The organism is Enterobacter sp. V89_11 (assembly GCF_029967775.1).
In the GTDB taxonomy this organism is placed as follows: domain Bacteria; phylum Pseudomonadota; class Gammaproteobacteria; order Enterobacterales; family Enterobacteriaceae; genus Enterobacter; species Enterobacter ludwigii.
On record NZ_JASCAN010000015.1, the window covers coordinates 114,172 to 171,263 of the forward strand.

General features: G+C 55.7%; 54 protein-coding genes (2 of these 54 only partly in view). 31 read left to right on the forward strand and 23 right to left on the reverse strand.

What is annotated here, in order from left to right; genetic code table 11:
- Window positions 1-226, reverse strand: the beginning of a protein-coding gene (gene purM / locus QLG09_RS13290) for a phosphoribosylformylglycinamidine cyclo-ligase (protein WP_020883059.1). The gene continues 812 nt to the left of window position 1, outside the view; the window shows 226 of its 1,038 coding nt (coding positions 1-226); its start codon is at window positions 224-226; the stop codon falls past the left edge of the window.
- Window positions 227-492: 266 nt separating this feature from the next.
- Between purM and QLG09_RS13295 the strand changes: the two genes are divergently transcribed.
- From QLG09_RS13295 to QLG09_RS13310, 4 genes are all read left to right on the forward strand, one after another.
- On the forward strand, window positions 493-1,923 hold the full coding sequence (locus QLG09_RS13295; RefSeq protein ID WP_020883060.1) for a 6-phospho-beta-glucosidase: 1,431 nt from the start codon (window positions 493-495) through the stop codon (window positions 1,921-1,923).
- A gap of 165 nt (window positions 1,924-2,088) precedes the next feature.
- Window positions 2,089-2,715: a uracil phosphoribosyltransferase gene (gene upp / locus QLG09_RS13300; RefSeq protein WP_020883061.1), complete on the forward strand. Its 627-nt coding sequence runs from the start codon at window positions 2,089-2,091 to the stop codon at window positions 2,713-2,715.
- 86 nt (window positions 2,716-2,801) lie between these two features.
- Window positions 2,802-4,091, forward strand: coding sequence for a uracil permease (gene uraA / locus QLG09_RS13305; protein WP_047356601.1), 1,290 nt, complete (start codon window positions 2,802-2,804; stop codon window positions 4,089-4,091).
- A gap of 95 nt (window positions 4,092-4,186) precedes the next feature.
- The gene (locus QLG09_RS13310) at window positions 4,187-4,888 is read left to right on the forward strand and encodes a DnaA inactivator Hda (RefSeq protein ID WP_212479862.1); all 702 of its coding nucleotides are present in this window, start codon (window positions 4,187-4,189) and stop codon (window positions 4,886-4,888) included.
- Between the two features lie 56 nt (window positions 4,889-4,944).
- Here QLG09_RS13310 and QLG09_RS13315 read toward each other — a convergent pair whose 3' ends face one another.
- From QLG09_RS13315 to celB, 3 genes are read right to left on the reverse strand one after another with little or no spacing between them, the layout of a single operon-like run.
- Window positions 4,945-6,366, reverse strand: coding sequence for a leucyl aminopeptidase family protein (locus tag QLG09_RS13315; RefSeq protein WP_049022749.1), 1,422 nt, complete (start codon window positions 6,364-6,366; stop codon window positions 4,945-4,947).
- Window positions 6,363-7,322 carry a N(4)-(beta-N-acetylglucosaminyl)-L-asparaginase gene (locus QLG09_RS13320; protein WP_049022750.1) on the reverse strand — a complete coding sequence of 320 codons (960 nt, stop codon included), beginning with the start codon at window positions 7,320-7,322 and terminating at the stop codon, window positions 6,363-6,365. The genes QLG09_RS13315 and QLG09_RS13320 overlap by 4 nt, the downstream gene beginning before the upstream one ends.
- A gap of 3 nt (window positions 7,323-7,325) precedes the next feature.
- Window positions 7,326-8,645, reverse strand: a complete 1,320-nt coding sequence (gene celB / locus QLG09_RS13325) for a PTS cellobiose transporter subunit IIC (protein WP_014171124.1) — start codon at window positions 8,643-8,645, stop codon at window positions 7,326-7,328.
- A gap of 145 nt (window positions 8,646-8,790) precedes the next feature.
- On the opposite strand from celB, the gene QLG09_RS13330 reads away from it, so the two are divergent.
- Window positions 8,791-9,615: a helix-turn-helix domain-containing protein gene (locus QLG09_RS13330; protein ID WP_282488982.1), complete on the forward strand. Its 825-nt coding sequence runs from the start codon at window positions 8,791-8,793 to the stop codon at window positions 9,613-9,615.
- On the opposite strand, the gene arsC is transcribed toward QLG09_RS13330, so the two are convergent.
- The gene (gene arsC / locus QLG09_RS13335) at window positions 9,612-9,968 is read right to left on the reverse strand and encodes an arsenate reductase (glutaredoxin) (RefSeq protein ID WP_014171122.1); all 357 of its coding nucleotides are present in this window, start codon (window positions 9,966-9,968) and stop codon (window positions 9,612-9,614) included. The genes QLG09_RS13330 and arsC overlap by 4 nt on opposite strands.
- Window positions 9,969-9,986: 18 nt before the next feature.
- Window positions 9,987-11,450: a beta-barrel assembly-enhancing protease gene (gene bepA / locus QLG09_RS13340; protein WP_020883065.1), complete on the reverse strand. Its 1,464-nt coding sequence runs from the start codon at window positions 11,448-11,450 to the stop codon at window positions 9,987-9,989.
- Between the two features lie 221 nt (window positions 11,451-11,671).
- On the opposite strand from bepA, the gene QLG09_RS13345 reads away from it, so the two are divergent.
- On the forward strand, window positions 11,672-12,736 hold the full coding sequence (locus QLG09_RS13345) for an AI-2E family transporter (RefSeq protein ID WP_014171120.1): 1,065 nt from the start codon (window positions 11,672-11,674) through the stop codon (window positions 12,734-12,736).
- A 121-nt stretch (window positions 12,737-12,857) separates the two neighbouring features.
- Here QLG09_RS13345 and bcp read toward each other — a convergent pair whose 3' ends face one another.
- Both bcp and QLG09_RS13355 read right to left on the reverse strand, forming a co-directional pair.
- On the reverse strand, window positions 12,858-13,328 hold the full coding sequence (bcp, locus tag QLG09_RS13350; protein ID WP_014171119.1) for a thioredoxin-dependent thiol peroxidase: 471 nt from the start codon (window positions 13,326-13,328) through the stop codon (window positions 12,858-12,860).
- On the reverse strand, window positions 13,328-13,897 hold the full coding sequence (locus QLG09_RS13355) for a glycine cleavage system transcriptional repressor (protein WP_014171118.1): 570 nt from the start codon (window positions 13,895-13,897) through the stop codon (window positions 13,328-13,330). The genes bcp and QLG09_RS13355 overlap by 1 nt, the downstream gene beginning before the upstream one ends.
- Before the next feature lie 145 nt (window positions 13,898-14,042).
- On the opposite strand from QLG09_RS13355, the gene dapA reads away from it, so the two are divergent.
- The 6 genes from dapA to ypfH all read left to right on the forward strand — a co-directional run bounded on the left by dapA (window position 14,043) and on the right by ypfH (window position 20,526).
- Window positions 14,043-14,921 (forward strand): 4-hydroxy-tetrahydrodipicolinate synthase, encoded by an 879-nt coding sequence (gene dapA / locus QLG09_RS13360; RefSeq protein ID WP_014171117.1) that lies wholly within the window; start codon window positions 14,043-14,045, stop codon window positions 14,919-14,921.
- Window positions 14,922-14,937: 16 nt separating this feature from the next.
- The gene (gene bamC / locus QLG09_RS13365; RefSeq protein WP_020883067.1) at window positions 14,938-15,972 is read left to right on the forward strand and encodes an outer membrane protein assembly factor BamC; all 1,035 of its coding nucleotides are present in this window, start codon (window positions 14,938-14,940) and stop codon (window positions 15,970-15,972) included.
- A gap of 109 nt (window positions 15,973-16,081) precedes the next feature.
- The gene (gene purC / locus QLG09_RS13370; RefSeq protein WP_008501631.1) at window positions 16,082-16,795 is read left to right on the forward strand and encodes a phosphoribosylaminoimidazolesuccinocarboxamide synthase; all 714 of its coding nucleotides are present in this window, start codon (window positions 16,082-16,084) and stop codon (window positions 16,793-16,795) included.
- Between the two features lie 119 nt (window positions 16,796-16,914).
- The gene (locus tag QLG09_RS13375; protein ID WP_020883068.1) at window positions 16,915-17,784 is read left to right on the forward strand and encodes a neutral zinc metallopeptidase; all 870 of its coding nucleotides are present in this window, start codon (window positions 16,915-16,917) and stop codon (window positions 17,782-17,784) included.
- Window positions 17,784-19,757: a GNAT family N-acetyltransferase gene (locus QLG09_RS13380; protein ID WP_049022753.1), complete on the forward strand. Its 1,974-nt coding sequence runs from the start codon at window positions 17,784-17,786 to the stop codon at window positions 19,755-19,757. The genes QLG09_RS13375 and QLG09_RS13380 overlap by 1 nt, the downstream gene beginning before the upstream one ends.
- Window positions 19,758-19,830: 73 nt before the next feature.
- Window positions 19,831-20,526: an esterase gene (ypfH, locus tag QLG09_RS13385; RefSeq protein WP_032680517.1), complete on the forward strand. Its 696-nt coding sequence runs from the start codon at window positions 19,831-19,833 to the stop codon at window positions 20,524-20,526.
- Window positions 20,527-20,562: 36 nt separating this feature from the next.
- On the opposite strand, the gene QLG09_RS13390 is transcribed toward ypfH, so the two are convergent.
- The 3 genes from QLG09_RS13390 to QLG09_RS13400 are packed head-to-tail and all read right to left on the reverse strand — an operon-like array spanning window position 20,563 to window position 22,273.
- Window positions 20,563-20,760, reverse strand: a complete 198-nt coding sequence (locus tag QLG09_RS13390; protein WP_014171111.1) for a YpfN family protein — start codon at window positions 20,758-20,760, stop codon at window positions 20,563-20,565.
- 24 nt (window positions 20,761-20,784) lie between these two features.
- Window positions 20,785-21,912 (reverse strand): succinyl-diaminopimelate desuccinylase, encoded by a 1,128-nt coding sequence (gene dapE / locus QLG09_RS13395; RefSeq protein ID WP_014171110.1) that lies wholly within the window; start codon window positions 21,910-21,912, stop codon window positions 20,785-20,787.
- A 10-nt stretch (window positions 21,913-21,922) separates the two neighbouring features.
- On the reverse strand, window positions 21,923-22,273 hold the full coding sequence (locus tag QLG09_RS13400) for an ArsC family reductase (RefSeq protein ID WP_049022754.1): 351 nt from the start codon (window positions 22,271-22,273) through the stop codon (window positions 21,923-21,925).
- Between the two features lie 387 nt (window positions 22,274-22,660).
- Between QLG09_RS13400 and ypfM the strand changes: the two genes are divergently transcribed.
- Window positions 22,661-22,720: a protein YpfM gene (gene ypfM, locus QLG09_RS13405; protein ID WP_015572204.1), complete on the forward strand. Its 60-nt coding sequence runs from the start codon at window positions 22,661-22,663 to the stop codon at window positions 22,718-22,720.
- Between the two features lie 109 nt (window positions 22,721-22,829).
- Here ypfM and acrD read toward each other — a convergent pair whose 3' ends face one another.
- Entirely contained in the window at window positions 22,830-25,943 is a 3,114-nt protein-coding gene (acrD, locus tag QLG09_RS13410) for a multidrug efflux RND transporter permease AcrD (RefSeq protein ID WP_049022755.1), read from the reverse strand.
- A 142-nt stretch (window positions 25,944-26,085) separates the two neighbouring features.
- Window positions 26,086-27,780, reverse strand: a complete 1,695-nt coding sequence (gene narQ / locus QLG09_RS13415; protein WP_040018106.1) for a nitrate/nitrite two-component system sensor histidine kinase NarQ — start codon at window positions 27,778-27,780, stop codon at window positions 26,086-26,088.
- Window positions 27,781-27,932: 152 nt separating this feature from the next.
- Here narQ and aegA point away from each other — a divergent pair, with 152 nt between their 5' ends.
- The 3 genes from aegA to QLG09_RS13430 all read left to right on the forward strand — a co-directional run bounded on the left by aegA (window position 27,933) and on the right by QLG09_RS13430 (window position 31,719).
- The gene (aegA, locus tag QLG09_RS13420; RefSeq protein WP_049022756.1) at window positions 27,933-29,909 is read left to right on the forward strand and encodes a formate-dependent uric acid utilization protein AegA; all 1,977 of its coding nucleotides are present in this window, start codon (window positions 27,933-27,935) and stop codon (window positions 29,907-29,909) included.
- A gap of 67 nt (window positions 29,910-29,976) precedes the next feature.
- Window positions 29,977-30,567: a GDP-mannose pyrophosphatase NudK gene (nudK, locus tag QLG09_RS13425; protein ID WP_020883075.1), complete on the forward strand. Its 591-nt coding sequence runs from the start codon at window positions 29,977-29,979 to the stop codon at window positions 30,565-30,567.
- A 108-nt stretch (window positions 30,568-30,675) separates the two neighbouring features.
- On the forward strand, window positions 30,676-31,719 hold the full coding sequence (locus QLG09_RS13430; RefSeq protein WP_020883076.1) for a DUF1176 domain-containing protein: 1,044 nt from the start codon (window positions 30,676-30,678) through the stop codon (window positions 31,717-31,719).
- Here the strand turns inward: QLG09_RS13430 and tkt are convergent.
- A complete protein-coding gene (gene tkt / locus QLG09_RS13435) occupies window positions 31,716-33,704 on the reverse strand; it encodes a transketolase (RefSeq protein WP_020883077.1) in 1,989 nt (662 codons plus the stop codon). The genes QLG09_RS13430 and tkt overlap by 4 nt on opposite strands.
- Window positions 33,705-33,723: 19 nt before the next feature.
- Window positions 33,724-34,674: a transaldolase gene (gene tal / locus QLG09_RS13440; protein WP_014171101.1), complete on the reverse strand. Its 951-nt coding sequence runs from the start codon at window positions 34,672-34,674 to the stop codon at window positions 33,724-33,726.
- A gap of 290 nt (window positions 34,675-34,964) precedes the next feature.
- Here tal and maeB point away from each other — a divergent pair, with 290 nt between their 5' ends.
- On the forward strand, window positions 34,965-37,244 hold the full coding sequence (maeB, locus tag QLG09_RS13445; protein WP_014171100.1) for an NADP-dependent oxaloacetate-decarboxylating malate dehydrogenase: 2,280 nt from the start codon (window positions 34,965-34,967) through the stop codon (window positions 37,242-37,244).
- An 18-nt stretch (window positions 37,245-37,262) separates the two neighbouring features.
- Here the strand turns inward: maeB and hemF are convergent, their stop codons facing one another.
- On the reverse strand, window positions 37,263-38,162 hold the full coding sequence (gene hemF / locus QLG09_RS13450; protein ID WP_025203494.1) for an oxygen-dependent coproporphyrinogen oxidase: 900 nt from the start codon (window positions 38,160-38,162) through the stop codon (window positions 37,263-37,265).
- Complete coding sequence (gene amiA / locus QLG09_RS13455; protein ID WP_014171098.1) at window positions 38,162-39,037, reverse strand: N-acetylmuramoyl-L-alanine amidase AmiA; 876 nt, start codon at window positions 39,035-39,037, stop codon at window positions 38,162-38,164. The genes hemF and amiA overlap by 1 nt, the downstream gene beginning before the upstream one ends.
- Before the next feature lie 212 nt (window positions 39,038-39,249).
- Between amiA and QLG09_RS13460 the strand changes: the two genes are divergently transcribed.
- From QLG09_RS13460 to pdxK, 10 genes are all read left to right on the forward strand, one after another.
- Window positions 39,250-39,675, forward strand: a complete 426-nt coding sequence (locus tag QLG09_RS13460; protein WP_020883079.1) for a GNAT family acetyltransferase — start codon at window positions 39,250-39,252, stop codon at window positions 39,673-39,675.
- Window positions 39,662-40,111 (forward strand): DUF2919 domain-containing protein, encoded by a 450-nt coding sequence (locus tag QLG09_RS13465; protein ID WP_049022757.1) that lies wholly within the window; start codon window positions 39,662-39,664, stop codon window positions 40,109-40,111. The genes QLG09_RS13460 and QLG09_RS13465 overlap by 14 nt, the downstream gene beginning before the upstream one ends.
- Window positions 40,112-40,174: 63 nt before the next feature.
- Window positions 40,175-40,750: an RpoE-regulated lipoprotein gene (locus tag QLG09_RS13470; RefSeq protein WP_020883081.1), complete on the forward strand. Its 576-nt coding sequence runs from the start codon at window positions 40,175-40,177 to the stop codon at window positions 40,748-40,750.
- Window positions 40,751-40,842: 92 nt separating this feature from the next.
- Entirely contained in the window at window positions 40,843-41,742 is a 900-nt protein-coding gene (locus tag QLG09_RS13475) for a Dyp-type peroxidase (protein ID WP_014171094.1), read from the forward strand.
- Window positions 41,743-41,917: 175 nt separating this feature from the next.
- Window positions 41,918-42,931, forward strand: a complete 1,014-nt coding sequence (locus tag QLG09_RS13480) for a sulfate ABC transporter substrate-binding protein (protein WP_047743027.1) — start codon at window positions 41,918-41,920, stop codon at window positions 42,929-42,931.
- The gene (gene cysT / locus QLG09_RS13485) at window positions 42,931-43,764 is read left to right on the forward strand and encodes a sulfate/thiosulfate ABC transporter permease CysT (protein ID WP_020883084.1); all 834 of its coding nucleotides are present in this window, start codon (window positions 42,931-42,933) and stop codon (window positions 43,762-43,764) included. Before QLG09_RS13480 ends, cysT begins: the two co-directional genes overlap by 1 nt.
- Window positions 43,764-44,639 carry a sulfate/thiosulfate ABC transporter permease CysW gene (gene cysW, locus QLG09_RS13490; RefSeq protein ID WP_020883085.1) on the forward strand — a complete coding sequence of 292 codons (876 nt, stop codon included), beginning with the start codon at window positions 43,764-43,766 and terminating at the stop codon, window positions 44,637-44,639. The genes cysT and cysW overlap by 1 nt, the downstream gene beginning before the upstream one ends.
- On the forward strand, window positions 44,629-45,723 hold the full coding sequence (gene cysA / locus QLG09_RS13495) for a sulfate/thiosulfate ABC transporter ATP-binding protein CysA (protein ID WP_014171090.1): 1,095 nt from the start codon (window positions 44,629-44,631) through the stop codon (window positions 45,721-45,723). The genes cysW and cysA overlap by 11 nt, the downstream gene beginning before the upstream one ends.
- A 112-nt stretch (window positions 45,724-45,835) precedes the next feature.
- A complete protein-coding gene (gene cysM / locus QLG09_RS13500; RefSeq protein ID WP_049023278.1) occupies window positions 45,836-46,747 on the forward strand; it encodes a cysteine synthase CysM in 912 nt (303 codons plus the stop codon).
- A 5-nt stretch (window positions 46,748-46,752) separates the two neighbouring features.
- Entirely contained in the window at window positions 46,753-47,589 is an 837-nt protein-coding gene (gene pdxK / locus QLG09_RS13505) for a pyridoxine/pyridoxal/pyridoxamine kinase (RefSeq protein ID WP_025203495.1), read from the forward strand.
- A 44-nt stretch (window positions 47,590-47,633) separates the two neighbouring features.
- Here the strand turns inward: pdxK and crr are convergent, their stop codons facing one another.
- From crr to cysZ, 5 genes are all read right to left on the reverse strand, one after another.
- Window positions 47,634-48,143 carry a PTS glucose transporter subunit IIA gene (gene crr, locus QLG09_RS13510; RefSeq protein ID WP_003861316.1) on the reverse strand — a complete coding sequence of 170 codons (510 nt, stop codon included), beginning with the start codon at window positions 48,141-48,143 and terminating at the stop codon, window positions 47,634-47,636.
- 40 nt (window positions 48,144-48,183) lie between these two features.
- A complete protein-coding gene (gene ptsI, locus QLG09_RS13515) occupies window positions 48,184-49,911 on the reverse strand; it encodes a phosphoenolpyruvate-protein phosphotransferase PtsI (protein ID WP_049023279.1) in 1,728 nt (575 codons plus the stop codon).
- 44 nt (window positions 49,912-49,955) lie between these two features.
- On the reverse strand, window positions 49,956-50,213 hold the full coding sequence (ptsH, locus tag QLG09_RS13520) for a phosphocarrier protein Hpr (protein ID WP_000487600.1): 258 nt from the start codon (window positions 50,211-50,213) through the stop codon (window positions 49,956-49,958).
- A gap of 317 nt (window positions 50,214-50,530) precedes the next feature.
- On the reverse strand, window positions 50,531-51,502 hold the full coding sequence (gene cysK / locus QLG09_RS13525; RefSeq protein WP_049023280.1) for a cysteine synthase A: 972 nt from the start codon (window positions 51,500-51,502) through the stop codon (window positions 50,531-50,533).
- A 163-nt stretch (window positions 51,503-51,665) separates the two neighbouring features.
- Complete coding sequence (cysZ, locus tag QLG09_RS13530; protein ID WP_014171085.1) at window positions 51,666-52,427, reverse strand: sulfate transporter CysZ; 762 nt, start codon at window positions 52,425-52,427, stop codon at window positions 51,666-51,668.
- A 230-nt stretch (window positions 52,428-52,657) separates the two neighbouring features.
- On the opposite strand from cysZ, the gene zipA reads away from it, so the two are divergent.
- From zipA to QLG09_RS13545, 3 genes are all read left to right on the forward strand, one after another.
- Entirely contained in the window at window positions 52,658-53,644 is a 987-nt protein-coding gene (gene zipA, locus QLG09_RS13535) for a cell division protein ZipA (RefSeq protein ID WP_020883089.1), read from the forward strand.
- A gap of 69 nt (window positions 53,645-53,713) precedes the next feature.
- The gene (ligA, locus tag QLG09_RS13540) at window positions 53,714-55,729 is read left to right on the forward strand and encodes an NAD-dependent DNA ligase LigA (protein WP_049023281.1); all 2,016 of its coding nucleotides are present in this window, start codon (window positions 53,714-53,716) and stop codon (window positions 55,727-55,729) included.
- Window position 55,730: 1 nt separating this feature from the next.
- Window positions 55,731-55,946, forward strand: a complete 216-nt coding sequence (locus tag QLG09_RS13545; RefSeq protein WP_014171082.1) for a DUF3820 family protein — start codon at window positions 55,731-55,733, stop codon at window positions 55,944-55,946.
- Here the strand turns inward: QLG09_RS13545 and QLG09_RS13550 are convergent.
- Window positions 55,943-56,938 (reverse strand): bile acid:sodium symporter family protein, encoded by a 996-nt coding sequence (locus QLG09_RS13550; protein WP_014171081.1) that lies wholly within the window; start codon window positions 56,936-56,938, stop codon window positions 55,943-55,945. The two genes, QLG09_RS13545 and QLG09_RS13550, sit on opposite strands and share 4 nt — an antisense overlap.
- Window positions 56,939-57,027: 89 nt before the next feature.
- Here QLG09_RS13550 and QLG09_RS13555 point away from each other — a divergent pair, with 89 nt between their 5' ends.
- Window positions 57,028-57,092 carry the 5' portion of a LysR family transcriptional regulator gene (locus tag QLG09_RS13555; RefSeq protein ID WP_014171080.1) on the forward strand. It continues 871 nt past the right edge of the window, so only the first 65 of its 936 coding nucleotides appear in the window; it begins with the start codon at window positions 57,028-57,030; its stop codon lies beyond the right edge, outside the window.

Genomic DNA, 57,092 nt, shown 5'->3' on the forward strand with positions numbered 1-57,092 from the left:
CCATCGCCAGGCGCAGTTTCGTCCCTACACCATCAGTACCCGAGACCAGAACAGGTTCACGATATTTTTGCGGCAGTGCGCACAGTGCGCCGAATCCACCCAGACCACCCATCACTTCCGGGCGGCGGGTTTTTTTCACCACACCTTTGATTCGGTCAACCAGCGCATTACCTGCGTCAATATCAACACCGGCATCTTTGTAGCTGAGAGAAGTTTTGTTGGTCACGGCTCAAGTCCCCACGCGATTGCATAGCTAGTAAGAAAAATCGGCGCAATTCTAACAGTCCAGGCAAACGTTTGCGAGCCTATTCTCGGCGAGAGGATTTTTTTTTCAGCAGGCCCTGCGAATGCGCCTAAAGTTGAGTCTGTTCACGAAAATGAAACCGGTTTCGGTTTTCTCCTTGCAACAAAAAGCCCCTTTGCACATCATCAGGATGAAACCGGTTTCTGTAATTGTTTTTGCAGAAAATAACGCAGAATGAGGGAAAGTGTATGTCTGGATTCAAAGCAGATTTTCTGTGGGGCGGTGCGGTCGCAGCGCATCAGCTGGAAGGGGGCTGGAACGAGGGCGGTAAGGGGATCAGCGTTGCCGATGTGATGACTGCCGGCGCGCACGGCGTGCCGCGTGAAATCACCAACGGCGTGCTGCCAGGGAAAAATTACCCTAACCATGAAGCCATCGATTTCTACCATCGCTATAAAGAAGACATCAAACTCTTTGCCGAGATGGGCTTCAAATGCTTCCGTACCTCCATCGCCTGGACGCGTATCTTCCCGAAAGGGGACGAGCTGGAGCCTAACGAAGCTGGCCTGAAATTCTATGACGACCTGTTTGACGAGTGCCTGAAGTATGGCATCGAGCCGGTTATTACCCTTTCCCATTTCGAGATGCCGTTCCACCTTGTCACCGAATACGGTGGCTGGCGTAACCGTAAGCTGATCGACTTCTTTGTTCGCTTTGCGGAGGTGGTGTTCAGACGTTACCAGCATAAAGTGAAGTACTGGATGACCTTTAACGAGATCAATAACCAGGCCAACTTCCACGAAGACTTTGCACCGTTTACCAACTCCGGCCTGAAGTACGAGCCGGGCGAAGACCGCGAGCCGGTGATGTTCCAGGCGGCACACTATGAGCTGGTGGCCAGCGCCCTGGCGGTGAAGGCCGGGCGCGACATTAACCCGTCGCTGCGGATCGGCTGCATGATTGCCATGTGTCCAATCTATCCGCTGACCTGTGCCCCGGACGATATGATGATGGCGATGAACGCCATGCACCGTCGCTACTGGTTCACCGATGTCCACGTGCGCGGCAAGTATCCGCAGCATCTGCTTAACTACTTTGCTCGTCGCGGTTTCACGCTGGATATCACAGAAGAAGATAACGCGGCGCTGACGCAGGGGTGTGTCGATTACATTGGCTTTAGCTATTACATGTCTTTCGCCACCAAAGCGACGGCGGATAACCCGGAGCTGGATTACGACGAAAGCAAGAGCCTGGTCTCCAACCCGTACGTGCAGAAATCTGACTGGGGCTGGCAGATTGATCCGGTGGGCCTGCGTTACTCCCTGAACTGGTTCTGGGATCACTATCAGCTGCCCCTGTTCATCGTGGAGAACGGCTTTGGCGCCATCGACGTGCAGGAGAGCGACGGTTCGGTGAATGACCAGTACCGTATTGATTACCTTGCCGCGCACATCCGCGAAATGAAAAAAGCGGTGGTCGAAGATGGCGTTGATCTGATGGGGTATACCCCGTGGGGCTGTATCGACCTGGTGTCTGCCGGAACGGGTGAAATGAAAAAACGCTACGGCTTTATCTTTGTCGACAAAGACAATGAAGGTAACGGTACCCTGAACCGCAGTAAGAAGAAGTCGTTTGACTGGTATAAGCAGGTGATAGCCAGCAACGGCGACACTCTTTAATTCCAGCAGAGTAAAAACGCAAAAAGCCGGAGCTTGCCCTCCGGCTTTTTTGCCTCTAAAACACTTTGCTTGATGTACGTCAAGCAAGTTGGGTATGGTGCAATCCGAAAAAAGCGGTATAATCCCGCGATTTTTTTGCGGTTGCCCCCTCAGAGGAGAAAGAGAATGAAGATTGTGGAAGTGAAGCACCCACTCGTTAAACACAAGCTGGGCCTGATGCGTGAGCATGACATCAGCACGAAGCGTTTTCGCGAACTGGCTTCTGAAGTCGGCAGCCTGCTGACCTATGAAGCGACCTCTGACCTGGAAACGGAAAAAGTGACCATCGAGGGCTGGAACGGCCCGGTTCAGGTTGAGCAGATCAAAGGTAAGAAAATTACCGTTGTGCCCATCCTGCGTGCCGGCCTCGGCATGATGGAAGGCGTGCTGGAGCACGTGCCAAGCGCGCGCATCAGCGTGGTCGGGGTTTACCGCGACGAAGAGACCCTGGAGCCGGTACCGTACTTCCAGAAGCTGGTGTCTAACATCGACGAGCGTATGGCCCTGGTGGTTGACCCGATGCTGGCGACCGGCGGTTCAATGATTGCCACCATCGACCTGCTGAAAAAAGCCGGTTGCAGCAGCATCAAAGTGCTGGTGCTGGTTGCCGCACCAGAAGGTATCGCGGCGCTGGAAAAAGCGCACCCGGACATCGAACTCTATACCGCGTCTATCGACCAGGGGCTGAATGAGCACGGGTACATCATCCCGGGGCTTGGCGATGCCGGCGATAAGATTTTTGGTACTAAATAATCGAATAATGATAATGAAGCCGACTTTGATAGTCGGCTTTTTTTTGAATAAAACGCCAACAACAATACTACTCAGAGGAAAACACTATGACGCGCCGTGCTATCGGGGTGAGTGAAAGACCGCCGCTTTTACAGACAATCCCGCTTAGTCTGCAGCACCTGTTCGCCATGTTTGGCGCAACCGTGCTGGTGCCAATCCTGTTTCACATTAACCCGGCTACCGTGCTGTTGTTCAACGGTGTGGGTACGCTGCTTTACCTCTTTATCTGTAAAGGCAAAATCCCTGCCTATCTCGGCTCAAGCTTCGCCTTCATTTCACCGGTTCTGCTGTTGCTGCCGCTGGGGTATGAAGTGGCGCTGGGCGGCTTCATTATGTGTGGCGTCCTCTTCTGCCTGGTCTCTTTCATTGTGAAGAAGGCAGGTACCGGCTGGCTGGACGTTATGTTCCCGCCTGCCGCAATGGGGGCCATTGTCGCCGTCATCGGTCTGGAGCTGGCGGGCGTAGCGGCCAATATGGCCGGCCTGCTGCCTGCTGACGGGCAGTCACCGGATTCCAAAACCATCATCATCTCGATGGTGACACTGGGCGTAACGGTGTTTGGTTCCGTGCTGTTCCGCGGTTTTATGGCGATTATCCCGATCCTGATCGGTGTGCTGGCGGGGTACGCGCTCTCCTTCGTGATGGGCGTTGTTGATACCACGCCCATTGCTGAAGCGCACTGGTTCGCACTGCCAACCTTCTATACCCCGCGCTTTGAATGGTTTGCCATTTTCACGATCCTGCCCGCGGCGCTGGTGGTTATCGCTGAGCACGTAGGTCACCTGGTGGTGACGGCAAACATCGTTAAACGTGACCTGATCCGCGACCCGGGTCTGCACCGCTCGATGTTTGCCAACGGCCTCTCTACCATTATCTCCGGTTTCTTTGGTTCTACGCCTAACACCACCTACGGTGAGAACATCGGCGTGATGGCGATTACCCGTGTCTACAGCACCTGGGTTATTGGCGGCGCGGCAATCATCGCCATCCTGCTCTCCTGCGTGGGCAAACTGGCGGCGGCTATCCAGATCATTCCGGTACCGGTAATGGGAGGCGTCTCTCTGCTGCTGTACGGTGTGATCGGCGCGTCCGGTATTCGCGTGCTGATTGAATCGAAAGTGGACTACAGCAAAGCGCAAAACCTGATCCTCACCTCCGTGATCCTGATCATCGGCGTGAGCGGCGCGAAGGTGCACATCGGTGCGGCTGAACTGAAAGGCATGGCGCTGGCGACCATCGTGGGTGTGGGCCTGAGTCTGATCTTCAAACTGATCTCCGTCCTGCGCCCGGAAGAAGTGGTGCTGGATGCTGAAGACAACGAAAAAGCGTCACATTGATCGTAAAACCGGGCGGACGATCCGCCCGGTTCTCTCCTTGCACGTTCCGTGCTAAACTCACCGCCGATTTTATGTAAGATCTGGTTGAGGTACTTCTGAACGGACCGGCACAGCTCTCTCTGCCACTCTATCTCCCTGACGACGAAACTTTTGCGAGTTTCTGGCCGGGTGATAACCCCTCTTTACTGGCTGCACTGCAAAACGTGCTGCGTCAGGAACACAGCGGATACATCTATATCTGGTCACGCGAAGGCGCGGGGCGCAGCCACCTGTTGCATGCCGCCTGTGCGGAGCTTTCCGCGCGGGGTGATGCGGTAGGCTATGTGCCGCTGGATAAACGTACCTGGTTTGTGCCTGAAGTCATGGAGGGAATGGAACATCTCTCACTGGTCTGCATCGATAATATCGAATGTGTGGCGGGGGATGAGCCGTGGGAAATGGCGATCTTTAACCTCTATAACCGCATTCTGGAGTCGGGGAAAACCCGGCTGCTGATCACCGGCGATCGTCCGCCGCGCCAGCTGAATCTGGGGCTGCCGGATCTGGCTTCCCGTCTGGACTGGGGGCAAATCTACAAGCTGCAACCGCTGTCGGATGAAGACAAACTTCAGGCGTTACAGCTGCGCGCAAGATTGCGCGGCTTTGAACTCCCGGAAGACGTGGGGCGTTTCCTGCTCAAGCGCCTGGACCGGGAAATGCGCACGCTCTTTGATACGCTCGATCAGCTCGATCGCGCTTCGATTACCGCGCAGCGCAAGCTGACCATTCCTTTTGTAAAAGATATTCTGAAGCTGTGATGCGCTTTTCTCCCTCTGCCTGGCGCAGAGGGAGAACCAGTGCCACTGGCTAAAACTCACCTGTCTTCCAGCAAATGCTCAACCAGAAGTGGAATGGGTCTGCCCGAGGCCACGCTTTTTCCATTCTCACGCCACAGCGCCGTGCCGCTAATATCCAGATGGGCCCATGGAATGGTCGGCGGGCAAAAATGGTGTAACAGCCAGGCCGCCGATGCGCTGATCGCCGCATTATTGGGTGGGGTATTGCACAGGTCGGCGATGGCGCTGTCGGTCTGTTTTTTTAACCGTGCATCCAGCGGCAGGGACCACACCTCATCACCGCTCCGTTTCCCCGCGCGGGTGAGCGCCTGACGCAGCGCTTCGTCCTGCGTCATTAACCCACTCAGCTCGTACCCCAGCGCTTTTACGACGGCACCGGTTAAGGTCGCCATATCAATAATATAGCGAGCCTGCGGATGACGCTGGCTGGCCCAGGCGATCGCATCCGCCAGTACCAGCCGGCCTTCGGCATCGGTATTGTTGATTTCAACCGTGATACCGTTGCAGGCGCTGGCCACCGTGCCCGGCTGCATCGCATCCGGTCCTATGGCGTTTTCCGCCAGCGCCAGTACGCCCATAATACGAACCGGCAGGCCGAGTTCTGCCACGCTCAGCATCAACCCGAGCACGTTCGCTGCCCCGCACATGTCATATTTCATGGTGTACATGCCCGCGCCTTCCTTCAGCCACAGGCCACCGGTATCAAACGTTATGCCTTTGCCCACGTAACAGCGTACCGGGCCATCAGCGATGCCGTTATAGTGAATGGCCAGCAGCCGCGGTGGACAGGTCGCGCCTTTACCGACGGCATGCAGAAGCCCCAGACCCTGTTCAATAATTTGCTTTTCATCAAGCACTTCACACCGCAGGGCGGGGAAGGCGGCGCACAGCTTTTGCGCTTCGTCGACGACATACTGCGGCGTACAGCGATCGGACGGCATATCCGCCAGACGTCGCGCGGCGACCATTCCTCGGGCAATGGCCTGCTGTTGCTGGAAGAGAGCGTCCAGCCTTTCACGCTGTTGCGGATGACACAGGGCGGTGACATGGCGAAGGCGAACGCTTCTTCCATCGGCTTTCTTAAGCTGCAGATCGCGAAGGTCATACGCCTGGTTAAAGAGAAAACGCAGAACCTGCGTCAGCACCCCCTCGTCAATATCCGTGACATCCAGTACCACATCGGCGCTGACCGGGGCTGCCAGCAGTGGACGGAGGGCGGCGAGTAACCCTTCTGTCAGACTGTCCTGCCAGAGCGCATCCGGCAGCAGCGTGATTCTGGCAAACGGAGCACAGCCGAAGCGGGTATCCGCGACGGCGTTTTGTTCACGCATTTCAGCGATGAGTGCGGTGTCCGGCAGTAACGCGCAGGCGGCCCGGGCAATAAGATGACTCTGGGGCTTTGCGTCTGCAAGGGCGATGATAAGCTCAAAAGTAATCATTGTGACTCCTCAACTGGCGCGCGGATCCGCGCGGCATAGGCCTGCATCCATTCCTCATCCACGGGCTGATAGTGCGTTTTTTCCCGCAGGCGCTCGGCGCGAAATACGGTGAGAGGCTGGCGGGCCGTTGCCACCACAAATGAGAAGGTTTTGATGTTGGTTGCGGCGCCGAATTCGCCTTTATTATTCATGCACACCACCGAGAGATCGCCCGCGCGGCCAAAGCGCGACATCAGTTTGTCTTCCAGTTCGAAGACCACCGAGTCCGCCGCCTGCTGCGGTGACATGCCCTGTGCCATGCGGCGAACAATTTCGTAGCTGGTGCAGCCTTTCATCAGGTCTTCCCCCACGCCGGTGGCGGTGGCGGCACCGGTTTCACTGTCGCAGTAAAAGCCGGAGCCGATAATCGGCGAGTCGCCAATACGGCCGCGCTTTTTCATAAACAGACCGCTGGTGGAGGTCGCCACGCTCATCGACCCCCTTTTGTCGAGGCCAATAATCCCGACGGTGTCATGCCCATCGTACGGGCTTAAGCCTTTGTCCAGCGTCTCCCGGCAGCGCTTACGGTAATGCTGCATCGCGCGGTCGGTAAGCATGGTTTTGTCGGCAAACCCCTGACTCAGCGCCCATTCGCGCGCGCCCTGGCCGACCAGCAGGCTGTTATAGCGCTGGCGGCTTAGCGCATGGGCGACACGCACCGGGTTCGCAATATCAACCAGATCTCCCACGGCCCCAAACGCAAGCGTATCGCCATCCATATACGCCGCGTCCAGTTCGACCTCGCCATTTTCGGTTGGCAGCCCGCCGTAGCCGACGGATTTATACAACGGGAAGTCCTCGACGGCAGCAACGGCATCGACCACCGCTTCTGCTACCGGTTTCCCCGCGGCCAGCGCAGACGCAGACTCCGTGACCCCTTCAAGCGCCATTCGCCAGGTTGCGATAATTCCCCACATGCTTTACTCCTGTTTTGCAAGGGTTGGGTCGGTTTGCGTCACGGTGGCAATCTCCGCGGCGCGGTATTGTTTATCCACGATACGCATGAAAGGCAGATACAGCATGGCGCCAATCAGCAGGTTGATAAGCTGCATCACGCTGCCGCTGAGATGCCCCGTGACGATAAACCCGCTGATTACCGGCGGTAACGTCCAGGGGATAAACACCCCGGTGGTCACAGCGACGGCACCCATTTTCATCGCGGCATATTGCACGGTAACCAGGACCAGCGGCACCAGATTGAACGGGATCAGCATGATGGGGTTCATGATAACCGGCAGACCAAACAGAATCGGCTCGTTGATGTTAAACACCGAGGCCCCCGCGCCGAGACGCGCCACCTCGCGCATGTTTTTGCTGCGGGCAAAAATCAGCATCGCAATCACCAGCGAGAGCGTTGCCCCTGCGCCACCCATCCAGATCATGTCAAAAAACTGTTCGGTGATAATGTGCGGCGGCGTCGTACCCGCCTGAATGGCGGCGATGTTATCGGTCTGGTTCTCCATCCACAGCGGGCGAATGATGCCGTTGATCATTGAACCGGAGTTAATGCCCACAGACCACAGAATGGTGATGCTGAACACCGTCATCAGCGCGCCGAAATAGGAGGTCCCGTAGTGGCGAACCGGCGTGGCGACCACTTCGTAAATAAACTGGTGAATGGTGTTGTAGTGAGTGTTTTCGAAAATGATGCGGATAATAAGCACCAGAATCATTACCAGCAGGGCCGGGATCAGCGCGGCGAACGACTCCTGCACCGCCGGCGGCACGCCATCAGGCATTCTGATGACCAGCTTTTTGCGCTTCAGCCAGCAGAACAACTCCGTCCACAGCAGAGAGCCAATCATCGCCACGAACAGCCCTTTGCTGCCAATCCACTCCACCGGCATGACCGTGATACCGCCGTTTTCGGCCACTTTGATAAAAGGTGTCAGGATTAAAAAGGCGACCAGAGCCAGAATGCCGCAGGAGATGCGATCTTCGCCGTAGTGTTCAGCCAGGCGAAACGCCACCAGGAAGCTGATAAACAGCGACATGGTTGAGAACACCGCGTTGAACGGAATTTCAATGATGGCACTCCAGCTTTCACCAAATGCCTGAGACATAAACTGCTGATAGGTTTGGTTCGGAAAAGAGGAGATGACCAGCAGAATCGAGCCGACGATGATAAACGGCATGAAGGAAACATAGGCCCCGCGTATGGCGCCCAGATGCCGCTGTTGCGCGGTTTTGGCCGCCAGCGGCATCAGTTTTGCTTCAAGAAATCCCAGAACATTGTTCATTGTGAACTCCGTACAAGATTGAGGGGTGTTGTTATGTTATGTCTGCGGATTATCAGTGAAGCGCGGTGGCTGAAAGGTGAAACAGGTCACAAAGCACTCGCTAAGATATTATAAATCTCATGAGATTAGTTATGGAGTTACAGCGATGGAAATCAAATTGCACGCCAATGCCACCACCACGCCGCGGATCCGTCGCTATCTGCAACAATCCAATAAAAGCGACAGAGAACTGGCTGCGGAGCTGGGTATTTCCGTGACGACCGTGCGGCGATGGCGCAATCGCGATCGGGTTTCTGACCACCATACGACCCCAAAATTGATACACAAAGCGATGAGACAAGAGCAGGTTGACCTCGTTAATGCCCTGCGTGATATCACGGGCGCACCGCTGGATGAACTCCTGCTGCTGGTTAACGCGGTGCTGGGGATTTCCGTTTCGCGGGCGACACTGAACCGATATCTCCGTCCCGCTCCTGCGAAACGCAAAGGCGTTGAACTTCAGGGGAAAAAAGCGCTAAAGGCAGGCGTTTTACCCACAAAACTGCTGGTGCATCACCAGCCTTTATCGCTGCATATGGATGATGGCGGGGAGCAGCATCTGCTGTGGGGGCGCGAACCGGTGAGCGGCTGGTGTTATGCCCGGCTCTATGCGGGAATTTCATCACAGCTGCTGAACAACTGGATGTGTGAGTTGCTGAACGCCTGTCCGGCTGGTATCCAATCTGTTGAGACTTTCGGTTTTGAACCCGACTTACCCGCGGGTGAACCTCTCGTAAAAGTACAGCCGACCAGGCACAAGGCCGTGCAGGTTGCGGTACCGCTCGGCGACATCATTCCACGAGTGAATGCTGTTCCGTTAGGGCAGGTGTTGATCGAGATGTGCGAGTTTTACAATCGGGGCAAAGCGCAGAAAAAGCTGGGAGAGAGCACGCCGCAGGCCTTTCTGGAAGCGCTGCGGCGTAAGGATTAGAGAATCTCGAGCACCTCTTCCGGCGGGCGTCCAATACGCGCCTGGCCGTTTGCGACCACAATGGGGCGCTCAATCAGTTTCGGATTTTCAACCATCGCCTGAATCAGCTCAGCCTCGGTTAGACGACTGTCATTCAGATTGAGCGACGTATACAGGTCCTCTTTCTGGCGCATTAGCTCTCTGGCACTGCCCATTCCCAGCATGTGCAGCAGCTGACGAAGCGTCTGTGCATCTGGCGGTGTCTCCAGATACAGCACCACTTCCGGGTCAATGCCGTTCGACTTCAGCAGGCTAAGGGTGTCACGGCTCTTCGAGCAGCGTGGGTTGTGGTAGATTTTTACCGCGTCTGTCATGACCTGAATTCTCCTTTATTACATCTTCTCGTACGGCTTAAAGCGCTGCTGCAGACCGCGAAGCTGATCGATACGTGCATCGTAACGGGCCTGTTGCAGACTGCCGAGCTTAACCTGGGAACTGGCACTGCTCAGGAGGGAAATCGCCTGATCAAGACGTCCCACCAGGGCAAAGCCTTCGGCGCGTGCCGCAAGCTCTTGATCGCGGTTGCCCAGCTGCGCTTCTGCCTGGGCAAGCAGATCCCAGCCGTTCTGATCGTCTTTATTGTTAAAGGTGTAGCGGTTCAGAATGTTCGCCGCTTCAGCAGGCTGACCACCCTGTAAGTAAGCATTCGCCAGGTTAAGCTGCAGCACCGGGTTAGTCCGCACCTCTTTTGCCCCTTTCAGGCGATTAATCGCATCGGTGGCTTTTTTCTGCCCCAGATCGATATCCGTGGCGAGATCGAGATACCACGGGTTATTCGGATCGGCGGCGAGAAGTGGCTGCAGCGTTTTACGCGCTTCGTCATATTTGCTGGCTTCCATCGCCTGTAACGCCTGGCCATACTGAGCCGCGTTTTTCTCACGCACGTTGCCTTTCGCCAGCGCATCCAGCAGGTCGCTGGTCAGCTGGTTACGCCCGGAATTGTACATTCCAAGCGTTCGCACTTTTGCCATGTAGAAATCCTGCGACGACTGAACCACGACCGGGCGCATCTGGTTGGCACGGTTACGCGCATCCGACAGACGGCTTTCCGGTAAGGGGTGCGTCAGCAAAATTTCCGGCGGACGGGAGGAGTAGCGCGCCTGGTCGAGCAGCTTTTCGAGGAAGCTCGGCATGGCCTGCGGGTCAAAGCCCGAACGTTGCAGCACCTGAATGCCAATACGATCCGCTTCCTGTTCATTTTGCTGGGTGAAACTGATCATCCCCTGACGTGTTCCCGCCAGCGTACCGGTTAACGCCGCCATCCCGGCCTGCGGGCTGGCCATTGCCAGCAGAATGGAACCCAATGCGCCAACCCAGGTCAGCGGAGCGTTACGCTTCTGGTCTTCCATTGCACGGGCAAGGTGGCGCTGGGTGACGTGAGAGATTTCGTGCGCCATGACCGAGGCCAGCTGACTTTCGTTATCAGAGTAGCGGAATAACGCCGAATGCAGCACCACGTTGCCGCCAAAGAAGGCGAAGGCGTTGATTTCGTCATTATTGATTAAATAGAAGTGGAAGGGGGTTTTTACCGAGTTGGCGTGCGCGACCAGACGCATGCCCAGCCCGTTAATGTACTGAACCAACAACGGGTCGTTAATCAGCGGCGCGCTGCCACGCAGCTGACGAACGTAATAATCCCCCATCTGCATTTCCTGCCCAATGGAGAGCGTGCTTCCTGCTGTAGTGCCCATGTCCGGCAATGAATCGGACGAGTCAGCGAAAGCTGGCAACACCTGACCGACCGTCAGTGCGGCAATCAGTGTCGCAACCAGTGTTTTTCTCAACTGCCTGAACATAACCACTGTCCTGTATTTGGGATGTGCTAATTTGACCGATGAACCGGCATATCGTTCATCTCCACTGCCCTGCGAGTGTAGCCGTGTTGAGGCATGAAGAAAATCCCATTCATCAGGGTTTTGCGGATCGTGGCAGGGAGACAAAAAGCGAAAGTCTTTTTTGTGACAGTTAGATACAATTCACGTTCTCACTCCCGCCATCCGATTCAGGGAAGGGTTGTATGCTCGAAATGTTAATGCAGTGGTACCGCCGTCGGTTTAGCGACCCGGAAGCCATTGCTTTGTTGGTTATTCTGGTCGCCGGATTCGGCATTCTGTTCTTCTTCAGCGGTCTTCTCGCCCCCCTGCTGGTCGCGATTGTGCTGGCGTACCTGCTGGAGTGGCCAACGGCGCGTCTGGAAAATATAGGCTGTTCCCGTCGCTGGGCGACCAGTATCGTCCTGGTGCTGTTTGTCGGCATCCTGCTGTTAATGTCGTTTGTCGTTATGCCTGTGGCCTGGCAACAGGGGATTTACCTTATCCGCGATATGCCCGGCATGCTGAATAAGCTTTCCGATTTTGCCGCCACGCTGCCGCGCCGATATCCCGCCCTGATGGATGCCGGGATCATTGATGCGATGGCCGAAAACATGCGCGCCCGCATCATGACAATGGGCGATTCCGTGGTGAAATACTCCCTGGCGTCGCTGGTAGGGTTGCTCACGCTGGCCGTCTACCTTGTCCTCGTTCCGTTAATGGTTTTCTTCCTCGTCAAAGATAAAGAGCAGATGCTGAACGCGGTGCGGCGCATTCTGCCGCGTAATCGCGGGCTGGCCGGGCAGGTGTGGGAAGAGATGAACCAGCAGATCACCAACTACATTCGCGGCAAAGTGCTGGAGATGATTGTGGTGGGTGTGGCTACCTGGATTGGTTTTTTAATTTTCGGGCTTAACTACTCGCTGCTGCTGGCGGTGCTGGTGGGGCTGTCGGTGCTCATTCCCTACATCGGTGCCTTTGTGGTGACCATTCCGGTTGTCGGCGTTGCGCTGTTCCAGTTTGGTCTGGGGACCGAGTTCTGGAGCTGCTTCGCCGTGTACCTGATCATTCAGGGACTGGATGGCAACCTGCTGGTGCCGGTGCTGTTCTCCGAAGCGGTGAACCTGCATCCGCTGGTGATTATCTTATCCGTGGTGATTTTCGGCGGGCTGTGGGGATTCTGGGGCGTGTTCTTTGCCATTCCGCTGGCAACGCTGATCAAAGCGGTGGTTCACGCGTGGCCGGATGTGCCTGCGGTTGAGGATAAGTAGATAGTTGTGCGGCCTGATACCCTCTCCCGTGGGGAGAGGGGCAAATATCAAAAACGGTAACCTGCGTTACCGTATTGCATTTACCGCGTAGGTCGGGTCAGGCGAAGCCGCGGCCCAACGATCAGGCGCTTTGTTTGAGCCAGTTCAGCACCACGTCGTGGTGGTTGCTGGTTTTGAAGTCATCAAACACATGTTCAACTTTACCGTCAGCGTCAATCAGGAAGCTGATACGGTGAATGCCGTCGTAGGTTTTGCCCATAAAGGTCTTCTCGCCCCAGACGCCAAACTGCTCGCATACCTGGTGGTCTTCGTCAGAAAGCAGCGTGAAGTTAAGCAGCTCCTTTTCAGCAAATCGTGACAGCTTTTCTGGCTTATCGGTGCTGATACCCAGCACTTCCACGCCGACTTTTTTCAACTCGTCCATGTTGTCGCGTAAGCCGCAGGCCTGTACGGTGCAGCCCGGGGTCATGGCTTTCGGGTAAAAATAGACCAGAACACGCTGTCCCTGGAAGTCGGTCAAATTTACTTGCTCACCATCCTGGTCAGGTAAGCTAAATTTCGGTGCGATGTCACCGGCTTTCAGTGGGTTCATTACTCAACTCCATCCTGTTCATGCTGCGAATAATTGACGACGCTTATACTGCCTTGCGCGTTTAATTCTGTACAGAGGGCTTTGAACGCTTGCTCGATATTTGACGCATCCTGCGAGGCAGGACTGTGCGCGGTAATCTGAATAAAAAGGGTGGGAATGGCGCTGCCGTCACCCGGCTGCGTTCGGGAAACGAGTTCGGCAATATTCATCTGATGGCTGTCAAATAACGCGGTGAAGCGCTCAATCAGATGGGGTGAATCGGGGACTTCAACCTGCACCCAGACGGTCGCGGGCAGGGCCGGACGTGGGCGAGCAGTGGTGCGTTTCATCACGATCAGCAAATCCAGCTCCGCACCTTTGAGCGGCAGGGTCGATTCGATAAGGGTAATGGCATTCCATGTCCCGGACAGCAGCATAATAAACGTGAACTCTTCGCCCAGCATAGCCAGACGACTGTCCTCGATATTACAGCCGCAGCTGCTCACATGGCGGGTGATGGTGTTCACGATACCCGGCCTGTCAGCACCCAGCGCAGTGATAACCAGGTAATGTTGTGATGAGGTTGTCAAACCTGTTCTTCCTTTGCATGGTTAAGTCTTCCTAAGGAAAGCATAAAAAAAACATGCATACAACCGCCTGAGGGCCTCAGGTCGCTTGCTTTTATTACAGTTCCAAACGTACCATTGAGGCTCTTGTTCGCACAGAGGATGGCTCATGTTCACGGGAAGTATTGTCGCGCTTGTTACACCGATGGATGAAAAAGGTAATGTCTGCCGGTCAAGCATGAAGAAGCTGATTGATTACCATGTCGCCAATGGAACCTCGGCGATCGTTTCGGTAGGGACTACCGGTGAATCTGCAACGCTAAGCCACGAAGAGCACGGCGATGTGGTGATGCTGACCCTGGAACTGGCTGACGGGCGTATCCCGGTCATCGCAGGGACAGGCGCTAACGCCACGGCAGAAGCTATCAGTTTGACCAAACGTTTTAACGACAGCGGCATCGTGGGCTGTCTGACGGTGACCCCTTATTACAACCGTCCTACTCAGGAAGGTCTGTTCCAGCATTTCAAAGCCATCGCAGAACATACTGACTTGCCACAAATTCTGTATAATGTGCCGTCCCGTACTGGCTGCGATATGCTGCCGGAAACCGTTGGTCGTCTCTCGAAAGTAAAAAATATTATCGGGATTAAAGAGGCGACAGGGAACTTAAGCCGCGTTCATCAGATCAAAGAGCTGGTTTCAGACGACTTTATCCTGTTGAGCGGCGATGATGCGACCGCACTGGACTTTATGCAGCTCGGTGGCCATGGCGTGATCTCCGTAACGGCGAACGTTGCGGCCCGCGATATGGCTGAAATGTGCAAACTGGCGGCTGCCGGTCACTTTGATGAAGCTCGCGTGATTAATCAGCGTCTGATGCCGTTGCATAATAAATTATTTGTCGAACCCAATCCGATCCCCGTGAAATGGGCGTGTAAGGAGTTGGGACTTGTAGCAACCGATACGCTGCGTCTGCCAATGACACCGATTACCGACCACGGTCGTGAAATTGTCACAGCAGCGCTGAAGCATGCCGGTTTGCTGTAGAGTTTAGGGAGATTTGATGGCTTATTCAGTACAGAAGTCGCGCCTGGCGAAGGTTGCGAGTGTTTCGCTTGTTATGCTGCTCGCTGCCTGTAGTTCAGACTCGCGCTACAAGCGCCAGGTGAGCGGTGATGAATCCTATCTGGATGCGACCCCGCTTGCTGAACTTCACGCACCGGCTGGTATGATCCTGCCGATTCAGAACGGCGATTACAATATTCCCGTGACCAACGGCAGCGGCCTGGTCGGTAAAGCGCTCGATATTCGTCCGCCAGCACAGCCTCTGGCGCTGGTGAGCGGGGCGCGTACCCAGTTCACCGGTGACACGGCGTCGCTGCTGGTTGAAAGCGCCCGCGGTACCACCCTGTGGCCGCAGGTTGTGAGCGTCATTCAGGCGAAGAACTACACCATCGATAAACGTGATGATGCCAGCCAGACCTTAACCACCGACTGGATCGAGTGGAACCGTCTGGACGAAGATCAGCAGTACCGTGGGCGTTATCAAGTCTCCGTTAAACCTCAGGGTTATCAGCAGGCGGTTACCGTTAAGCTGTTGAACCTGGAGCAGGCGGGTAAACCGGTTGCGGATGCCGCATCAATGCAGCGTTACAGCACTGAAATGCTGAACGTGATTGCCGCGGGTCTGGATAAGAACGCCAGCGACGCCGCTAACGCAGCGCAGAGCCGCAACGGCGCGACGTTTGACGTTCAGAGCGGTGCGGATGACACCGGTCTGCCAATGCTGGTTGTGCGTGCACCGTTTAACCAGACCTGGCAGCGCCTGCCAGCGACGCTGGAAAAAGTGGGCATGAAAGTGACCGACAGCACCCGTTCAACCGGTAGCATGACGGCAACCTATAAGCCGCTGTCTGACAGTGCATGGCAGGAACTGGGTGCCACCGATCCACAGCTGGCTTCCGGCGACTACAAGATTCAGGTAGGTGACCTCGATAACCGCAGCAGTCTGCAGTTTATCGATCCGAAAGGCCACACGCTGACCCAGTCGCAGAACGATGCGCTGGTGGCCGTCTTCCAGGCTGCATTCAGCAAATAAATACGAGGGCTGGTTAATCCAGCCCTTTTTATTTTCGTGCTACGCAAACGTGTGCGTGGCATAATATCCCCAGTTTTGAACACCAATCATCACACCAGGAGTAATGAAGATGCAGAAGCAAGCTGAGTTGTATCGTGGCAAAGCGAAGACCGTATACAGCACGGAAAACCCGGATCTGTTGGTGCTCGAGTTCCGCAATGATACGTCAGCAGGGGATGGCGCACGCATTGAGCAGTTCGATCGTAAAGGCATGGTGAACAACAAGTTCAACCACTTCATTATGACCAAACTGGCCGAAGCGGGTATCCCGACCCAAATGGAAGCGCTGTTGTCCGATACGGAATGTCTGGTGAAAAAACTGGATATGGTTCCGGTTGAGTGCGTCATTCGTAACCGCGCAGCAGGCTCCCTGGTGAAGCGTCTTGGTATTGAAGAAGGTATTGAGCTGAATCCACCGCTTTTTGACCTGTTCCTGAAAAACGATGCCATGCACGATCCGATGGTCAATGACTCTTACTGCGAAACCTTCGGCTGGGTGAATAAAGAGAACCTGGCGCGCATGAAAGAGCTGACCTACAAAGCCAACGACGTGCTGAAAAAACTGTTTGATGACGCGGGTCTGATCCTCGTCGACTTCAAACTGGAGTTCGGCCTGTTCAAAGGCGAAGTGGTTCTGGGTGATGAGTTCTCTCCGGACGGCAGCCGTCTGTGGGATAAAGAAACGCTGGATAAAATGGACAAAGACCGTTTCCGTCAGAGCCTGGGTGGCCTGATTGAAGCGTACGAAGCGGTTGCTCACCGTTTAGGCGTTAAGCTCGACTAACTCCCTCATCGCCAAAGGATATGTATATCCTTTGGCGTCTTACCCTTGTTTCCTATGGTAATCTTGCCGTTAACCGCCTACGATCATAGCTATTATTAATGGAATAGTTCGAGGTGGTTATGCGCTGGCAAGGGCGTCGTGAAAGTGACAATGTAGAAGACAGGCGCAGCGATAGCGGCGGCGGTCCTTCAATGGGTGGGCCTGGCTTCCGGTTACCCAGCGGAAAGGGCGGTATTATTCTGCTGATTGTGGTGCTGGTCGCGGGGTACTACGGTGTCGATCTGACCGGTTTAATGACCGGCCAGCCTCTGCAGCAACAGCAGCATTCTGAGCGCTCAATCAGCCCGAACGAGGATGAAGCGGCCAAATTTACCTCCGTTATTCTCGCCACCACAGAAGAAACCTGGGGTCAGCTGTTCGAGAAAATGGGGCGTACCTATCAGCAACCCAAGCTGGTGATGTACCGTGGCGCCACCCGTACCGGATGCGGCACCGGACAGTCGGTGATGGGGCCGTTCTACTGTCCGGCAGACAGCACCGTCTATATCGATCTCTCTTTCTATGATGACATGAAACGCAAGCTTGGCGCTGACGGCGATTTTGCCCAGGGCTACGTCATTGCGCATGAAGTCGGGCACCATGTGCAAAAACTGCTGGGGATAGAACCCAAAGTACGCCAGCTTCAGCAAAACGCCTCTCAGGCTGAGGTAAACCGTCTTTCCGTACGCATGGAACTGCAGGCGGACTGCTTCGCGGGCGTCTGGGGGCACAACATGCAGCAGCAGGGCGTACTGGAATCCGGTGACCTGGAAGAGGCGCTCAATGCCGCGCAGGCTATCGGTGACGATCGTCTTCAGCAGCAGAGCCAGGGCCGCGTCGTGCCGGACAGCTTTACTCACGGCACGTCACAACAACGATACAGCTGGTTCAAACGCGGTTTCGACAGCGGTGACCCGGCGCAGTGTAATACCTTCGGCAAAGCCATGTAATGGTGGCGTTTGAACATCTGATTCGCGAGCTTGAGCACAAAGGTCATCGTCGGCTGGTGGTGCTCAGCGGCGATGAGCAGTGGACATTCACGCAGGCATCAGCCCTGCGTGATGCCTTGCCCGGAGACTGGCTGTGGCTGGCGGATAACGCGTCCAGAGCCATCAGCGGGCTGCTGGGACGCGAGTTCCGGCACGCAATTTTTGATGCCCGCGCCGGGTTTGACGTCTCAGCCTTTGCGGCCCTGAGCGGGACGCTGCGTGCCGGTAGCCTTCTGGTGCTGCTGGTACCGCCCCCTGACGTGTGGGCGGAACAACCTGACAGCGATTCCCTGCGCTGGAGTGACAGCGCCGAACCCATCGCCACGCCAAATTTTATTCACCACTTTTGCCGGACGATTGCCGAGGATCCTGAGGCGATAGTCTGGCTTCAGCACCAGCATTTATCGCTTCCCGCACGATCCGACGCCCCTGACTGGCAGCCCGCCAGCGGTGCGCCGCAGCGCGAGCAGGCTGAGATCCTGGCAGCACTCCTGGCCATGAAACGCGGCGTTGTGGCCGTTACGGCCCCGCGCGGACGCGGGAAGTCTGCGCTGGCGGGCATGCTGCTGAGCAGCACGCAGGGCAGTGCCATTGTCACCGCGCCATCAAAAGGGGCGACGGAGGTTATCGCCCGTTTTGCCGGCGAACGTTTTCACTTTATGGCCCCGGACGCGCTGCTGGCCTCTGAGGAGCAGGCCGACTGGCTGATTGTCGACGAAGCCGCTGCCATCCCCGGACCGCTGCTTGAAAAGCTGGTCGACCGTTTCCCGCGCGTCCTGCTGACCACAACGGTGCAGGGTTACGAAGGAACAGGAAGAGGCTTTCTGCTTAAGTTCTGTAGTCGGTTCAGCGGGTTGCAGCGGTATACCTTATCAACCCCGGTACGCTGGGCTGCAGGATGCCCTCTTGAGCGGGTCGTCGCCAGCGCACTGCTGTTTGACGATACGCTTATCGATCGCAGCCCAACAGGCGCCATACAGTTGACCTCTCTGGCCCCGGAAGCATGGGCGAGCAACCCGGCGCTGGCGGCGAGTGTGTATGAGCTGCTTTGTGCGGCACATTACCGCACCTCACCGCTTGATTTACGCCGCATGATGGACGCGCCCGGCCAGCACTTCGCCGTCGCCCAAACGGACTCTGTCATTGCCGGGGCGCTCTGGCTGGTGGAAGAGGGGGGATTAACGGCGCAGCTCAGTCGTGCCGTCTGGGCGGGGTTCCGCCGCCCTCGCGGGAACCTGGTGGCGCAGTCCCTTGCCGCGCATGGCGGCTCCCCGCTGGCGGCAACGCTCAAAGGCCGACGGGTGACCCGAATAGCGGTACATCCTCGTCGTCAACGGGAAGGCATCGGACAGGCGCTGATCCGCAGCGCAAGCGGCGAGGATTACCTGTCGGTGAGCTTTGGCTATACCGATGAACTGTGGCGTTTCTGGCAGCGATGCGGCTTTGTGCTGGTGCGCATGGGCAGCCATCGCGAAGCCAGCAGCGGCTGTTATACCGCAATGGCCTTGCTGCCGCTCAGCGACGCGGGGCGACAGCTGTGTGAGCAGGCACATCAGCGACTGCGCCGCGATGCGCGCGTGTTATCGGCCCTGAACGGTGAAAAGATCCCGGTGGACGATGGCTGGGAGGCTACCCTTAATAGTGACGACTGGCTGGAGCTGGCGGGCTTTGCCTTTGCCCATCGCGCATTTTCTACCTCCGTCGCGGCGTTAACGCGGTTGCTGCTAAGCGTGGACATGCCGCTGCCCGCTCTGCGCGGGAAAGTGGAGGCGAGAAGTGATGACGCCCGGCTCAGCGCTGAACTGCTTCTTTCGGGGCGAAAAGCGTTTCTGGCCAGGCTTCGCAGTGAAACGGCGCAAGCGCTTGAAAGCCTTGAACCTGCACGCTGTCAGCAGCTGAAAGACGACATTTTGCAATGGCAATTTTTTCAATGACTTCTTCAGTAAAGTGGCATGGTCATTCCTCCTGAGAGGCGTAGAATCCAGGCCATCAAATAAGGAGACCGCCATGAAACACGATCATTTTGTTGTTCAAAGCCCTGATAAACCGGCTAAACAGTTACTGCTTCTGTTTCATGGTGTTGGCGATAATGCCGTCAATATGGGCCAGATTGGCAGCTGGTTTGCCCCGGTATTTCCGCAGGCGCTGATTGTCAGTATTGGCGGGGTGGAGCCGTGTGGTCCGAACGGACGGCAGTGGTTCTCCGTTCAGGGCGTTACGGAAGAGAACCGTCAGGCACGTATTGACGCCGTCATGCCTGTCTTTATCGACACCGTGCGTTACTGGCAGCAGCAGAGCGGCGTTGGTGCCGATGCGACCGCGCTGATTGGCTTTTCGCAAGGGTCTATCATGTCCCTGGAGAGCGTAAAAGCGCAGCCAGGCCTGGTGTCGCGTGTGATTGCTTTTAACGGTCGCTTTGCGACGTTACCGCAACGCGCGACGACGCAGACCACGATCCATCTGATCCACGGTGGTGAAGACCGTGTGATTGAACTTTCGCATGCGGTTGCCGCGCAGGAAGCACTGATCCGCGAAGGCGGGGATGTGACGCTGGATATTGTAGACGATCTGGGGCACGCGATTGATGACCGCAGCATGCAGTTTGCGCTCGATCATCTGCGTTATACCGTACCGAAGCACTACTTTGATGAAGCGCTCAGCGGTGGCAAGCCAAATGACGATGATATCGTCGAGTTTATGTGATGTAGGCCCCTCTCCCACAGGAGAGGGGACAGAGAATCACTTCTTCTGGTCTTTCTTCGGCCAGTCGTCATCATCGTCCCACTTATCGTTAAAATCACGATGCGGTGGAAGATCCGGTTTGTTGGCGAGAAACTTTTTGTGATCAACGCGCTTAAGATCTTTAATGACGTTAAGTAACACGCCGACCAGAAACACTAACACCAGAATCCACCAGTACTTTGAAAGCCAGTCCATTCGCTATTCCTCTCAGAGCGTTCGTCAGGCGACGAGTTGCTCCATAATTCGTTGATACATACGGGCCAGCAGCTGCAAATCAGCAGCATTCACACATTCATTTATTTTATGAATGGTTGCGTTCACCGGCCCCAGTTCGACAACCTGGGCCCCCATCCGGGCAATAAAGCGTCCGTCTGAGGTGCCACCTGTCGTCAGCAGTTGTGGCTTAATTTCATTATAGTGCTCGATGGCGTTCACTACCGCATCCACCAGTTTGCCGCGCTGGGTCAGGAACGGCTGGCCGGAAAGCCACCAGTCCACGGTGTAACGCAGATTATATTTTTCCAGCAGCGCGATAACGCGCGCTTTGATCATCTCATCGGTCAGTTCAGTGCTGAAGCGGAAGTTAAACTGGACAAAGAAATCACCCGGGATCACGTTGTTGCTGCCGGTACCGGCCTTCAGGTTTGCAATCTGCATGCTGGTCGGCGGGAAGAACTCATTGCCTTTGTCCCACTCAATGGTCACCAGTTCGTTCAGCATCGGTGCCGCGCGATGGACCGGGTTATCGGCCAGGTGTGGATAGGCAACGTGCCCCTGAACGCCATGAAGGGTCAAATTGCAGGTCAGCGAACCACGGCGACCATTTTTGACGACGTCTCCCACCACTTCCGTACTGGACGGCTCACCAACCAGGCAGTAGTCGAGACGCTCATTGCGGGCCATCAGCGCCTCAACGACCTTCACGGTGCCGTTGTGGGCGCTGGCTTCTTCGTCAGAGGTGATCAGAAACGCGAGGCGGTTTCTGTGGTTCGGATGTTGGGCAACGAAGCGCTCTGCCGCCACGACCATCGCCGCCAGCGAGCCTTTCATGTCTGCCGCACCGCGCCCGAACAACATGCCATCGCGGATGGTCGGTTCAAACGGCGGGTTGATCCAGCGATCCGCATCACCTGCGGGAACGACGTCGGTATGTCCGGCAAAGGCCAGCGTTTCGCCCTGACCGCGCCACGCCCAGAAGTTCTGGGTGTCGCCAACGTCCATGCGTTCAACGGTGAAACCGATGGCACGCAGGCGCTCAATCATTAATGCCTGACAACCTGCGTCGTCCGGGCTAAGGGAGGGACGGCGAATAAGCTGCTGAGTCAGCTCAATGACCGGGCATGACATAAACTACACCTCAACGAAAAAAGTCGGAATAAAGGGTTTCACTGAAACCCAGCAGCATAGGCTGCCCGGGCGCGCAGAGCAATGGGCGTTTGATGATTGCCGGCATTTCGAGCATCAGTTTGGCGGCACTGTCGGCGTCGTTGATGCCAGCCCGGACGGCTTCATCCAGTTTACGCCAGGTGGTACCACGGGTATTCAGCAGCGCCTCCCAACTCAGTTCCTTGATAGCGGTATGCAGAAATTCTGCATCAAGCCCGTCAACGCGATAGTCATGGAAACGGTACTCCACGTTGTTCGCTTCCAGCCAGCGGCGTGCTTTTTTGATCGTGTCGCAATTTTTAATGCCGTACATCACAACCATGGTGAATCCTTTTGTTCTTATGATGATTAAATGTTCAGTAATTTCGAAGATATATTCTTAAGTGGAATATAACACATTCAGGAATTGTCTTGATTTACACTTCTTCTTAATTCAACTCACAACTGTACGCTGAATATTCTTTCATCATTTAAGCATAGATGTCCATAAGACCGAAAATGCTAATGAACTCAGGCGGTAATTTAAATCTCACCTGCCTGTATGGTTATTTCAAAATATTGCTGAGCGTCACACAAAATTTAAGGCCCTGCGTTCATATTTATCATAAATCCCTGACAGTAGCGGGGTACAATCACAGCGATAGGTTAGACGGTCTTCACAATGATGATACGTTTTCGTAGAATGCGCATAATAATAAGAGAGGTAGTTATGATTGAACGTGAACTGGGGAACTGGAAAGATTTTATCGAAGGCATGCTTCGTAAATGACATTCAGTAAGAATTGCAAGAGCACTTAAATAAGTAAAATAACCATAGTGTGAATTAATCACACACCCTAAAAGGCGGCCCTGAGAGCCGCCTTTTTTATTACGCACTGTTATTCAGAACGTTCCTTCAGCGGGAAGCGGCGACGCACCAGCACAAAGAACAGCGGCACAAAATAAATGGCCAGGACGGTTGCCGAAATCATGCCTCCCATCACCCCTGTACCTACCGCATGCTGGCTGCTGGAGCCCGCACCGGTGCTGGTTGCCATCGGTAATACCCCAAAGACAAATGCCAGCGACGTCATCAGGATCGGACGCAAGCGCTGACGGCAGGCGTGCAGTGTGGCCGCCATCAGCTCGTGGCCTTTGGCATTCATCTCGTTGGCAAACTCAACAATCAGGATCGCATTTTTCGCCGACAGGCCGATCACGGTGAGCAGCCCTACCTGGAAGTACACATCATTCTCCAGACCGCGCATCCAGGTCGCCAGCAGCGCACCGATGACGCCAAGCGGCACCACCAGCATGACCGAGAACGGAACGGACCAGCTTTCATACAGCGCGGCAAGACAGAGGAAGACCACCAGCAGGGAAAGCGCATAAAGCGCAGGCGCCTGTGCCCCGGAGAGCCGCTCCTGATAAGACATCGCCGTCCACTCCAGCCCAAATCCGGCAGGCAGCTGTTGCACCAGTTTCTCCATGGTGTCCATGGCGGTACCGGTACTGACGCCCGGCGCGGCTTCACCGACGATTTCTACCGCCGAATAGCCGTTATAGCGTTCCAGACGCGGCGAACCACTCTCCCAGTGCGACGAGGCGAACGCCGAGAACGGCACCATCCCGCCTGCGTTATTACGAACAAACCAGCGGTTAATATCATTCGGCAACATACGGAACGGCGCGGCGGACTGGACATACACTTTTTTCACACGCCCACGATCCATAAAGTCATTCACATAGCTTGAGCCCCAGGCCGTCTGCAGGGTGTCGTTAATGTCGTCGATGGAAACACCCAGAGCCTGCGCCTTACGCTGATCAATATCCACCTGCAGCTGCGGGCTGTCATCCAGGCCGTTATGACGAACGCGGGTCAGGTCAGCGTCTTTGCCCGCCAGCGCTAACAGCTTATCGCGCGCCGCCATCAGCGCCGTGTGGCCTGCACCGGCGTGATCCTGCAGTTCCATGTCAAACCCGGCAGAACTGCCCAGCCCGCTAATGGCCGGTGGGCTGCTGGCAAAGACGCGCGCTTCGTTGATCTTCGTAAACGCGTGGGTTGCGCGTTCAATGATGGCCGACGCGGTCCCCGTTTTTGTGTCGCGCTCGTCCCAGTCCTTCAGGCGTACAAACATACGGGCAACGTTCTGCCCGTTACCGCCCGGGCCAGAGCCCACGGTGGAGAAGACCGACACCACATTATCTTTCTCCTGGGTGAAGAAGTACTGTTCGACTTTTTCGACCACTTTTAGCGTCTGCTGCTGCGTCGCGCCGCTCGGAAGTTGCACGGAGGTGGTGAACATTCCCCGGTCCTCCATCGGCAGGAACGAGGTAGGCAGATGCAGGAACAGCCAGACCATTCCACCCAGCAGCACTACGTAAATCAGCATCCAGCGCAAGCTGCGGTGCAGCACTTTACCGACGGCGGATTCATAACGCGCGGCATTGCGGTTAAACATGCGGTTAAACCAGCCGAAGAACCCTTTCTGACCATGCTGCTCGCCTTTGTGCAAAGGCTTAAGAAGGGTAGAGCAGAGCGCAGGGGTCAGGATCAGCGCCACCAGTACCGAAAGCACCATTGCCGAGACGATGGTTATCGAGAACTGGCGGTAAATGGCACCGGTTGTGCCGCCAAAGAAGGCCATCGGGATAAAGACCGCCGAAAGCACCATGGCGATGCCGACTAACGCGCCCTGTATTTGCCCCATCGATTTACGCGTGGCCTGGCGCGGGGAAAGACCTTCCTCGCTCATGATGCGCTCGACGTTTTCAACCACCACGATGGCGTCATCCACCAGAAGGCCAATTGCCAGCACCATTGCAAACATCGTCAGCGTGTTGATGCTGTAGCCAAACGCGTAAAGCACCGCGAAGGTGCCCAGCAGAACCACGGGGACGGCTATGGTCGGGATCAGCGTCGCCCGGAAGTTTTGCAGGAACAGGTACATGACCAGGAAGACCAGCGCGATGGCTTCCAGCAGGGTCTTCACCACATCCTCAATCGACGCTTTAACGAAGGAGGTGGTTTCGTAGGCGACTTTGTATTCAAGGCCGTGAGGGAAATAGTTCGACAGCTCGTCCAGGCGGTCTAACACCAGTTTCGCCGTCGCCATTTCATTTGCGCCGGAGGCCAGTTTAATCCCCAGGCCGGAGGCGGGATTACCGTTAAAGCGGCTCAGGTAGTCGTACTTTTCCGCGCCCATTTCCACCGTGGCGACATCGCCCAGCCGCACTTCTGAACCGTCCTGATTCACGCGCAGGGTGATGTTGCGGAACTGCTCCGGAGTCTGAAGCAGCGATTGCGAGTTAATGGTGGCATTCAGGGCTTGTTTTTCGACGGAAGGCGTTCCTCCCAGCTGCCCTACGGCAATCTGGGCGTTCTGCGATTTGATGGCGTCCGTCACGTCAGTCGCCGTCATCTGGAAGCTGTTCAGCTTGTCAGGATCGAGCCAGATGCGCATTGAATATTGTGACCCGTAGGCGTCGATATCCCCTACGCCGTTAATACGGCTGAGCGGGTCCTGAATGTTACTGGCAACGTAGTCCGCAATATCCTGCTTATCCATGGAACCATCGGTGGAGACAAACGCGATGGTCAAAATATTGGTATCCCCCGTTTTACGTACGGTAACGCCCTGATTTTGCACTGCCTGCGGCAGTTTTCGCATGGCTGACTGCAGCTGGTTTTGTACCTGTTGCACCGCTTCATCCGGGTCAGTCCCGGCCGTAAAGCTCAGGGTCACCGTCGCCTGGCCCGTGGCACTGCTTTGTGAGGACATGTACATCAGGTTATCCAGACCCGTCATGTTCTGCTCGATAACCTGCGTCACGGTATTTTCCAGCGTCTGTGCCGAGGCGCCGGGGTAGTTTGCTGTGACACGCACGTTAGGAGGTGCCAGATCGGGGTATTGCTCAACGGGAAGTGAAGTAATGGCCAGGACACCTGTCAGACACAACAGAATGGCAAGTACCCAGGCAAAAATGGGGCGATCGATGAAAAAATTCGCCATGAAAAATTGACCTCGTTTTGCTGCACGTCATTATTGTTTATTGCCCGCACCACTTTAGCGGCAAGACGAAGACCAAACGTGGAGAAATAAAGGAGATAATGTAAATTATCATGCGCGTTTCTCTGCGCTGCCCCCTTTACGGTTATTTACCTGTTAACGCCAGCGACGAAGGGAATGTCACGCTCACCTGTGTTCCCCCATTTTGTGGCTGCGAAAAGTGCAGGATACCGCCGAGCCGTTCCGCGCGTTCACGCATAATATTCAGCCCGTAATGTCCCGGCGGCTCGCTGGCTTCGCCAATCCCGATGCCATTGTCGCGAATGCTCACGCTGTGCGTGCCGTCCACGGCGGTGATACAGCTTACGGTGATCTCGCTGGCCTGCGCGTGCTTGATTGCGTTCAACACCGCTTCACGCACGATCTGCAGCAGATGCACCTGCTTTTGTGCGTCAAGGGCCAGCGAGGAGAGGCGACAGTCAAGATGCAGCTTTGCCTGCGTCTGGCTCTGCAGACCGTCGAGTGACTCCTGAAGGGCCGCCGGCAGGTTAGCGTGGTTGAGCGTCAGGCGGAAGGTGGTGAGCAGCTCGCGAAGCTGATGCCAGGCATTGTTAAGCTCGCGGGAGAAGTCGGTGATGATGGTCTGCGCGGGGGCATTCTCTTGCGGTACGGCACGCTTAAGCAGCGCAAGCTGGATCCGCAGATACGACAACACCTGCGCGAGGGAATCATGCAGTTCGCGGGCAATCGTCGCGCGCTCCTCCATCAGCAGCAACTGCTGGTAATGCTTTTGCGCCTGGTTGAAGTAAAGCCCGCGCCCGAGCATTGTCGCCACGCTTCTCATCAGCGGAAGCGGGACGCTGTCCGTCTCGCTCTGCCAGCGCAGCTCGCCGTAGAGCGTGTCCTGCATCAGCACCGGCAGGTTTTGCAGCGGCATGTCGGCTGCCTCACTCCCTTCACACAGACGCCAGTCGTCGCTGGTCCGTAACTCCAGATAATTCATCCGGGTGTATTCATGGACGATTTGCAATATATGGCGGAAACAGTGGCTGTCTATCTGTCCGGTGTTGAGCGCCTGCGAACATTTGAACAGCATTTCGAGCTGCTGGTGCGCCTCGTTCAGGTGCCGGGTCTTTTCCGCAACCGAATCTTCAAGCGAGCGATAGAGGGTGTGTAACTCCGCCGACATATGGTTAAAGGCGCGGGACAGCTGACCGAGTTCATTCGGCAAAGCGGTATCCGGTGCCGGGGTATCAAATTGTCCCCGTTCAACGCGTTCGCTTGCGGCGACCAGATTGTTGAGCGGCAAGACCACCTGACGACGGATGCCTCGCAGGGTAAACACCGTCAGCAGCAGGATCCCCAGCGCACCGGCCAGAGAGAGCAGGGTCACCGTCTGAATTTTATGTTCGGTATAGTGCTGAAGGGCGAGCACAAAGGCATCAATGCGGCCAACAAAATCTTCGATATGGGTTTGATACCACACGAGATCGCCGTGGGCGATGTGCGTATCCATCTCCTGCCAGGCCAGATGCAGCTGCTGGTAGCGCTGTTTGACATCGTCCGGCACGTACCAGCGGTTCAGCTTTTGGAGTGCAGGTGCGCTCAGGGTGTGTTGCCAGTGTTGGCGATGCTGTGTCAGGGAAGGGCTGTTGCGCTGCATCTCATAGCCCAGCCGGTAACTCTGCATACGCAGTGAACCCGCAATATTGATGGCTTCGGCGTCACGCTGGCTGCTGGCAAGCGTGAGCAGCGCGACGGTGCTGGTCAGAACGGATAACACAATCATCGAAAAGAAAGCCCAGGCCAGGCTTGCGGAAACAGGGCGTTTAACGGTCACAGAACGGCTTCCTGAATAAAATTGATCTGCCACAGGTTCACTGGAAATAGTTTGGCATTCCGGGCAATTGAACATTGCCTGACGACGCTGTGATGAGTAAATACAATATTCATACAAAGAATAAGGTTATTGAACCAAAAACAGGTGTCGTTATGAATCGTTTTATTATGGCTAACAGCCAGCAATGTATTGGGTGCCACGCCTGCGAAGTTGCCTGCGTAATGGCGCATAATGATGAGCAACATGTCCTGAGCAAGCGCCATTTCCATCCCCGTATTACGGTCCTTAACTCTGGCGCGCAGAACAGCCCCGTCACCTGTCACCACTGTGAAAATGCCCCGTGTGCACTCAGTTGCCCGAACGGCGCCATCAGCAAACGCGATGACAGCGTACAGGTGAATCAACAAAAATGCATCGGTTGTAAAGCCTGCGTGGTTGCCTGTCCCTTCGGCACAATGGAGATTATCGTTACGCCGCTCGACAACGGCAGTGCAAAAGCCTCGGCGTATAAATGCGATCTCTGCCTGACCCGCCCGCAGGGCCCGGCCTGTATCGAAAATTGCCCGGTAGATGTGCTGACGCTGGCGACGCCAGACGTGCTGGATAACCTGGCAAAATCGCGCCGTCAGCGCACCGCCAGGCTGGAGGCGCAGCCCTGGCACAGTGAGGCAGTCAGCGAGGAGACAGCACCCACCAAACTGCAGCAGATGCAAAACACACCGCCACGCGGCGAGCCCGACAAACTGGCTGCCGAAGAGCGGGTTGGCCATTTCAATGAAATATACCTGCCGTTTCGGACCGAACAGGCCAGACGCGAGGCATCGCGCTGCCTGAAATGCGGAGAGCACAGCATATGTGAATGGACCTGCCCGCTGCACAACCACATTCCGCAGTGGATTGAACGGGTTAACGCCGGTGACATCCTCGGCGCGGTCGAAATTTCTCATCAGACCAACTGTTTACCTGAAATTACCGGCCGGGTCTGCCCGCAGGACAGGTTATGTGAAGGTGCCTGCACCGTGCGCGATGCGTCAGGGTCGGTGACCATAGGCAACCTCGAGCGCTACATCTCTGACCAGGCGCTGGCGTTGGGCTGGCGACCGGATATGTCTGGCGTTTCTTCGGTGGGAAAACGCGTCGCGATTATCGGCGCGGGGCCTGCCGGACTGGCATGCGCGGATGTGCTGGTGCGCAGCGGGGTGAGCGTGACGGTCTATGACAGGCATCCCGAAATCGGCGGCTTGCTGACCTTTGGCATTCCGGCCTTTAAGCTGGATAAATCCCTGCTCGCACGACGCAGAGAGATTTTTACTGGGATGGGGGTTCACTTCGAGCTGAACTGCGACGTGGGCAGCGATGTGTCGTTATCTCAACTGCAAACAGATTTCGACGCCCTGTTCATTGGCGTGGGAACCTATCGTTCAATGAAAGCAGGCATCCCCCATGAAGATGCGCCGGGCGTCTACGATGCGCTGCCGTTCCTGGTGGGGAACACGCGCCACGTCATGGGGCTGGACGCGACGGCCAACGAACCGTTTATCGACACCCGTGGGCTCAACGTGGTGGTGCTGGGCGGGGGCGATACCGCAATGGACTGCGTGCGCACCGCGTTACGTCACGGCGCGGCAAAAGTCACCTGCGCCTATCGCCGGGATGAAGCCAATATGCCGGGCTCGAAAAAAGAGGTGAAGAATGCGAAAGAAGAGGGAGCCGCATTTGAATTTAACGTCCAGCCCGTTGAATTGACCCTTGCTGCTGACGGCAAGGTTAACGGCATCCGGATGCTGCGCACCCGGATGGGAGAGCCGGATGCGCAGGGGCGTCGTCGACCTGTTCCGGTGGAGGGCAGCGAGTTTGTCATGCCGGCCGATGCGGTGATTATGGCTTTTGGCTTTAACCCACATGCCATGCCCTGGCTGGAGAGTCAGGGCGTCAACACCGATGACTGGGGGCGAATCATTGCCTCGGTGGAAAGCCGCTATCGTTACCAGACGTCTAACCCGCAAATTTTCGCCGGCGGTGATGCGGTGCGCGGCGCTGATCTGGTGGTGACGGCGATGGCGGAAGGGCGTCATGCGGCGCGGGGGATCCTCGACTGGCTTGAGGTCATTGTGCCGAAAACGCACTAAACCAGGCGGGCGACAAAGCGGGTTTCACGGCGTACTATAGGAAGACTCATTGTGTCGTGGAGCCCGTATGACCCTGAAAATTGACGTTATCAAAGACAAAATCCTTTCTGAAAACTACTTTGTCCTGCGTAACATCACTTACGATTTAACCCGTAATAACGGTGAAGTGATCCGCCATAAACGCGAGGTCTATGACCGCGGCAATGGCGCCACCATTTTGCTCTATAACCGTGAAAAGCAGAGTGTGGTGCTGATCCGTCAGTTCAGGGTAGCAACATGGGTCAATGGCAACCCTGACGGAAGGTTGATTGAAACCTGTGCGGGCCTGCTTGATGACGACGAGCCGGAAGTGTGCATCCGCAAAGAGGCCGTCGAAGAGACTGGCTTTGAGGTGGGAGAGGTCAAAAAGGTCTTCGAGCTGTTTATGTCGCCTGGCGGCGTGACGGAAATCGTCCATTTCTTCATCGCGGAATACAGCGATGCGCAGCGTACTCACCGCGGCGGTGGCGTGGAAGATGAAGATATTGAAGTGCTGGAGTTGCCGTTTTCCCGGGCGCTGGAGATGATGCATGCCGGGGAAATCAGGGATGGTAAAGCTGTGATATTACTACAGTATCTTCAAACGACCGGGCTGATGAACGCCTCTTTCGAACGGTGATAGAATGTATTTCGGATAAATCTATCCGATAAATCCGATTGAGCAACCCGGGCGGGAACACGAAGATACAGCCCAGTTAAGCGTTTTCGTTCCGGGATTGTGCCATTCATGCGCTATTGCGTCTCTCTTCTCTGCCTGTTTTGCGTGCTCACCTCCTCGCAGGTGTGGGCTGCGCCTGCCCAGCAATTGTTTTCTGACTGGCAGGTGACCTGCAATAACCAGAATTTTTGCCTCGCACGCAATACCGGTGAACACCGGGGGCTGGTCATGACGCTCAGCCGCAGTGCCGGCGCGAAAACCGACGCTACGCTGCGTATCGATCTCGGCGGCCTTGCTGACCCTGCCGTGAAAGAAGCGGATATTGCGCCACGGTTGTTGCTGGATAAGGTTCCTCTCAAGCTGGATCGGCAGCACTGGCAGTTAACCCCGTGGCATCTGAAAAGTGATGATGCCGCCACCATCACGGCGTTTCTGAAAAATATCCAGGAAGGAAAAGCCCTGACCTTGCGCGGCGGTGACCAGGTTATCTCTCTGAACGGCCTGAAAGCCGCGCTGTTGTTTATTGACGCGCAGCAGAAACGTGTCGGGAGTGAAACGGCCTGGATTAAAAAAGGTGACGATCCGCCGTTAAGCGTGCCGCCTGCACCCGCCTTAAAAAAGGTGGCGGTAGTCAATCCGACGCCGACGCCGCTCTCCCACGCCGAATTGAACGACCTGCTGGATTATGGCACCTGGCGGATGAACAACAGCCAGTGCTCGCTCGATCCTAACCGCCGTGAAGTGCGCGTCACCGCGTTAACCGATGAAAAAGCATTGCTGATTATTAGCTGTGAGGCGGGGGCGTATAACACGGTCGATCTGGCCTGGCTGGTATCGCGCAAAAAGCCGTTTTCTTCCCGCAGCGTAAGGCTGCGTCTGCCTTTCACCCCTGCAGACGATAGCAGTGAAATCGAATTGATGAATGCCCGCTTTGATGAGAAAACGCGCGAGCTGACTACGCTCGCGCTGGGTCGCGGTATTGGCGATTGTGGGGTCCAGACGCGCTGGCGTTTTGACGGCCAGCGTTTCCGCCTGGTGCGTTATGCAGAAGAGCCCAGCTGCGATAACTGGAATGGGCCAGATGCCTGGCCCACGTTGTGGATCACGCGCTAAATTACGCTCAGCGCCTTCTCAACCACATTCTCAACGGTAAAGCCAAAATACGGGAACAGCTTGTCGGCAGGCGCCGACTCGCCGTACCCACGCATCCCGACGATAGCACCTTTCAGCCCGACATATTTGTACCAGTAGTCGGCGATACCCGCCTCGACGGCCACACGGGCTGCGACGTTAGAGGGCAGGACCGATTCACGGTAGGCCTCATCCTGAGCATCAAAAATGTCGGTGGACGGCAGGGATACCACGCGTACCGCATGACCTTCGGCGGTCAGTTTTTCCGCAGCCTTCACGGTAATTTCCACCTCAGAACCGGTAGCAATCAGGATGACATCCGGTTTGCCGCCGCTGTCTTTCAGGATGTACCCGCCGCGGGCGATATTTTTTACCTGCTCCGGCGTGCGTTCAATCTGGGCCAGGTTTTGCCGCGACAGAATTAATGCCGTTGGCCCCGTGTGGCGCTCAACCGCCAGCTTCCAGCCAACCGCCGCTTCGACCTGATCGCACGGACGCCAGGTGCTGAAGTTTGGCGTCAAACGCAGGCTCGCCAGCTGCTCAACGGCCTGGTGCGTGGGACCGTCTTCACCCAGACCAATCGAATCGTGGGTGTAGACCATGATCTGCCGCGCTTTCATTAATGCCGCCATACGCGCCGCGTTACGGGCATACTCAACGAACATCAGGAAGGTAGCAGTGTAGGGCACAAACCCGCCGTGATGGGCGATGCCATTGGCAATGGCGGTCATCCCGAACTCACGCACCCCGTAGTGGATATAGTTCCCGGCAATATCCTCTTTCAGCGATTTTGAACCAGACCAGATGGTCAGGTTACTTGGAGCCAGATCCGCAGAGCCGCCCAGCAGTTCGGGCAGGAGGGGGCCGATGGCGTTGAGGGTGTTTTGCGAGGCCTTACGGGTGGCAATTTTTGCCGGATTAGACTGCAGATTTTCAATCAGCGCCTGGGTTTTCGCTTCCCAGTCCTCCGGCAGGCCACCGCTCATGCGGCGCGAGAATTCAGCGGCCAGTTCCGGGTGGGCTTTTTGATAGGCGGCAAATTTTTCATTCCACGCGTGCTGGGCTTTTTCACCCTCTTCGCGGGCGTCCCACTCGCGGTAGATCTCTTTCGGGATCTCAAACGGCGGGTATTTCCAGCCCAGTTTCTGCCGGGTCAGTGCCACTTCTTCTTCACCCAGCGCCGCGCCGTGGGCTTCCTCTTTACCCGCTTTGTTCGGTGAGCCGAAACCGATGGTGGTGCGACAGATGATCAGGGACGGTTTGTCCTTCACGCTTTGCGCTTCCTGAATCGCTTTTTTCACCGCTTCTGGGTCGTGGCCGTCAATTTCATGTACTACGTGCCAGTGGTAGGCCTCAAACCGTTTTGCCGTGTCGTCGGTAAACCAGCCTTTGGTCTCCCCGTCGATGGAGATACCGTTGTGATCGTAAAATCCGATCAGCTTGCCCAGCCCCAGCGTGCCCGCCAGCGAACAGACTTCGTGAGAAATCCCCTCCATCAGACAGCCGTCACCCATAAACACATAAGTGTAGTGATCGACAATCTCGTGGTCTGGCTGGTTAAACTGCGCCGCCAGCGTGCGTTCGGCAATCGCCAGCCCGACCGCGTTGGCTAACCCCTGGCCGAGCGGCCCGGTGGTGGTCTCCACACCCGGCGTATAGCCTATCTCCGGGTGGCCCGGCGTTTTTGAGTGCAGCTGGCGGAAGTTTTTTAACTCGGATAGCGGCAGGTCGTAGCCGGAAAGGTGCAGCAGGCTGTAGAGCAGCATGGAGGCGTGGCCGTTAGAGAGAATAAAACGGTCACGATCGTACCAGCTGGGGTCGTTCGGGTTGTGCTTCAGGAAATCATTCCACAGCACTTCGGCAATGTCAGCCATGCCCATGGGGGCGCCAGGGTGGCCGGAATTGGCTTTCTGCACGGCATCCATGCTGAGGGCGCGAATGGCATTGGCTAGCTCTTTACGGGACATAATTCACTCCGTGGCAAGGTTAAAGTTTGGCGGCAAGAAGATCTTCAAGTTTGCGTTGGTCGACGGCGAACAGGCGGATGCCTTCCGCCAGTTTTTCGACGGCCATTGCGTCCTGATTGTGCTCCCAGCGGAATTCTGCTTCGGTCATGGCTTTAGGTTTGGGGAGGACGGTTGATGTGGGCACCAGTTTGCGGATAACCGTCTCCTCTTTGTCCTGCAGCTCTTTAAGCAGGTTAGGGGAGATGGTCAGGCGGTCACAGCCTGCCAGGGCGAGGATCTGCTCGGTACGGCGGAAGCTGGCGCCCATCACGATGGTTTCGTAGCGGTGCTGTTTGTAATAGTCGTAGATATTACGCACCGATTTCACGCCCGGGTCCTCATCCACCACGTACGGATCCATCGGCTGTTTAGCCTGATACCAGTCATAGATTCGCCCGACGAACGGAGACACCAGGAAGACGCCGGCTTCGGCACAGGCGCGCGCCTGCGCAAAGGAGAACAGCAGCGTCAGGTTGCAATGGATCCCCTCTTTTTCCAGAACTTCCGCCGCACGGATCCCTTCCCAGGTTGAGGCCAGCTTAATCAGAATGCGCGATTTATCGATGCCCTGCTCCTGGTAGAGCTCAACCAGGCGGCGGGCTTTCGTGATGCTCTTCTCCTGGTCGAAGGAGAGGCGGGCGTCCACTTCGGTAGAGACGCGTCCCGGGATGCTTTTCAGAATTTCCGCACCGAAATTAACGGCCAGCTTGTCGCTCGCTTCGGCGACCTGCTGCTCCTGTGTTTTACCGCGCTGTTTACCGTAGTCGATAGCGTCATCAATCAGATGACTAAAATGAGCAAGACCGGCCGCTTTGAGCAGCAGCGAAGGGTTAGTGGTCGCATCTTCGGGCTGATAGTGGCGAATCGACTCGATATCACCGCTGTCGGCGACCACGGTAGTGAATTGTTTGATGCCGTCTAGTTGGTTCATAAATAATTACTCCTTGGAAATAAAAGAGTTACTCGAGTGCGTTAGTTCACACTTCTGCGAAAATCATGATGGACTTAACAAAAAAGCATAGCAGACGGGGGAGGCATTGCTTTCTGAGACGGGTAACATGGCTGTTATAAATTGATAACAATTTTTATTCTGCAATGGTGAGAGTTTGGCAGCCTTCAAAGTTTATGTGGCTGCCTGCGGCGATACTAGGCGGCACACCAGGGTGTGCTTCAGGATCGCAAACGTCACCCTTTTGACCGATACGTGAAAGGAAAAATAAGATGGATGATCAGTTAAAACAGAGTGCTCTCGATTTCCACGAGTTCCCTGTCCCAGGTAAAATTCAGGTCTCCCCGACAAAACCGCTGGCGACTCAGCGCGATCTGGCGCTGGCCTACTCGCCCGGCGTCGCGGCGCCGTGCCTCGAAATCGAAAAAGATCCGCTGGCAGCCTATAAATACACCGCGCGTGGCAACCTGGTCGCCGTGATCTCTAACGGGACGGCGGTGCTGGGATTGGGCAATATTGGTGCGCTGGCCGGTAAGCCCGTGATGGAAGGCAAGGGCGTTTTGTTCAAGAAATTTGCCGGTATTGACGTGTTCGATATCGAAGTGGATGAGCTCGATCCTGATAAATTCATCAATGTGGTTGCCGCGCTGGAACCGACCTTCGGTGGGATCAACCTCGAAGACATCAAAGCGCCGGAATGTTTCTATATCGAGCAGAAACTGCGCGAGCGTATGAACATTCCCGTGTTCCATGATGACCAGCACGGTACCGCGATTATCAGCACCGCGGCCATTCTGAACGGTCTGCGTGTGGTTGAGAAAAATCTCTCTGACGTGCGTATGGTGGTCTCCGGCGCAGGCGCGGCGGCAATCGCCTGTATGAACCTGCTGGTGGCGCTGGGCATGCAGAAGCACAACATTGTGGTCTGCGACTCCAAAGGCGTTATCTACAAGGACCGTGAGCCGAACATGGCGGAAACCAAAGCGGCCTACGCGGTAGAAGACGACGGTAAACGCACGCTGGAGGACGTGATTGACGGCGCGGATATCTTCCTTGGCTGTTCAGGCCCGAAAGTGCTGACCCAGGAGATGGTGAAGAAAATGGCGCGTGCGCCAATGATTCTGGCGCTGGCAAACCCGGAGCCGGAAATTCTGCCGCCGCTGGCAAAAGCCGTGCGTGAAGATGCCATTATCTGTACCGGTCGTTCCGATTACCCGAACCAGGTGAACAACGTTCTCTGCTTCCCGTTCATCTTCCGCGGGGCGCTGGACGTGGGCGCGACGGCGATCAACGAAGAGATGAAGCTCGCGGCCGTTCATGCCATTGCGGAACTGGCGCATGCCGAGCAGAGCGAAGTGGTCGCCTCGGCATATGGTGACCAGGATCTGAGCTTTGGCCCGGACTACATCATTCCAAAACCATTCGACCCGCGTCTGATTGTCAAAATCGCCCCGGCGGTTGCTAAGGCGGCAATGGACTCCGGCGTGGCGACGCGCCCCATCAAAGATTTCGATGCTTACGTCGATAAGCTCACCGAGTTTGTCTACAAAACCAACCTGTTTATGAAGCCCATTTTCTCCCAGGCGCGTGCCGACGCGAAACGCGTGGTGCTGGCGGAAGGGGAAGAGGCGCGCGTTCTGCATGCCACGCAGGAGCTGATCACCTTAGGTCTGGCGAAGCCAATCCTGATCGGTCGTCCGAGCGTTATCGAGATGCGTATTCAGAAGCTGGGGCTGCAGATCAAAGCGGGTGTGGATTTTGAGATCGTTAATAACGAATCCGATCCGCGCTTTAAAGAGTACTGGAACGAATACTACGCGATCATGAAACGTCGCGGGATCACCCAGGAGCAGGCGCAAAAGGCCGTGATCAGCAACACGACGGTGATCGGGGCGATCATGGTCCATCGCGGTGAAGCGGATGCGTTGATCTGCGGCACGATCGGTGATTACCACGAGCACTTCAGCGTGGTGCAGGAGATCTTCGGCTATCGCGAAGGGGTCCACACCGCCGGGGCGATGAACGCGCTGCTGCTGCCAAGCGGTAACACCTTTATTGCCGACACCTACGTTAACGACGATCCGAGCCCGGAAGAGCTGGCGGAGATCACCGTGATGGCGGCAGAAACCGTGCGTCGCTTTGGTATTGAACCGAAGGTAGCGCTGCTGTCGCACTCCAACTTCGGTTCGTCGAAATCAGCAGCGGCGTGCAAAATGCGCCAGACGCTGGAGCTGGTTCGCCAGCGTGCGCCGGAACTGATGATTGACGGCGAGATGCACGGTGATGCTGCGCTGGTGGAGAGCATTCGTAACGAACGCATGCCGGACAGCCCGCTGAAAGGTTCTGCAAACGTGCTGATTATGCCGAACGTGGAAGCGGCCCGCATCAGTTACAACCTGCTGCGTGTCTCCAGCTCTGAAGGGGTCACCGTAGGACCGGTGCTGATGGGCGTGGCGAAGCCAGTGCACGTGTTGACGCCGATTGCTTCGGTGCGTCGTATCGTGAATATGGTGGCACTGGCGGTGGTTGAAGCGCAGACGCAGCCGCTGTAAGCGCTGCGCCTGCCGGCATTACACCCAGTCCCGAATCGTAATAAAGTCTTTCAGGGCAGCCTCCGGGCTGCCTTCTTTTGGCTCGTAGCTGTACTCCCAGCGAACCAGCGGCGGCATCGACATTAGAATGGACTCCGTGCGCCCGCCGGTCTGCAGGCCAAACAGCGTTCCGCGATCCCATACCAGGTTGAACTCTACATAGCGCCCGCGGCGGTAAAGCTGGAACTCGCGCTCGCGCACGCCGTAGTCGGTATCTTTACGCCGCGCCACGATCGGCAGATAGGCTCCGGTATACCCTTCACCTACCGCCCGCATAAAGCTGAACGCGGTATCAAAATCTGGCGTGTTGAGATCGTCAAAGAACAGCCCACCAATGCCGCGCTGCTCATCACGGTGCTTCAGATAAAAATAGTCATCACACCATTTTTTAAATTTCGGGTAGATGTCGTCCCCAAACGGCTGACAGAGATCGCGTGCGGTGGTGTGCCAGTGCACGGCATCTTCTTCAAACCCGTAGTAGGGCGTTAAGTCAAAACCGCCGCCAAACCACCAGACCGGATCGGCCCCGGGTTTTTCAGCAATGAAAAAGCGCACGTTGGCATGGCTGGTCGGCACATACGGGTTGTGCGGATGAACCACCAGCGATACGCCCATTGCTTCGAAGCTGCGGCCTGCCAGTTCTGGTCGATGGGCCGTGGCGGAAGCGGGCATCGCGTCTCCGTGGACGTGGGAAAAATTGACGCCAGCCTGCTCAAAGATGCCGCCGTTACGCAGCACGCGGCTGCGTCCGCCGCCACCGGCTTCGCGCTGCCAGCTATCTTCCTGAAATTCACCGCCATCTGCGGCGGCCAGTTTCTGGCAAATCTCATCCTGCAGCTGCAGCAGGAATGTTTTTACCAGCTGTGCATTGGGTTTCATCAACGTTTCCTGGAGTGCGCTTTCTGGTTATCGAACCAGTTGAAGTAACTGATTATGCCTGAGGCGATGGCGTTGGCGATCTTCTGGCGAAACGCGGTGGTGCCGAGCAGGCGCTCTTCCTCCGGGTTGGTGATGAACGACGTCTCCACCAGTACGGACGGAATTGACGGCGACTTAAGCACCACGAACGCCGCCTGTTCGGTGCTCCTGCTGTGCAGGCGATGCACCGGTTTAATCTTCTTCAGAATATGCGAGCCGAGCGTCAGGCTGTTTTTAATGGTGTCCGTCTGAACGAGGTCAAACAGCACCTGCTGTAACAGATGATCTTTGTCGGTGGCTTTTTTCCCCGCGACCTCATCCGCCCGGTTTTCACGATCGGAGAGATATTTCGCCATGGCGCTACTCGCCCCACGGTTGGAGAGGGCGAACACCGAAGCCCCCGCCGCCGACGGGTTGGTAAAACCGTCCGCGTGAATCGACATAAACAGATCGGCACCGTGCTGGTGGGCGATCTCTACGCGGTCGTACAGCGGAATAAACGTGTCGCCAGAACGCGTCAGGCGGGCGTCAATGCCATTGCTGCGTAAAATTGCGCGCACATTTTTTGCAATCGCTAACACGACATGCTTTTCTTTCGCACCGTTTTTACCAATAGCGCCGGTATCAATTCCGCCGTGACCGGGGTCCAGCATGACCAGACGCTTCGCGCCCGGCTTTTTCGATTTCGGTTTACTGTGTCCGTTACTGGTTTTGAGCGTGCTCTCTTCTTTAGCCTGAGCCTGCTGTGCGATGCCCGTTAACGTTAAGGCCGCCAGCCCCGCTTTGAGAACCTGACGACGCGATGTGAGTGCTTTTAATGGTTTGAATGTGCTCATGCGGCCTGAATTGTAAAAATTGGGGTCCTGGTGTTATATCGTATCGTGATTAGCGTTACGACAGTCCTTATTGAGAATTGTTTTACTTTTCATTTCAATACGTGACAAAGTGACATTATGCCAAATTTTGGCGAGTTTTTCCCCGGTTATTGGCTAAACGCGATGTTCACGCCATAATCACTGTTTTTAAACCCGAAAAGGCGGTTAATACCATGGAGATACGCGTTTTTCGCCAGGAAGATTTCGAAGAGGTGATCACCCTTTGGGAGCGCTGCGATCTGCTGCGTCCGTGGAACGATCCGGAAATGGATATTGAACGTAAGCTGAATCACGACGTCAGTCTGTTTCTGGTGGCAGAAGTCAACGGCGAGGTGGTGGGAACAGTGATGGGCGGGTACGACGGCCATCGCGGCTCGGCCTATTATCTGGGCGTGCACCCGGAATTTCGTGCGCGCGGCATCGCCAATGCGCTGCTCAATCGGCTGGAAAAGAAACTTATTGCCCGCGGCTGCCCGAAGATTCAGATCATGGTGCGGGAAGATAACGACGTGGTGCTGGGCATGTATGAACGCCTGGGTTATGAACACGCGGACGTACTGAGCTTAGGTAAGCGCCTGATAGAAGATGAAGAGTACTGAGATCCATCCGGCAGATTATGATGCGCAAGGGCGTGTCAGGCTGCCCTTTTTGTTCTGGTGCGTTCTGCTGCTGCAGGCCCGTACCTGGGTGCTGTTTGTGATGGCCGCCGCGTCGCGCGGGCAGGGCGATACGCTTCTGACGTTCTTTTATCCCGATCACGATGCCTTCTGGCTCGGCTTGCTGCCGGGCGTGCCGGCAGTGATGGCGTTTTTATGCAGCGGGCGACGGCATACGATCCCGCGCCTGTGGGGTGCGCTTCGCTGGCTGCTGATCCTCGCTCAGCTTGCGCTGCTCGTCTGGCAACCGGTGCTCTGGTGGAGCGGTGAACCGCTTACGGGGATCGGTATTGCGCTGGTCGTAGCGGATATCGTGGCGCTGCTGTGGCTGCTGACGAATCCCCGCCTTCGCGCCTGTTTTACGCATCAGGAAGATTAACCTGGCACTTTTTGCCGATACCGCACTCCAACAAGCGTTGATTTAACATGTAAGGACGTTTCAATGAAATCGCTGCGTTTACTTTTATGCGCTCTCCCGCTGGCGTTAACCGGCTGTTCAACGCTCTCATCAATTAACTGGTCTGCGGCCTATCCGTGGAACTGGTTTGGCTCTTCAACGGAAGTGACCGAGCAGGGCGTGGGTAAAATTACCGCCGCGACGGCGCTGGATCAGGACGCCCTTCAGGATGCACTGGGTGGCGGTTATCGCCTGCGCAGCGGCATGAAAACAGAAAACGGCAATATCGTGCGTTATTTCGAAGCGCTGAAGGGTGACACGCTGGCGCTGGTGATTAACGGTGATAAAGGCACGGTAAACCGCATTGCTGTGATGGACGACGACATCCCAACCGAAAGCGGTGTGAAAGTGGGAACCCCGTTTAGCGAACTCTATAAACAGGCCTTCGGCAACTGCACCAGTGCCCCGTCTGACGACGGCGTGGCGGTGGAATGTAAAGCGCAGGGCAGCCAGCACATCAGCTATCTCTTCACCGGTACCTGGAGTGGTCCGGAAGGTTTAATGCCGTCTGACGACACGCTGAAGAGCTGGAAAGTGAGCAAAATTATCTGGAAGCAGTAATTTGCGCCTGAACAAACCGTCTCGCTGAAATACGGGTATAATAGCCGCCATCAATGCCACGCTGACGTGGCATCTTTATTTCAGGAGGAGCGATGTCTCAGGTTCAGAGTGGCATTTTGCCAGAACATTGCCGCGCGGCGATTTGGATTGAAGCCAATGTTAAAGGGGATGTGGATGCCCTGCGTGCGGCCAGTAAAGCGTTCGTTGATAAGCTGGCCACCTTCCAGGCCAAATTCCCGGACGCCCATCTGGGCGCGGTCGTTGCCTTTGGTCATAACGTCTGGCGTCAACTGAGCGGTGGCGAAGGCGCCGAAGAGCTGAAGGATTTTATCCCTTACGGTAAAGGCCTGGCACCCGCAACGCAGTTCGACGTGCTGATCCACATTCTCTCGCTGCGTCATGATGTGAACTTCTCTGTTGCCCAGGCGGCGGTTGCGGCTTTTGGTGACAGCATTGACGTTCAGGAAGAGATCCACGGTTTCCGTTGGGTGGAAGAACGCGACCTGAGCGGCTTCGTTGACGGAACTGAAAACCCGGCGGGTGAAGAGACGCGTCGTGAAGTGGCGGTGATCAAAGACGGTGTCGACGCGGGCGGCAGCTATGTGTTCGTCCAGCGCTGGGAGCACAACCTCAAGCAGCTGAACCGCATGAGCGTGCATGACCAGGAGATGATGATTGGCCGTACGAAAGAGGCCAACGAAGAGATCGACGGCGATGCCCGTCCTGTCACCTCTCACCTGAGCCGCGTTGACCTCAAGGAAGACGGGAAAGGTCTGAAGATTGTTCGCCAGAGCCTGCCATACGGCACAGCAAGCGGTACCCACGGTCTTTACTTCTGTGCGTACTGCGCGCGCCTGCATAACATCGAACAGCAGTTGCTGAGCATGTTTGGCGATACCGACGGCAAGCGTGACGCCATGCTGCGCTTCACCAAACCGGTGACCGGCGGTTACTACTTCGCCCCGTCCGTCGAGCGTCTGCTGGCGCTGTAAGTGCTGTCCACCCTCTCCCGCACGGAGAGGGCTGGGGTGCGGACCACGACGGGCTGCACCCTTATTCTCTTTTCTGCTTGTAAATCACCAAACGGTATATAAAACCGTTACTCCTTTCGTCCTCGTTATAAATATTATGACTATAAGATAGTCATCACATTTATAAGGGTGCGCAATGGCCGTTACTGTACTGAAAAAAGGATCGCTGGCACTGGCAGGTTTGCTGCTGGTGGCACAGGCGCAGGCTACTGAGCTGCTGAACAGTTCGTATGATGTTTCCCGCGAGCTGTTTGCCGCCCTTAACCCACCGTTTGAACAGCAGTGGGCGAAAGACAACAACGGCGACAAGCTGACCATTAAACAGTCACACGCAGGGTCGTCCAAGCAGGCGCTGGCCATTCTCCAGGGGCTGAAAGCGGATGTGGTGACCTATAACCAGGTCACTGACGTGCAGATCCTGCACGACAAAGGCAAGCTGATCGCCGCTGACTGGCAGAGTCGTTTGCCGAACAACAGCTCACCGTTCTACTCCACCATGGGTTTCCTGGTGCGTAAGGGCAACCCGAAAAATATCCACGACTGGAATGACCTGGTGCGTTCCGACGTGAAGCTGATTTTCCCGAATCCAAAAACCTCCGGTAACGCGCGCTATACCTATCTGGCAGCGTGGGGCGCGGCGGACAAAGCTGACGGTAACGATAAAGCGAAAACCGAGCAGTTCATGACCCAGTTCCTGAAAAACGTCGAGGTGTTTGATACCGGCGGTCGCGGCGCGACCACGACCTTTGCAGAGCGCGGCCTGGGCGATGTGCTGATCAGCTTTGAGTCGGAAGTGAATAATATCCGCAAACAGTACGACGCGCAGGGCTTCGAGGTCGTTATCCCGAAAACCAATATCCTCGCCGAGTTCCCGGTAGCGTGGGTAGATAAAAACGTGCAGTCCAACGGTACAGAGAAAGCGGCAAAAGCTTACCTCAACTACCTGTACAGCCCACAGGCGCAGACGATCATTACCGATTACTACTACCGCGTGAATAACCCGGATGTGATGAACAAACTGAAGGATAAATTCCCGCAGACCGAGCTGTTCCGCGTGGAAGACCATTTCGGCTCCTGGCCTGATGTCATGAAAACGCATTTTGCCAGCGGCGGTGAGTTAGACAAATTGCTGGCGGCGGGGCGTAAGTAATGTTTGCAGTCTCTACCAGACGCGTGCTGCCGGGCTTTACCTTAAGCCTCGGGACCAGCCTGCTGTTCGTCTGCCTGATCTTATTGTTACCGCTCAGCGCGCTGGTGATGCAGCTTGCGCAAATGAGCTGGGCGCAGTACTGGGAAGTGATAACCAACCCGCAGGTCGTCGCAGCCTATAAGGTGACGCTGCTGTCGGCGTTTGTGGCGTCCATTTTTAACGGGGCCTTTGGCCTGCTGATGGCGTGGATCTTAACCCGCTACCGTTTTCCGGGCCGTACGCTGCTCGACGCGTTAATGGACCTGCCGTTTGCGCTGCCGACGGCGGTGGCGGGGTTAACCCTTGCCTCGCTCTTTTCGGTGAACGGGTTTTACGGTGAGTGGCTGGCGAAGCTTGATATCAAAGTGACCTATACCTGGCTCGGTATCGCGGTCGCGATGGCGTTTACCAGCATTCCTTTTGTTGTACGCACCGTGCAGCCAGTGCTCGAAGAGTTAGGCCCTGAATACGAAGAAGCGGCGGAAACGCTGGGTGCCACGCGCTGGCAGAGCTTCCGCAAGGTCGTCCTGCCTGAGCTTTCTCCGGCGCTGCTGGCCGGTATCGCGCTGTCGTTTACCCGTAGCCTCGGTGAGTTCGGCGCGGTTATTTTCATTGCCGGGAACATTGCGTGGAAAACCGAAGTCACCTCGCTGATGATTTTTATCCGCTTGCAGGAGTTTGATTACCCGGCGGCGAGCGCGATTGCCTCGGTCATTCTTGCCGCATCGCTGCTGCTGCTCTACTCAATTAACACTCTGCAAAGTCGCTTTGGTCGACGCGTGGTAGGTCACTGATGGCGGAAGTTACTCAATTGAAGCGATACGATGCTCCCCGTATCAACTGGGGAAAATGGTTTCTGATTGGTACGGGCGTGCTGGTGTCCGCCTTCATTCTCGTCGTGCCGACGATTTATATTTTTGTTCAGGCGTTCAGCAAGGGGTTGATGCCCGCGCTGGAAAACCTGGCGAACCCGGATATGCTGCACGCCATCTGGCTGACCGTACTGATTGCGCTTATCACGGTACCGGTCAACCTGGTGTTCGGTACGCTGCTGGCCTGGCTGGTAACGCGTTTTAACTTCCCGGGACGTCAGCTGCTGCTGACCCTGCTGGATATCCCGTTTGCCGTGTCGCCGGTAGTGGCCGGTCTGGTATATCTGCTCTTCTACGGCTCTAACGGCCCGCTGGGCGGCTGGCTGGATGAGCATAACCTACAGGTCATGTTTGCCTGGCCGGGCATGGTGCTGGTCACGGTGTTTGTAACCTGTCCGTTTGTGGTGCGCGAACTGGTCCCGGTGATGTTAAGCCAGGGCAGCAACGAAGATGAAGCGGCAATTCTGCTGGGCGCATCCGGCTGGCAGATGTTCCGCCGCGTAACGTTGCCGAATATTCGCTGGGCGCTGCTCTACGGCGTCGTGCTGACCAATGCCCGCGCCATAGGCGAGTTCGGTGCAGTTTCGGTCGTCTCGGGCTCTATTCGCGGCGAAACGCTGTCGTTACCGTTACAGATTGAATTACTGGAACAGGACTACAACACCGTCGGTTCCTTTACTGCCGCAGCGTTACTGACGCTGATGGCGATTTTGACCCTGTTTTTGAAGAGTGTGGTGCAGTGGCGTTTAGAGAATCAGGAAAAACGTCAGCACCAGGAGGGAAATCATGAGCATTGAGATTGCCAATATTAAGAAGTCTTTTGGTCGCACCCAGGTGCTGAATGATATCTCGCTGGATATCCCTTCCGGACAAATGGTGGCACTGCTCGGGCCGTCTGGCTCGGGTAAAACCACGCTGCTGCGCATTATCGCCGGGCTTGAGCATCAGACCAGCGGACATATTCGTTTTCACGGTACCGACGTAAGCCGTTTGCACGCCCGCGACCGAAAAGTGGGCTTTGTGTTCCAGCATTACGCGCTGTTCCGCCATATGACCGTGTTCGATAACATCGCTTTCGGTCTGACCGTGCTGCCTCGCCGCGAGCGTCCGGATGCGGCCACCATCAAAGCGAAAGTGACTAAACTGCTGGAGATGGTACAGCTTGCGCATCTGGCTGACCGCTTCCCGGCGCAGCTTTCCGGCGGCCAGAAGCAGCGCGTCGCGCTGGCGCGGGCCCTGGCCGTTGAGCCGCAAATTCTGCTGCTGGATGAGCCGTTTGGCGCGCTGGATGCGCAGGTGCGTAAAGAGTTACGCCGCTGGCTGCGTCAGCTGCATGAAGAGCTGAAGTTTACCAGCGTCTTCGTCACCCACGATCAGGAAGAGGCGATGGAAGTCGCGGACCGCGTGGTGGTGATGAGCCAGGGGAACATCGAGCAGGTTGATGAGCCAGAGCAGCTCTGGCGTGAACCGGCGACCCGATTTGTCCTCGAGTTTATGGGCGAAGTTAACCGGCTGCAGGGCACCATCCGCGGTGGGCAATTCCACGTGGGCGCACACCGCTGGCCGCTGGGATACACCTCCGCACATCAGGGGCCGGTCGATCTGTTCCTGCGTCCCTGGGAAGTGGACGTGAGCCGCCGGACGAGTCTGGATTCACCGCTGCCGGTGCAGGTGCTGGAAGCTAGCCCTAAAGGGCACTACACCCAATTGGTGGTACAACCGCTGGGCTGGTATACCGAGCCGCTGACGGTGGTGATGCGTGATGACGAGCCGCCGTACCGGGGCGAACGCCTGTTTGTTGGGCTGCAGCATGCCCGTATTTATCATGGCAATGAGCGCATAGAGACGCGCGAGGATATTGCTCTGGCGGAGTCAGCCTGATAGGTTAATGACACGTAGTTTGACCGGAGGCGCTGCGCTTAGCCGGTCTGGAATATGATCTCCGTATGCCCGGAGCGCTGCGCGCCACCGGGCTTTTTATTGGACAGCGATCTTGAACACATTAGAACACACCATCGGCAACACCCCTCTGGTCAAACTTCAGCGCATGGGGCCGGACAACGGCAGCGAAATCTGGGTCAAACTCGAAGGCAATAACCCTGCCGGTTCGGTGAAGGACCGGGCTGCGTTGTCCATGATTGTGCAGGCCGAAAAACGCGGTGAAATTCAGCCCGGCGACGTGCTGATTGAAGCCACCAGCGGTAACACCGGTATTGCGCTGGCAATGATTGCCGCGCTGAAAGGCTATCGCATGACGTTGCTGATGCCCGATAACATGAGCCAGGAGCGCCGTGCGGCGATGCGCGCCTATGGTGCCGAACTGATTCTGGTCTCTAAAGAAGAGGGGATGGAAGGGGCGCGCGACCTGGCGCTAGCCATGGCCGAACGCGGTGAAGGCAAACTGCTCGATCAGTTTAATAACCCGGATAACCCGTACGCTCACTACACCACTACCGGTCCGGAAATCTGGCAGCAGACCAACGGGCGCATCACTCACTTCGTCTCCAGCATGGGCACGACAGGGACCATTACCGGCGTATCCCGTTTTCTGCGCGAGCAGGAAAAGGCGGTAACGATTGTGGGTCTGCAGCCGGAAGAGGGGAGCAGCATACCGGGTATTCGCCGCTGGCCGGCGGAATACATGCCGGGCATTTTTAACGCCCAGTTGGTGGATCAGGTGCTGGATATTCATCAACGCGAGGCGGAGAATACGATGCGTGAACTGGCCGTGCGTGAAGGTATCTTCTGCGGGGTCAGCTCGGGTGGCGCGGTAGCGGGAGCATTGCGTGTTGCGCAGGCACATCCCGGGGCTGTCGTGGTGGCGATTATCTGCGACCGCGGCGATCGCTATCTTTCTACCGGCGTCTTTGGTGAAGAGAGTTATACGCAGGGGGCGGGGATTTAAGCGTCATGGAGATGATTTTATTCCGGGATAACACCCGGGCGCAGCAAACCGATATTGTCGCGGTACAGTCGCAGGTGGTTTACGGCAGCGTGGGGAACAGCATTGCGGTGCCGAACATTCGTACCCACCGGCTGACCGTCACCGCCGTGCCGACCGTGCTGTTCAGCAACACGCCGCACTACGATACCTTTTACGGTGGCGTGATCCCCGATGAGTGGTTCAGCGGGTATCTTAAGGCGCTGGAAGAGCGCGAGATCCTGCGCGAGCTTAAAGCCGTTACCACGGGCTACATGGGCAGTGCCAGCCAGATAAAATGCCTGGCGCAGTGGCTCACCACGATCAAAGCGCAGCATCCTGACCTGCTGGTGTTGGTTGACCCCGTTATTGGCGATATTGACAGTGGGATGTATGTAAAACCTGATATCCCTGAGGCGTATCGGGAGTACCTGCTGCCACTGGCGCAGGGGATCACGCCTAACGTCTTTGAGCTGGAAGTGTTAAGCGGTAAACCGTGTCGTACGCCTGAAAGTGCCATAGCGGCAGCGCAGGGGTTACTTTCCGACACGCTGAAATGGGTGGCCATCACCAGCGCGCCGGTGGCGGACGATCCGGAGAATATTCACGTGGTGCTGGTTACCCGAGACGGTGTGACCGTCAGTGCGCATCCGCGTGTTGAAACGGACCTGAAAGGCACGGGCGACCTCTTCTGTTCAGAGCTGGTGAGCGGGATCGTTGAGGGCAAAACCGTTGCCGATGCGATTCGCATGGCAGGAGACCGCGTCACAGATGTGATGATTTATACGCAGTCGAAAGGCTACGACGAGCTTATACTGCCCGCATAAACAAAAATGGCGCCCGAAGGCGCCATTTTTCTGTGCGGCAAGAATTACTTCTTGATGCGGATAACCGGGGTTTCACCCACGGTGACGCTGCCAGACAGTTTGATCAGTTCTTTGATTTCGTCCATGTTGGAGATAACAACCGGCGTCAGGGTAGACTTGGCTTTTTCTTCCAGCAGTGGCAGATCGAATTCAATGACCGGGTCGCCAACTTTAACACGCTGGCCTTCTTCCGCGATACGTTTGAAGCCTTCGCCTTTCAGTTCAACGGTGTCGATACCGAAGTGAACGAACAGTTCGATACCGCTATCAGATTCGATAGAGAACGCATGGTTGGTTTCAAAAATTTTACCGATGGTGCCGTCAACTGGAGCAACCATTTTGTTGCCAGTTGGTTTGATAGCAATGCCATCACCAACGATTTTCTCAGCAAACACTACATCCGGCACGTCTTCGATGTTGACGATCTCGCCGGAGAGCGGAGCAACAATCTCAATAGTTCCGGAGTCTTTCTTATCATCAGAAACCAGAGATTTCAGTTTATCGAACAAACCCATGATCTTCTCCTAAGCAGTAATTTGGGCCGCATCTCGTGGATTAGCAGATTGTTTTTTCTTCAATGAACTTGTTAACCAGCGTCATTAACTCGTCCGTTGTCGGTTGAGCAAGAGCCTGCTCTGCTAACACCTTCGCATCTTCGAAGTTCGTGTTACGGATAATCTTCTTAATGCGCGGGATGGAAATGGCGCTCATAGAGAATTCGTCCAGACCCATACCCAGCAACAGAAGTGTAGCACGTTCGTCGCCTGCAAGCTCACCACACATGCCAGTCCATTTACCTTCTGCATGAGAAGCATCAATAACTTGCTTGATCAAGTTCAGTACGGACGGTGACATTGGCTGGTAGAGATGTGAAATCATATCATTACCACGGTCAACTGCCAGGGTGTACTGCGTTAAATCATTGGTACCGATACTAAAGAAATCAACTTCTTTGGCTAAATGACGCGCAATGGTCGCCGCCGCAGGTGTTTCCACCATCACGCCGATCTCAATTGACTCGTCAAATGCTTTACCTTCGTCGCGCAGTTCCTGTTTGTAGATTTCGATCTCTTTCTTCAGTGCACGCACTTCTTCAACAGAGATGATCATCGGGAACATGATGCGCAGTTTACCGAAAGCAGACGCACGCAGGATAGCGCGAACCTGATCGCGCAGGATCTCTTTACGATCCATCGCGATACGAATCGCACGCCAGCCCAGGAACGGGTTCTCTTCTTTCGGGAAGTTCATGTACGGCAGCTCTTTGTCGCCACCGATATCCATGGTACGGACGATAACCGCCTGAGAGCCACACGCTTCAGCCACAGCTTTGTACGCAGCAAACTGTTCTTCTTCAGTTGGCAGCGCGTCACGGTCCATGAACAGGAATTCAGTACGATAGAGACCCACACCTTCCGCGCCGTTGCGCTCAGCGCCATCGACGTCACGTACGGTACCGATGTTTGCGCACACTTCAACCTGATGACCGTCCAGAGTGATGGCTGGCAGGTCTTTCAGCTTAGCGAGTTCCGCTTTTTCAGTCGCAACCTGCTCCTGAACCGCGCGCAGTTTTTCGATCTCTTCGTTAGTTGGGTTGACGTAAACCATGTTGTTTACGGCATCCAGAATCAGATAATCGTCGTTTTTGACCTGAGAGGTGACGCTACCGGTACCCACAATGGCAGGCAGTTCCAGAGAACGCGCCATGATAGAGGTGTGGGAGGTACGGCCGCCCGCGTCAGTGATGAAACCGAGGACCTTTTTCAGGTTCAACTGTGCGGTTTCAGACGGGGTCAGATCGGCGGCAACCAGGATGACTTCATCCTGAATAGCGCTCAGGTCGATAATGGCCAGACCCAGGATGTTGCGCAGCAGGCGCTTACCGATGTCACGTACGTCAGCCGCACGCTCTTTCAGGTATTCATCATCCAGTTCTTCCAGGGCAGTTGCCTGACCTTCGATAACTTCATGCGCAGCAGCGTCTGCCGTCATGCTTTTATCTTTAATCAGGGCTATGATTTCCTGCTCCAGCTCCTCATCTTCGAGCAGCATGATGTGCCCTTCGAAGATGGCTTCTTTTTCTTCACCGAAAGTTTCGCCAGCTTTAGTCTTGATTGCTTCCAGTTGCGCAGATGCCTTGGCACGACCGCTCAGAAAACGTTCAACTTCCTGATCAACCTTGTCGGCAGAAATTTTTTTCCGGTCGATGACGATCTCGTCTTCTTTCAGCAGCAGTGCTTTGCCGAAAGCGATACCCGGGGATGCTAAAATGCCTGAAATCATAACCCTACCTTACTTGTGACTGATATTTAAAAGAACCCGGAAACTTACTCGAGCTCAGCCATCAGTTTTACCAGATGCTCAACTGCTTTCTGCTCGTCTTCACCTTCAGCAGAGATGGTGACAACGGTACCCTGAGTCAGACCCAGAGTCTGCAGTTTGAACAGGCTTTTTGCGCTGGCGCTTTTGCCGTTGGAAGTCACAGTGATTTCAGAAGTGAAGCCTTTCGCTTCTTTAACAAACTGAGCAGCAGGGCGGGTGTGCAGACCGTTCGGAGCGGTAATGGTAACTTCTTGCTGGAACATTGTATTTCCCCAACTTATAGGTTTAGTGTTGTGGAACTAAAGTCTAGCCTGGCGACTTAACTTTAGCCTGTATTGTTAGCGCTGACGTTTCGATCGTCATTAAACATTATGCAGCGAAAGCAAGACTTGAACCAAATCATAAAATCGATTCAGCAAGGCTATTTCATTCACTGATTAATTTCACGCATCAAAATAATTGCTGGTTTAAATACCAGACCCAACGGGGTGAATCAATGCCAGGAGGGGTAAAACTTTGAAGCAGGCCACAAAAAAGCACCCAAAAAGGTGCTTTTTTACGCGTTATTAACATGCTGGCATTACTGTTGCAGTTCTTTTTCAGTGAACAGATCGGCAAACAGTGCGGTGCTCAAGTAACGCTCACCCGATGAAGGCAGGATAACCACAATATTCTTATTGGTAAAGGCCTCATCTTCCTGAAGTTTGAGCGCTGCCGCAACAGCAGCACCGGAAGAGATGCCCGCCAGAATACCTTCCTCGTCCATCAGGCGACGTGCGGTAGAGATAGCTTCTTCGTTGGTGATGGTCACCACTTTATCAATAAGCTTCAGATCCAGGTTGCCCGGAATGAAGCCGGCACCGATCCCCTGAATTTTATGTGGGCCGGGTTTGATCTCTTCGCCCGACAGCGCCTGGGTGATCACCGGCGAGTCGGTTGGTTCCACGGCAACGGTAATCAGGTCTTTTTTACCTTTTGTGCCTTTTATATAGCGCGACACGCCAGTCAGGGTTCCGCCGGTGCCTACACCGGAGATAAATACATCAACCTGACCGTCGGTATCTTCCCAAATTTCCGGGCCGGTGGTCTTTTCGTGAATTTCCGGGTTCGCCGGGTTGCTGAACTGCTGCAGCAGCAGATATTTCGCCGGATCGCTGGCAACAATCTCTTCTGCTTTCTGAATCGCACCCTTCATGCCTTTGGCACCTTCGGTCAGCACCAGGTTCGCACCCAGCGCTTTCAGCAGTTTGCGACGTTCGATGCTCATGGTTTCAGGCATGGTCAGCGTCAGTTTATAACCGCGCGCCGCCGCAACATAGGCCAGTGCGATACCGGTGTTACCGCTGGTCGGTTCAACCAGCTCAACGCCTGGCTTCAGCACGCCACGTTTTTCAGCATCCCAAATCATATTTGCACCGATACGGCACTTCACGCTGAAGCTCGGGTTACGTGATTCGACCTTCGCCAGAATGCGTCCATTACCGATACGGTTCAGTCGAACCAGGGGCGTATGACCGATAGTCAGCGAGTTGTCTTCATAAATCTTACTCATGGCCTGTCCTTAACTGTATGAAATTGGGATACCGTCCCAGCATACCTGTTGAACAGGTAGGGGGAAGTAAGGAATTCGCATATCTATATACTGCAAGGAAATAATGGGGATCAGTATGGAATAAGGGGCGGCATAAGCCACCCCCTTTTTACACATTTTTGCATTACTTCCATAACGCGTGCTTAGCACGGTAGCAGTCAACCCACATCGCCGTTGCGCCGCAAACGGCGACCGGCATGATGAACAGGTTGAGCACCGGGATCATGGTGAACAGGCTGGTCAGCGCCCCGAATTGCATATTCGCGACTTTTTGCGTGCGCAGGGCGCTGCGCATCGTTTTGAACGGCACCTTGTGGTTATCGAACGGATAATCGCAGTACTGGATTGCCAGCATCCAGGCGCTGAACAGGAACCACAGCACCGGGGCCACCGTCTGACCGACGCCAGGGACAAAATAAAGGATAAGCAGCACAATGGCGCGGGGAAGATACCAGGCAAACTTCTGCCATTCGCGCTTCATGATGCGTGGGATATCTTTCATGATCCCCAGCATGCCCGTATCCGGCGGCGTTGCACCGGTAAGACGTGCTTCCAGCTGTTCTGCCAGCAGGCCGTTAAACGGCGCAGCAATCCAGTTTGCAATCGTCGAGAAGAAGTAGCCGAACACCAGCAGCACGGAGATAACCGCTACCGGCCAGAGCAGGTAGTTCAGCCACTGCAGCCAGTCCGGCACATGGCTCATCAGCGAAGGGATCCAGCTCTCCAGTCTGGTGAACAGCCACCAGAACGCGCCGCCCATCAGGATAATGTTAATCAGCAACGGCAGAATGACGTAGCGACGAATCCCCGGCAGTGAGACCAGTTTCCAGCCCTGAGAAAAATACCAGACGCCGCTGCGCGGGGGAGAAGATGATGTTGAAACCATAACCAGGCTGTACTCCTTTTTTCACAACCAGTGGAATTGCCCGCCTATATTATCCACTTACGGACCAATGACCAGTTCGGAAATGTTCGAAAAAACAGCAAAAAGCACGATTTAGTTCATCTTTATGCTGTGAATGCTCTGCACACACTTGCACTTGACGTAAACGGCAAATACTCTTAGTGAGTAAATGTTTGCCGTGGTGGCAAGGTGTTAGAACAACAGAGAATATAATGATGCAGGATTTGCGTCTGATATTAATCATTGTTGGCGCGATCGCCATAATCGCTTTACTGGTACATGGTTTCTGGACCAGCCGTAAAGAGCGTTCCTCTATGTTTCGCGATCGCCCACTGAAGCGCATGAAGTCCAGTCGTGATGACGATGACAGTGAAAATGACATCGACGGAAGCGACGACGACGGCGTGGGTGAAGTTCGTGTTCATCGGGTCAATACTGCGCCCGGCGCGGCTCATGGGGAGCATGAAGCCCCTCGTCAGCCTCCGCAGCACCAGTATCAACCGCCGTATGCTTCTGCACAGCCGCGCCAGCAGGCGCCGCAGCCTGGAGAAGAGCCGGTGCGTCAGCCGCCGCAACAGCCTGTCCATCAGCAGCCTGCTGCGCCACAGCCGGTTCAGCAACAGCCTGTGCAGCAACCCGCGCCACAACAGCCTGCACAGCCGGTACACCAACCGCAGCAGCCTGTTCACGTGCAGCCTGCACCTCAGCCTGCGCCGGCCCCGCTCGTTGAACCAGAGCCCGTGGTTGAGCCAGAACCGGTTGTTGAAAAACCGCAGCGTAAAGAAGCGGTCATCATCATGAACGTGGCTGCGCATCATGGCACCCACCTGAATGGCGATGTCCTGCTTAACAGCATTCAACAGGCAGGTTTCAAGTTTGGCGACATGAATATTTTCCATCGTCACCTGAGTCCTGACGGCAGCGGTCCGGCGCTGTTTAGCCTGGCCAATATGGTCAACCCTGGTACCTTTGACCCGGAAATGACCGGTGATTTCGTGACGCCGGGTGTCACTATCTTCATGCAGGTGCCGTCCTACGGTGATGAACTGCAAAACTTTAAGCTGATGCTGCAGTCCGCGCAGCACATTGCTGACGAAGTCGGTGGTGTGGTGCTCGACGATCAGCGTCGTATGATGACGCCGCAGAAACTGCGCGAGTATCAGGACCGCATCCGCGAAGTTAAGGAAGCCAACGCGTAATCATCGCGTTTACATCGACTCCTCCTCAACCCCCGCATGTCGGGGGTTTTTTCTCATTGATGGTGTGATATGGACTCAATCGAACAACAACTCACTGAACTGCGAACCACGCTTCGCCATCATGAATACCTCTATCATGTTATGGACGCGCCGGAAGTGCCGGATGCGGAGTATGACCGTCTGATGCGCGAGTTGCGCGAGCTAGAGGCGCAGCACCCGGAATTGATTACGCCCGACTCACCCACGCAGCGCGTGGGTGCGGAGCCGCTGGGTGCTTTCAGTCAGGTACGTCATGAAGTCCCAATGTTGTCTCTGGATAACGTCTTTGATGAAGAGAGCTTCCTCGCGTTTAACAAGCGCGTGCAGGATCGCCTCAAAAGCAGCGACTCCCTGACCTGGTGCTGCGAGTTGAAGCTGGATGGTCTGGCGGTCAGCCTTCTCTATGAAAACGGTGTGCTGGTGCGTGCCGCGACGCGGGGTGATGGTACGACGGGTGAAGACATTACCACCAACGTACGCACCATCCGTGCGATCCCGCTGAAGCTGCAAGGGGATAATATTCCAGCCCGTCTGGAAGTGCGCGGTGAAGTATTCCTCCCGCAGGCGGGCTTTGAGAAAATCAACGAAGAGGCGCGCCGTACCGGCGGGAAAGTGTTTGCTAACCCGCGTAATGCGGCGGCAGGCTCCCTGCGCCAGCTTGATCCCCGTATCACCGCGAAGCGACCGCTTACTTTCTTCTGCTATGGCGTCGGGATTCTGGAAGGCGGTGAACTGCCGGATACCCATCTCGGACGTTTATTGCAGTTTAAAGCGTGGGGCCTGCCGGTGAGTAACCGTGTTCAGCTGTGCGACTCCCCGGAAGCCGTGCTGGCGTTCTACCACAAAGTGGAAGAAGACCGCCCGACGCTTGGTTTTGATATTGATGGCGTGGTTATCAAGGTTAACTCACTTGCGCTGCAGGAGCAGTTAGGCTTTGTGGCGCGCGCGCCACGCTGGGCAGTGGCGTTTAAATTCCCGGCGCAGGAGCAGATGACCGTTGTCCGTGACGTGGAGTTCCAGGTGGGCCGTACGGGCGCGATTACCCCGGTTGCCCGTCTGGAGCCGGTGCAGGTTGCCGGCGTGCTGGTGAGTAACGCCACGCTGCATAACGCCGATGAAATTGAACGTCTCGGCCTGCGCATTGGTGACAAAGTGGTGATTCGTCGCGCGGGCGATGTTATCCCGCAGGTGGTGAACGTGGTTGAGTCAGAGCGTCCTGACGATACGCGCGCCATCGTGTTCCCGACGCATTGCCCGGTATGCGGATCTGACGTTGAGCGCGTTGAAGGTGAAGCGGTGGCTCGCTGTACGGGTGGCTTAATCTGCGGGGCACAACGTAAAGAGTCACTGAAGCACTTCGTTTCCCGTCGGGCGATGGACGTCGACGGAATGGGTGACAAAATTATCGATCAGCTGGTAGAGAAAGAATATGTTCATACGCCTGCAGATCTCTTCAAACTGACCGCGGGTAAACTCACGGGTCTTGATCGCATGGGACCGAAGTCGGCCCAGAATGTGGTTAATGCCCTGGATGCTGCCAAAGAGACGACCTTTGCCCGATTCCTTTATGCGCTCGGTATTCGCGAAGTGGGTGAAGCCACGGCGGCGGGGCTGGCAGCGTATTTCGGTACGCTGGAAGCCCTGGAGAAGGCGAGTATTGACGAGCTGCAGAGAGTCCCGGACGTGGGGATTGTCGTCGCGACGCATGTCTTTAACTTCTTTGCCGAAGAGAGCAACCGCGAAGTGATCGGCAAGCTGCTGGAAGAGGGCATCAGATGGCCGGCTCCGGTCGTGGTCAACGCTGACGAGATCGACAGCCCGTTTGCCGGCAAAACGGTCGTGCTGACCGGCAGCCTGAGCCAGCTTTCACGTGATGATGCTAAAGCACGACTGGTTGCGCTGGGGGCAAAAGTGGCAGGCAGCGTGTCGAAGAAAACCGACCTGGTTATTGCCGGGGAAGCCGCCGGTTCGAAGCTTGCAAAAGCTCAGGAGCTGGGCATTGAGGTTATCGACGAAGCAGAAATGATGCGCCTGTTAGGAGAGTAACGTGGAGAAAGAGCAGCTCGTTGAGATCGCCAACACGGAGATGCCATTCGGTAAATATAAAGGCCGCAGGCTGATTGATTTACCGGAAGATTATTTGCTGTGGTTTGCCCGCAAAGATGGGTTCCCGGCTGGACGACTGGGTGAGCTGATGGCTATCACGTTACTGATTAAAACCGAGGGGCTGACGCAGTTGGTTCAGCCCCTGAAACGTCCTTAAGCTTTCGCGGCGCGGGTCTCTTCCTGCGCCTGTTTTTCCGTCTGGCGTTTGTAACGACGCGCCAGCACCGCGCAGACCATCAGCTGGATCTGATGGAAAATCATCAGTGGCAGTACCATCATCCCTATCATTGAGGTCGGGAAGAGAATGTTTGCCATAGGAATGCCGTTCGCCAGGCTCTTCTTCGAGCCACAGAAGACAATGGTAATTTCATCGGCTTTGTTGAAGCCGCACTTGCGGGCCACAAAGACGTTTACGCCAATCACAATCGCCAGCAGAACAAGGCTGACCACCACGATAAACAGCAGCGAGCCTGCGCCCACCTTATGCCAGATGCCATTCACAACCGCTTCACTGAAGGCTGAATAGACTACCAGCAGAATCGACGACTGGTCGGTTTTTGAGATCCATTTTTTGTGCTTTGCAACAAACGCGCCCGTCCATGGGCGAGAGAGATGGCCCAGCACAAACGGCAGCAGCAGCTGCAGACAGATTTTACCTACCTGTTCCAGGTTACCTTCCGCACCGTGCATGTTCATCAGCAGACCCACCAGCAGCGGCGAAACGAAAATCCCTAACAGGCTGGATGCCGACGCTGAACAGACTGCGGCTGCGACGTTACCGCCCGCCAGAGAGGTAAACGCGATAGCGGACTGCACGGTGGCCGGCAAAATGCACAGATACAGGAAGCCGGTATAAAGGGCCGGGTCGACATTCACCGGCGCCCACCATGCGAACAGCACGCCGAGTACAGGGAAGAGGATGAACGTGCTGCACATCACCCACAGGTGCAGTCGCCAGTGGCTCCCCCCCGCAATAATGGCTTCGCGCGAGAGCTTTGCGCCGTGCATAAAGAACAACAGCGCGATGGCCGCGGTCGTCAGTCCTTCAAAAAAAGGAACGAACCCGCCCCGTGCGGGGAAGAAGGAGGCCAGTAATACCGTGACAACCAGAGTAAGCGTAAACGGATCAAGAATACGAAATAGTTTCATAATGACTCCTGAAAACAGATATCGCTATTGTGCTTTTTTCTGTTTGAGAAATAAAATTGATTTATTGCATCCATTCATGAATTAAACAGATGAATTATTCCTTACGCCAGCTTCGCATCTTCGTCACCGTAGCCCATGCCCGCAGCTTCAGCCG

Bases quoted from the DNA above. Each gene is read 5' to 3' on its own strand.
- QLG09_RS13295 (WP_020883060.1), top strand. From the start codon at position 493: ATGTCTGGATTCAAAGCAGATTTTCTGTGGGGCGGTGCGGTCGCAGCG.
- upp (WP_020883061.1), top strand. From the start codon at position 2,089: ATGAAGATTGTGGAAGTGAAGCACCCACTCGTTAAACACAAGCTGGGC.
- uraA (WP_047356601.1), top strand. From the start codon at position 2,802: ATGACGCGCCGTGCTATCGGGGTGAGTGAAAGACCGCCGCTTTTACAG.
- QLG09_RS13315 (WP_049022749.1), bottom strand. From the start codon at position 6,366: ATGATTACTTTTGAGCTTATCATCGCCCTTGCAGACGCAAAGCCCCAG.
- QLG09_RS13320 (WP_049022750.1), bottom strand. From the start codon at position 7,322: ATGTGGGGAATTATCGCAACCTGGCGAATGGCGCTTGAAGGGGTCACG.
- celB (WP_014171124.1), bottom strand. From the start codon at position 8,645: ATGAACAATGTTCTGGGATTTCTTGAAGCAAAACTGATGCCGCTGGCG.
- QLG09_RS13330 (WP_282488982.1), top strand. From the start codon at position 8,791: ATGGAAATCAAATTGCACGCCAATGCCACCACCACGCCGCGGATCCGT.
- arsC (WP_014171122.1), bottom strand. From the start codon at position 9,968: ATGACAGACGCGGTAAAAATCTACCACAACCCACGCTGCTCGAAGAGC.
- bepA (WP_020883065.1), bottom strand. From the start codon at position 11,450: ATGTTCAGGCAGTTGAGAAAAACACTGGTTGCGACACTGATTGCCGCA.
- QLG09_RS13345 (WP_014171120.1), top strand. From the start codon at position 11,672: ATGCTCGAAATGTTAATGCAGTGGTACCGCCGTCGGTTTAGCGACCCG.
- bcp (WP_014171119.1), bottom strand. From the start codon at position 13,328: ATGAACCCACTGAAAGCCGGTGACATCGCACCGAAATTTAGCTTACCT.
- dapA (WP_014171117.1), top strand. From the start codon at position 14,043: ATGTTCACGGGAAGTATTGTCGCGCTTGTTACACCGATGGATGAAAAA.
- bamC (WP_020883067.1), top strand. From the start codon at position 14,938: ATGGCTTATTCAGTACAGAAGTCGCGCCTGGCGAAGGTTGCGAGTGTT.
- purC (WP_008501631.1), top strand. From the start codon at position 16,082: ATGCAGAAGCAAGCTGAGTTGTATCGTGGCAAAGCGAAGACCGTATAC.
- QLG09_RS13375 (WP_020883068.1), top strand. From the start codon at position 16,915: ATGCGCTGGCAAGGGCGTCGTGAAAGTGACAATGTAGAAGACAGGCGC.
- QLG09_RS13380 (WP_049022753.1), top strand. From the start codon at position 17,784: ATGGTGGCGTTTGAACATCTGATTCGCGAGCTTGAGCACAAAGGTCAT.
- ypfH (WP_032680517.1), top strand. From the start codon at position 19,831: ATGAAACACGATCATTTTGTTGTTCAAAGCCCTGATAAACCGGCTAAA.
- QLG09_RS13390 (WP_014171111.1), bottom strand. From the start codon at position 20,760: ATGGACTGGCTTTCAAAGTACTGGTGGATTCTGGTGTTAGTGTTTCTG.
- dapE (WP_014171110.1), bottom strand. From the start codon at position 21,912: ATGTCATGCCCGGTCATTGAGCTGACTCAGCAGCTTATTCGCCGTCCC.
- QLG09_RS13400 (WP_049022754.1), bottom strand. From the start codon at position 22,273: ATGGTTGTGATGTACGGCATTAAAAATTGCGACACGATCAAAAAAGCA.
- acrD (WP_049022755.1), bottom strand. From the start codon at position 25,943: ATGGCGAATTTTTTCATCGATCGCCCCATTTTTGCCTGGGTACTTGCC.
- aegA (WP_049022756.1), top strand. From the start codon at position 27,933: ATGAATCGTTTTATTATGGCTAACAGCCAGCAATGTATTGGGTGCCAC.
- nudK (WP_020883075.1), top strand. From the start codon at position 29,977: ATGACCCTGAAAATTGACGTTATCAAAGACAAAATCCTTTCTGAAAAC.
- QLG09_RS13430 (WP_020883076.1), top strand. From the start codon at position 30,676: ATGCGCTATTGCGTCTCTCTTCTCTGCCTGTTTTGCGTGCTCACCTCC.
- tkt (WP_020883077.1), bottom strand. From the start codon at position 33,704: ATGTCCCGTAAAGAGCTAGCCAATGCCATTCGCGCCCTCAGCATGGAT.
- tal (WP_014171101.1), bottom strand. From the start codon at position 34,674: ATGAACCAACTAGACGGCATCAAACAATTCACTACCGTGGTCGCCGAC.
- maeB (WP_014171100.1), top strand. From the start codon at position 34,965: ATGGATGATCAGTTAAAACAGAGTGCTCTCGATTTCCACGAGTTCCCT.
- hemF (WP_025203494.1), bottom strand. From the start codon at position 38,162: ATGAAACCCAATGCACAGCTGGTAAAAACATTCCTGCTGCAGCTGCAG.
- amiA (WP_014171098.1), bottom strand. From the start codon at position 39,037: ATGAGCACATTCAAACCATTAAAAGCACTCACATCGCGTCGTCAGGTT.
- QLG09_RS13460 (WP_020883079.1), top strand. From the start codon at position 39,250: ATGGAGATACGCGTTTTTCGCCAGGAAGATTTCGAAGAGGTGATCACC.
- QLG09_RS13465 (WP_049022757.1), top strand. From the start codon at position 39,662: ATGAAGAGTACTGAGATCCATCCGGCAGATTATGATGCGCAAGGGCGT.
- QLG09_RS13470 (WP_020883081.1), top strand. From the start codon at position 40,175: ATGAAATCGCTGCGTTTACTTTTATGCGCTCTCCCGCTGGCGTTAACC.
- QLG09_RS13475 (WP_014171094.1), top strand. From the start codon at position 40,843: ATGTCTCAGGTTCAGAGTGGCATTTTGCCAGAACATTGCCGCGCGGCG.
- QLG09_RS13480 (WP_047743027.1), top strand. From the start codon at position 41,918: ATGGCCGTTACTGTACTGAAAAAAGGATCGCTGGCACTGGCAGGTTTG.
- cysT (WP_020883084.1), top strand. From the start codon at position 42,931: ATGTTTGCAGTCTCTACCAGACGCGTGCTGCCGGGCTTTACCTTAAGC.
- cysW (WP_020883085.1), top strand. From the start codon at position 43,764: ATGGCGGAAGTTACTCAATTGAAGCGATACGATGCTCCCCGTATCAAC.
- cysA (WP_014171090.1), top strand. From the start codon at position 44,629: ATGAGCATTGAGATTGCCAATATTAAGAAGTCTTTTGGTCGCACCCAG.
- pdxK (WP_025203495.1), top strand. From the start codon at position 46,753: ATGGAGATGATTTTATTCCGGGATAACACCCGGGCGCAGCAAACCGAT.
- crr (WP_003861316.1), bottom strand. From the start codon at position 48,143: ATGGGTTTGTTCGATAAACTGAAATCTCTGGTTTCTGATGATAAGAAA.
- ptsI (WP_049023279.1), bottom strand. From the start codon at position 49,911: ATGATTTCAGGCATTTTAGCATCCCCGGGTATCGCTTTCGGCAAAGCA.
- ptsH (WP_000487600.1), bottom strand. From the start codon at position 50,213: ATGTTCCAGCAAGAAGTTACCATTACCGCTCCGAACGGTCTGCACACC.
- cysK (WP_049023280.1), bottom strand. From the start codon at position 51,502: ATGAGTAAGATTTATGAAGACAACTCGCTGACTATCGGTCATACGCCC.
- cysZ (WP_014171085.1), bottom strand. From the start codon at position 52,427: ATGGTTTCAACATCATCTTCTCCCCCGCGCAGCGGCGTCTGGTATTTT.
- zipA (WP_020883089.1), top strand. From the start codon at position 52,658: ATGATGCAGGATTTGCGTCTGATATTAATCATTGTTGGCGCGATCGCC.
- ligA (WP_049023281.1), top strand. From the start codon at position 53,714: ATGGACTCAATCGAACAACAACTCACTGAACTGCGAACCACGCTTCGC.
- QLG09_RS13550 (WP_014171081.1), bottom strand. From the start codon at position 56,938: ATGAAACTATTTCGTATTCTTGATCCGTTTACGCTTACTCTGGTTGTC.